This is a genomic window from Paraburkholderia sp. SARCC-3016 (assembly GCF_031119615.1).
In the GTDB taxonomy this organism is placed as follows: Bacteria; Pseudomonadota; Gammaproteobacteria; order Burkholderiales; family Burkholderiaceae; genus Paraburkholderia.
In genome coordinates, this window is record NZ_JAVHZD010000039.1 from 1 (window position 1) to 56,403 (window position 56,403).

Genomic DNA, 56,403 nt, shown 5'->3' on the forward strand with positions numbered 1-56,403 from the left:
AGCCATGTCGTTCTGTGAGCCAAGGAGTTGGTAGAATGTTTTGTCTTCCTAAGACCGCTTGGCCTCCGACTTGGTGCCCCACGAGCCCGTCAGGCCGACATAGGCATTGCGCGAAAAGAGGCCGTCCGTCGTATTCCGTCCAACCTGGCCGGTGTTCGGGCGAAAGAAGCTCTCGAGGCTGAACACCACGGCGTTGTGGCCGCCGAGGTCCTCGCGGCCGCGAATGCCCCAGTAGGACGTCGTCATTCCGCCGCCGCCGACCTGCACGGTGCTGTGCCGTGTCGAGCTGAGTTTGGAGCTGTCGATGTACATGCCGATAAGCCCATACATTTCGACGCCGGGATTGACCATCTGCGCCGCGCCGGCCGCAGCCTGCGAGGACTCCGCATGGGCGTTTCCAAAACTGGCCGCGCACGCGCACGTCATGCAGAAGCCGCGGAGCGCCATCGTGCGCATCGGTTGATTTGTTCTGATTTTCAAAGCAGTCTCCATATCTGTCGTTTTTTTGGCGTAAAGCGTCCCCGCTGCGTGGCCGGATGCCACGCAGACCGAAAACGGTGAAAGGGCGATCAGCCTGTGGTTACTCGGTGCGCTGCCGCGACATGACCGCGTTCATCTTCGAGCGGTCGAGTTCTTTTTCCCATGCGGCGACGACGAGCGTTGCAACGCCGTTGCCGATGGTGTTGACGATCGCGAGACCGGTGCCCATGAAACGGTGAATGCCGAGGATCAGGACCATGCCCGACACGGGAATGATCGGAAATACGAGCAGCGTCGAGGTCAGCATGACGAATGCGGCGCCCGCCACGCCACTCGCTCCTTTCGACGTCAGCATGGCCACGCCGACCAGCGTCAACTGCTGGGTCAGCGTGAGCTCGACGTTGAACGCCTGAGCGATGAACAGCACGGCCATCGAAAGATAGATGTTGGTGCCATCCAGGTTGAACGAATAGCCGGCCGGAATCACCAGACCGACGACCGACTTCGAACAGCCGATGCGCTCGAGCTTTTCGAGCATCTGCGGCAGCGCGGCTTCCGACGAGCTCGTGCCGAGCACGATCAGAATTTCCTCGCGGATATAACCCATGAAGCGCACGATATTGATGCCGAGCGCGCGAGCGATCGCACCGAGCACGACCAGCACGAAAATCACGAGCGTTACGTAGAACGTGCCGATCAGTTTGAGCAGAGGAATGACCGCTTCGATACCGAACGTGCCGATCGTGAACGCGATCGAACCGAACGCGCCGATCGCCGCCGCTTTCATGATGATGTGCACGATGCCGAAGAACGTATGCGCGATCTGATCGATCATTTTCGTCAGCGGCGCGCCGCGTTCCCCGAGTGCCGCGAGCGCGGCACCGAACAGCACCGAGATCAGCAGAATCTGCAGAACATTGCCGGTCGCGAACGCACTCGTCACCGTTTCAGGAATCAGATGCACGAGGAAGTCGACCGCGCTCATGTTGTGCGCTGCCGTGGTGAACGCGCTGAGCTCTTTCGTATCGATGGTCGCCGGATTCAGGTTGAAGCCCGAGCCCGGTTTGAAAATATGCCCTGCGATCAGACCGATCACGAGCGATAGCGTCGAGACCACCTCGAAGTACAGCAGCGCCTTACCGCCGACGCGGCCGACCTTCTTCATGTCGCCCATGCCTGCGATGCCCGTGACAACCGTGCAGAAGATGATCGGTCCGATCACCATCTTGATGAGCTTGATGAACGCGTCGCCTAGCGGCTTCATCTTGACCGCGAGCGACGGCGCGAAATGGCCGAGCAGCACGCCGAGCAGAATGGCGACGAGCACGTGAAAGTAGAGTGCGCGATAGAAAGGCTTTTTCGCGCGGCGGGCGGGGGCGCTCATGACTGCCGTCTCGTTCATGATGCTTCTCGCGACAGCCATGCGTGGTCGTACGTATACATCTTCGTTGTCTCCTGTTTCACAAGCGGTGGCCGCCTCGGGGCGGTTCTTGTCGACCTTTTCTTTCTACGCCGGGTTCAAAAGCTGCCCGGTTCAAAAGCCGTACAGTTGCGCCGGATTCGTCACGAGCAGCTTTTCGCGCAGACCGGCGTCGGGGCAGAATTCGAACATCAGATCGACGAGTTCGCCGTCGTTCGGCATGTCCTTGCTGATGTTCGGGTGCGGCCAGTCGGTGCCCCACAGCACGCGGTCCGGCGCGGCTTCGATCAGCGTGCGCGCGAACGGAATCGCGTCGTCGAACGGGCGCTTGCCGCGCGACACGCGCTCCGAACCGCAAACCTTCACCCATGCGAGCGGATTGCGCATCAGTTCGAGCAACTGCTGGAACGGTTGCTGATCGATGCCGGCTTCCGCGCGCACGCGGCCCATGTGGTCGATCACGAACGGCACCTTGATGCGCGCGATGCGGCCGGCGTACTGCACGATGTCCTGAGCGTCGAGATGCAGCACGACATGCCAGCCGAGATCCTGGATGCGCTCGAGCACGCGATCGAAGACGTCGAGATCGGGTGCGCCGCCCAGGTGCGCGACGAAATTGAAGCGCACGCCGCGCACGCCCTGGGCGTCGAGATCGGCGAGCTGTTCGTCGGTCACGTCGCCGTCGACGATCGCCACGCCGCGATACCGTCCCTGGCCGCGCGCGATGGTGTCGAGCATCGCCGTATTGTCGGTGCCGTGGCAGCTCGCCTGGACGATGACGCCGCGGCTCAGCCCGAGGAAATCGTGCAGGGCGACGAGGCGTTCGAACGGCGCGTCGGGCGGAGTGTAGCTGCGATCCGCTGCGTACGGGAAGACGTCTGCGGGCCCGAAAACATGACAGTGAGCGTCGCAGGCGCCAGCAGGCAGTTGATGCGACGGCTTGACGGGATTGGGATCGGGAGGCAGGCAGGATTTCATTCGTATGACGTGTCTCGTGTTCAACCGACATCCGCGCGGAATGCGGGATGCATCTTCTGGCGTGCGGATGAATTGTGAGAGTTCGCTTGTTCGCCTACAATCGTCATACCCAACTAGCTGATATGTGAATTTCACATAGATCGACTGAATGGACCTGAAACAGCTCGAGGCTTTCGTGCACGTCGCGGAGCTAGGCAGCTTCACCCGGGCGGCCATTACGCTCGACACGAACCAGCCTGCGTTGAGCCGCCTCGTGAGGCAGCTCGAAGTCGAGCTGCGGCATAACCTGCTCGAGCGGAACGGACGCGGCGTATCGCTGACGTCTGCCGGCCAGCGGATGCTTTCGCACGCCAAAGGCATCCTGCAACAGGTGCAGCGCGCGTCCCAGGACCTCGACGAACTACGCGGCACGTCCGGCGGGCATTTCGGCGTGGGCGTGACGCCGAGTTTCGCGAAGGTCGCCACGAACAGGCTTGTTCACAGCTTTCGCGAGTCGTTTCCCGGCGCGACGATCTCGGTGGCGCAAGGCCTGTCCACGCACCTTATCGAATGGCTGATGATGGGCCGCATCGACGTCGCGGTTCTTTACGACACGTTCGATACGCCGCTGATCGACAAGCGCACGGTGCACACCGAGGAACTGTTCCTGATCGGCCCGCGCACGGGCGACAGCGATGCCCGGTCGCCGGTCGGCGAGCCGTCGATGGTGCCGCTGCGCGACATCGTGAAGTATCCGTTGATCATTCCGGGCCGGATGCATGCGATCCGCCGCATGGTCGAATCCGCAGCGGCCGAGCAGGGGGTGCGCCTGCGCATCGCACTCGAAGTCGACGCCGTTGCGTCGATCCTCGATCTCGTCAAGGAAGGCATCGGCTATGCGGTGCTGCCTTTGAAGGCAACATCGGGCAGTGGGCAAGAGCAGCGCTTCAGCATTCTGCGCATCTCGGAACCCACGCTCTTCAGCCGGCTGGCCATCGCGACGAGCACCAAGCACACGCTTTCGCAACTCGCGGTCCAGTCGATTGCGATGCTCGAATCGAGCGTATTGCCGCTATACGGCAGTGCGAGCTAGCAGGTCAGGTCGTCGATCTTGCCTGGCGTGATTCATGTCGCCGAACGCCTGATCGCAGACGCGGGCAGATCGACGCGTCGTCCCCGTGCGCGATAGAGCGCGATACTCGCGGCTAGTGTGGTCAGCTCGGTCACGGCGACGGTCATCCAGATGCCGCGCGGCCCGAGCCATGCGGGCAGGAACCAGAGCATCGTCAGCAGCAGCAGCCAGCTGCGCAGCAGCGCGACGATCATCGATGCGAGCGGCGCCTCGATGGCCGTCAGATATCCGCTGATCGCGACATTGATGGCGGCGGGCAGGAACGCCAGCGCACACCACGGCAATGCGTCGCGCAGGAGCGCTTGCGCGGCCGCACTGTCGGGCACGAAGAGCGCGCCGAGCGGGTGCGCGACGGCGAGCGTCGCCACGGCGGCGCAAAGCGCGAATCCCGCCGTCACCGCGATGCCGAGCGTGAATGCGCGTGACACGGCTTGCCCGTTGCCCGCGCCGCGCTCGAAGCTCACGATCGGCTGCATGCTTTGCACGAGTGCGATCATCGTGACCGACGCGATCATCGATACGTATTCGACCACGGCGAACGCGATGAGACCCGTCTCGCCGAGCCAGCGCAACACCGCATGATTGAAGGCGAAGATCGTCACGCTCGGCGCGATCTCGCCGAGAAATTCCGAAGCGCCGTTATAGGCCATGCGCCACGCGTGATCGATGCGCGCAAAGGCCGCGGCGATGGGCCGAACGCGTCGCGCCCTGACGAAGTGATAAGCGAGCATCGGCATGCAGGCCAGCGCCTGACTGATGCCGGATGCGAGCGCCGCGCCGCGCATGCCCCAGTGCAGATGGCTCACCATCCACCATGTCAGAGCGACATCCGCGATGCCGCCCGCGATCAGGCAGGCAAGTCCGAATCGGGCCGCGCCTTCGATACGCAGGAACAGTTCGAGCGCATAGCACGCCGTCGGGAACAGCACGAACGGCGCGTAGGCATGCAGGAAGTCTTTTGCGAGCCGCGCGAGATCGCCGCGTGCGCCGGTCCATTGCACGAAAGTGTCGGCTTCGAAATGAATCGCCAGTCCGAACGCGACGCCGCACAAGGCGAGCAGATACAACGCTTGTGTGAATGCCGCGGCGGCATCGCGCTCGCGCCGCTCGCCGAGTAATCGCGAAACGAGGGTCGATCCGCCTACGCCGATCATCACGCTGAACGCGTAAGGGAGATATAGCAGCGGGACGAGCAGGTTCAATGCGGCGAGCGCATCGGCGCCGACGTAGCGTCCGATGAATACGCCGCTAATGACGGAATGAATGCAGTACGCCCAGGCGGCGAGCACGGTGGGCACCGCGTAGTTCGCAAATCGTCGGGCGAGGGGAGCGTGGTTGAGCGAATCCATGACTGACCTCCCGACCTGCTTGCGCGGCACGCGAGGCTTGGCCTCCAGGCGGAACGGTGGCTGTTATCCAGGCTTGGGACGATCAGACTAGCGCCGTACAATTAGCCCGGAGTTACTACGATGCCACGTTTGGGGTCTTGCAGGTCCGTGAGAGTGGGCCGATCGCCTAGAATGAATCAATGCGTCGAGCGTCGGTGCTCGACGATTTGCGGGCATATACGGGCGGAACAGTTCGCGGGTGGTGCGATACGAACGTCTGAGGATACATGAATCCAGGCGACTGGCGAGGCCGTGCCAGATTGTTTATCCAGCGCTTCTGGCAACCAACCTTTGCCTGCATGACCTGCATGCCGGGAAGCTGGGGCAATTTTCCGAGCCTTCCGCACTGGACGGTTGCATTCCATACAGGGCTGGCCACGGGAATTCTTGCCGTGCTGTTGACTTTCACGCCGGCGGCGAAGCTCTACGTGAACCGCTACGGTAATGCGTTAATCGTCGGCTTGCTGACAGTGTTAGGCGATGCCTATTCGCATGCGAATCACTATGGCTTCTTCTTTGCGGAGGCAATCGTGACGGGTGTGACTTCGGGTCTGCTGGCGCTGGCCGCTTCATATCTTTTCGAAGACCATGCACGTCGCCTGCGGGCCGCATGGGCGTGGATTATCAAATCGCCTGTCCACTAGCGGTCGAAGCGCGCGGCAAGCAAGGCACCCATCGACTGGTTTGGAAGTCCGCAAGTTTTCTGCTTGCGGACTTTCGGCCGTCAATACCCGTAGCCGCTTTGGCACGGTACGTAGGCGCGCTGGTATCCGTCGTAGCAGGCGGCCGGCGGCGCTTGCTGATAAACCGGCTGTGCGTACGCGGGTTGCTGGTAGACCGGCTGCGCGTAGGTGGGTTGCGCACTTGCAACCGAGGTCACAAGCGCGCCAAGCACCGCGCCGCCGATCAGCGCCCCGACGATCGCGCCGCCATCGCCCCCGCCATGCCCATGGCCATGGCCCCAGCCGCCGCGCCCGTGCGCCGATGCCTGCTGGGCCACCGACAAACTACCGATCAACAACAAAACAAGCGCTGTGCGTTTCATGATGACTCTCCGTTTCCCGTTCGACGGGTTTATGGAGAACATCGTAAGCAACTGTCTAAGAAATAACTGATGCAGTTGGTAACTGCACATTTCAGGAATTACAAAGTCGGCACGAGCGCAGTCAACGTTCGCCCCCGACACGGGTCCTTATGGAATCGACAATCTCCCCCATCTGCAACTTCTTCAGCACGGGTACATAGACATCGGCGAACCGCGTTGCCTTCTCGACCAGATCGTGGTCAGGCGGCGTCGGCGGGTTGGGCATGTCTGCCGCACCGTTGCCTTCGGCCATACCGCTCAGCACGGAATGCGCGAATTCCGCCCATTGCCGCGGTTCCTTGAAGCCACGCATCGCCGCTAACAGAAACAGCTGCGCTACATGCGGAATCGTCACGCCCGATCCCGATACCGGACTAACGAGAAACTGAAGTGCATGGCTGCCGTATGCACGCTCGCAGACGACCGCGTTTAAGCGCCCCGCAGAACCCTGCGCCAGTCGTATCTGCGTTTCGTCTTGCGCATTGAGCACAGGGCCGGCGCCGATTAGCAGCGTGACTGCTTCGATGACCTGTTCGAGTGTGATTCCCGCTTTGCTCACCTCGCGCTCGATCGCTCCAAGCGTCGTTACGCGGCAGTCCGCCATCGCCTGCAAAACGGGCCGGTACACCGCGTCCGGCAGCGCGGTTTCCCCGAGCGCGCCACGCACCTTTAGCGAAACCGCCCACTGCGGCGCCGGGAGCATCACGCGATGCGCACGTAGCGCCGCGAGCCGTTCGCTCGCCTCGAGCGCACGAGGCTGCTTAACCCAATAGTCGCGTCGAAACGACCGGTTCATGCATAGATCGCGAGCCGCCTCGCGCAACGCCAGGTCGTCGATACCCGCAAGCAGGTCGCGCTGGGCCGCAAGCAAATTGATCGAGTCGACGTGATCGCGATAGTCAGCCGATGCGAGATAAGACAGCCCGGACGACTCGAGCGCCTCCGCGACCTGTAGAAACGATGTCGGATGCCAGTTGCGCGCAAAGTATTCGTGAGCAAGGTAGCGCGGATTCTCTTCCGACAAGCCGTTCACACGCTCGACAATCGCAGGATTGACCTGCGCGTAACCGGGGCGCGCGGCCACGACCTTCTGTGCAAACGCAATCGCAGCCCGGATCCGCTCGGTGGTGTGGTGCTCGTCGGGTTCGTCGGGTTCCTGCGGTTCATTGCCGCCGGTCCGGTGCCGGCGGCTCGCCATGAAATGGCCATGCATGAGTTCGCGAACCGGCATCATCGCGGACCAGCCGGGCTGTGTGTTGTAACTAATATACAGCACGCCGCCCGGTTTCAGCTTCCGCGCAATAAACGTGGCGACGGTTGCGCGGTCTTCGTCGGTGATCCAGCTCCATACGCCATGCAGGCCGATGAACTCGAAATCGGGCAGATCGTCGCGGCGGCAAAACTCGGCGAAGCGGCCGGACAGCAGATGTGCCTGCGTTTGCGCATCGTGCGCGAGTTGTTGCGCAAAAGCGGCGTGCCGCGGATCGGCGTCGACGCCATACCACTGAACGGTCGAACCGGCCGCATGAAGGTTCGTGCTGACGCCGAAGCCGAAGCCGAGTTCGCACGCATTGTGTATGACCGGAGAGTCGAAACCAGCACGAAGCAGCGGCAGCCTGGCGCGCAGCGGATTCAGTTCATCGCAATAGCCATGCGTATAGGCCATTTCGTTATCGTAGTGATGAGCAAGGCCAGTCATCGTGCCGCCGCATGTATTGAAGAGCGGCAATCTTAAGCTACGATTCATCACCTGTCATTCCATGCCGAACGAAAACCTTTATTACGTTTTGCGTTCAAAAATAAGTGCAACCCGAACTGTGACTCATGCGAATTAGCATTGGGATAGATACTGTGTCCGGACCATCGTAGCCGGCCGAATTCAGGCGTTTTACCGGTTACGAATTTGAAAGCATCCACGAAACATCGACGAGACCCGATGACGATTCACTTCAGCTGTACCCAATGCGGCAAGTGCTGTCACAACCTCAAACTTCCGCTAAGCCTCGCGGAAGCCGCGACATGGCTGCGGCGCGGCGGCGATATCGAGCTGTTTTGCGAAGCGATTCCGTGGCCCGTCGAACCGCCGGACACCGACGCGCAGGCTATGCACAAACGCAGGCTCTCATTTCCTGTCCTGTGCGGTGCCTTGCCGATCCGTGTGGTTGTTACCGTCGTGGCCAGCTTCGACGGCGCGTGCCCGCATTTGCAATCCGATGGACGATGCGGCGCCTACGAACTGCGGCCGCGCGTATGCCGCATCTACCCGGCCGAGGTCAATCCGTTCATTCCGTTGACGCCCGCGTCAAAAGCCTGTCCACCAGAAGCATGGAGCGTCGACAAGCCCGTGTTCTTTGCACAGGAACGCCTGGCCGATGCGGATACGCTCGAGGTGATCAACGCATCGAGATCGGCCGCTGCGCATGACGCGCCGCTCAAGCAGCACCTGTGTGCCTATCTCGGCGTGTCGAGCGCGGCGCTCGCTAACGAAGGTTTCGTCATTTACGCGTTTGCGCGCGATGCGATGCTCGAGGCGCTCGAACGCCTTGAACGCCTTGAACGCGACGACGCGCATGCATTGCCCGCCTCGGAATGGCAATTCGTTTCCAACCGTCGCGCGACCGTGGACGCGCTCGCGTCGATCGAAGCCAATCACGCTGTTCCGTCGTCTTTAACGGAAGAATATGTGCGCTACATGGAATTCTTCGCGTCCGACCTATGACGCGCTCGTTGCCGATGGCGCGCGCGAGGCGTCCATTCGTCTTGTCAGGCTTTTCATGCCGCGGTGGAGGCTGGCCTTGATAGCGGCTTGCGACCAGCCCGTCAGTTGTGCAGCCTCGATGACCGAGAGGCCTTGCAGTTTGATCCACACGATCAACATCTGCTGCTTGCGCGGCAGTCGCTTCAGCATGGTTTCGATATCGCGCTTTGCGTCGGCACGTTCGGTGTCCGACGTGCCCTGGAACTCGTAACCGGTATCCAGCGTTTGATGCAGCGCGATCCAACGCGATTTCGCGCGCCAGTAGTCCGCAAGCTTGTAGCGCGCAATCGCGTACACCCATGCCGTGAGCGGCTCGTTCCATCGATACGTTGCGCGCGCATCGTGAACGGCGAGCATGATCTCCTGGACGATGTCGTCGATATCGTCGAGAAGCGGGTAGAGGCGCCGGCGCAGGTAAGCGTGCAAATGAAGCGCCAGCGCATCGAGAAATGCGCGATACGCGGCGCCATCGCCATCGAACGATCGCTTCAGCAGTGACCGGAGCGCATGCTCGACCGCGTTTTGTTGCGAAGCATCAGTGGATGTGACCATGGCGTTGTTTTCCCGGTATGTCGGGTGGAAGACAACGCGTTGGTCGGATCAGCGCGTGAGATATGACAAGGGGCGTTAGTCGTAGTCTTTGTCATGCCCCGGGCGTGGGTCGTTTATGTGGTTGTTGTGGGACGAAGCAGCGTCCCTGGCGGTTGGTGTCCGGTTTTCAAGCCTTGCCGTCGGCTTCACCGGTGGCGAGACCTCGCCGTAGCAACTCGTCGAGCAGGCCCGTCATCCCGCCCGGGTGCGTCGCGGCACGCGCCTTCAGTGTGTCCACGAGTTCGCTGTTGAGCTTGCACGCAAACGCCACGAGTCCTTGAGCCTGATCCAGCTTGCGCTGCTCGCGCCGGTCCAGCGGGGTTTCCGTCACGCCTTTGCCGAAGCGCTCGGAGCGCGTCTGCTTCATCGAGTGGGTCAGTTTCAGCGCCTTGTTCTTCTCGAGGTCGGTCTTTTTCATTGCCATATGACAGGGTCTCGCGGTTGGAATCGGTGAGGCCGTATTGTACGAGTTGTCACAGGCGTTCGAGTACCGGGGGTGCGAGCGGCAACGGCCGTTGCCGTCCTTGATATGATCGTCGCCTGACGAACTGGAAATGCCCTCATGCAAGTGCTTATCGATGCGGACGCTTGCCCCGCTGTCATCAAAGACATGCTGTTTCGGGCTGCGCGACGTACTGAAGTCATGGTGACGCTGGTGGCGAATCAATATTTGCGTACGCCGCCGTCTCCGTATATCCGGGCCATTCAGGTGCCGGCAGGTATCGACGCGGCCGACGCGCGTATCGTCGAACTCGTGATGTCGGGCGATCTGGTGATTACCGCTGACATACCGCTCGCCGCCGCGGTACTCGACAAGGGCGCCCATGCGCTCGATCCGCGCGGAGTCTGGTTCACCACCGAAAACATCCGGGAACGCCTGACGATGCGCGACGTGATGGATCAACTGCGCAGCGCAGGCATCGATACGGGCGGCCCCGCGCCCTTCAGCGCGCGCGACAGCAAATCCTTTGCAGCGCAGCTCGATCGATTCCTTGCGATTCATGGCGCGTCGCCGCGCGGGGCATGATCGTGGCTACGAGCGAGCGCCGCACATCGACGCTGCAATCAGGGCTGCACAGGCGGCGTCGCGACGCTCGCTCGCACGCGATACAGCAATGAAGGATCCTCGTTGACGATTTGCCAGTCCACCCATTGACCCGCCGGCACGATCAGTCCCGGATGGTTCGCATGCACCTGGCTCGGTTGCGGCGGCAGCTTGCAGCCGCTGGGGCTTTGACGCGCGGTATTGCTTTCGACGGTGTCCTGCGCATCGATTGCGAGAACCGACTCGCTCGGGCTCGCCCGCAGCGGCGAGACCGTGATGGTGCGCTGCAGATCGATACTTCCCGCAGCCTGATCTTTGCAGCCTACCTTATGCGTGACCACCTTATGATGTCTTTCGGTCCGCGCCTGACCGAGCGCGGTCGTGCCGTCGAATGAATCGATCTGCTGACCGTCGCGAACGACCTGCAGTGTCCAGTTGACGACAGGCTGCACGCCCGGCTGCGCGGACGGCTGAGCCGCAGGGAGTGCCGGCAGCGGTGCAGGGGGCTGCGACACTGGCGGTGCGGGTTGCGCGTAGGGCGGCTGCTGCGGCGCCGGTTGCGCATATGGGTCGGGTCTCGGCGCGGTCTGTTCCGCGGGTTGCGGCGCCGGCGTCGGGAGCAAGGGGGGCTGTGGCTGCGCGGCGGGCGGTGGCGCGTTCTTGTGAGTTGCTTCGTGGGCACGCTTACGCGTGGACTTGCGAACCGGCTTCTCGGCGGGCTTCGCAGCAGGTTTTTCAGCGCGTGTTTCAGGTGGCTTCCCAGCAGGCTCTTGCGCAGCGGGCTGCGCAGCAGACGCGGGCGGATGCAGAGGAACGGCGTGCACCACCGGTGGCGGCGCCGGAACCTCCGGCTGCACCACACCCTGCACCTGTGTCTGCGCGTGCGCGTGCGTGGATATGAACGCGGCGGTAGAGACGGAAAGAGCAACGGCGAGGCAGTTCTTCCACGGCATCATGTAGGGAGGCTCCGGGCACGCGTTCCGTTGCAACGTCGTTGCACAACGCGTGCCTGGTCGCCATGAAAAACCGCAAGATGGAGACGGCGATTACCGTGCTGACCGGCGTTGTCTTCCGAGGCACAACCGACGTTCAGCCCGTCGCCGTGCTGACCCAAACGCGGCATGCGCTCGACGCACTCTGTCAGGACGGCGCGCATCAGGTTCAAGCGATTGCCATGCCTTCGACGATAACCATCGGTGTCCCCGTCGGGATGACAGAGGAGATGCGCAACCCTAAGTCGGATCGTAGCCATGTCGTTCTGTGAGCCAAGGAGTTGGTAGAATGTTTTGTCTTCCTAAGACCGCTTGGCCTCCGACTTGGTCCATTGGCGAAGTGGTCCGCGAGCGAATACGTTGCTGCAGCGTGGACCACTTGCGTTACCCAAATACCTGTAATTATCTGCATCATGCGCGCGCCGATGTCACTGCCCAACGTCGTCGCCAACGGAGGGGACACTCGATGACCTTCGCGACAGATCATTGCTATCAGGCAGTGTCGTAGCGTCGCTCGCGCAAACGTTCTGGGAGCAGCGATCGCGCTTCTATCAGAACAAGCTTGTCGATACGTTGACGCCTTCCCACGGCAATTTAGGCGCCACAGTTAACACGCTCAATCAAGGCAACTTCACGCGCGGGCCTGATCCGGAGCGGACATGGCAATGGCCGCCGACCCCATTGCTCGGGCCGCTTCTGTCCGTTGCACGACCTGCATTCATTCGAGCGCGTCGCCGCTCGCCGCCTTGCGGCTCGCCGCATACTGGCGCGGCGTCATTTCGTAGCGCTCCTTGAACGCGCGGCTGAAGTGCGCCGCATTCGCAAAGCCGCACTGAAACGCGACCTCCCCGATCGCGCCGCGCGGCTCGTTGGCAAGCAGCCGCGCCGCATGCTCGAGGCGCAATGACCACGCATAGCGCATCGGCGATAGCCCTTGGTCTCGCAGCGCGCGCGTAAGGCTACTGGCTGACATGTTCAGTTGTGCCGCAATACTCGGGACGCTTAGGCCCGGATCGCCAATGTTGCGCACAATCAGTTTTTTCGCGCGTAGCGCGGTAACCACACTGGCACCGCTCGGAGCAGGCCCGTCGCGCTCGTTGACCAACACATCCATCAGATCGAGACACTGATCGCCTAGCCGCGTGAGCAGCGCGTTGTTTGCCTTTCCAGCATAAGAGGCTACATTGAGCAGAAACTCGCGTATCACACCGACATCCGGCGACGCCGGGTCACGCATGTAGGCGCTCGAAGCGCGCATGCGCAGCCCGCGCTCGCGCAATGCCGACTTCGGAATATTCAGTAAAACCAGACGTGTAGATTCGCGAAACGACTTCTTGAACCTGACCAGCGGGTCGACCACAACGAGGTCGCCGGGCCGGACCGTCATCATCTCGCCATCCTGTTCGATCGACATCATGCCGCTTGTCACGATTTGCACGTACAGACGTTCGTCGTTCAGGACGCTCGTATGCGAGAGCGTTGAGATCGACTGCCACGCAAGATTCATGTTCGCTACGATGATTTGTCCCGCGGACAGATTGCTCATCGTGGACGCGTCGAACCCGGATGATTGAAACCGGCATTCCAGGCCGCAATGCGTCTTCACCGCTTCGATCCATGCGTCACGGCACATCGGCACGCCGTTCCAGGTGTTGTCAGCAAGCAGGTCATTCACAGCGGTACATCTCCTTTGCGAAACGGATATGCGGTAAGTCTTTGATCGAGTGTGTTGGGCGTTCCGCGATCGCGTGCTCGTCCTGTTCGCGCGTCGCCTGAGCGTCCGCGGGTTGGCCGCCGCCATTACGCGCGTGCCCCGCGCGAACAGCGCCTGGTCTCCCAACGCCCGGCCTTGCGCGTGCGCGGTGCGCGTCGTGTCGAGAATGCGCTTGTCGACGTCCCGCCGCTGGCTCGGTCGTCCAATGTGGACGTCGTTGGCGCAGCGGGGGTAGTAGGGTGCGATGCTTGTCGCAGTTCAAACACGCGGGCCCGCAAGCTGCGCGTCGGTGGCTCCGGGTTTGACCTTGGTTGCTTGTGTCGGCCAATCCGCCGCACAGGCCAAGCTCCGACTGGCCGATACGCTCGCGATGGAGTTTGCCCGACACGCCCGGACCGCTGGTGCCGGCTACCGAGCGCGAGCCCAGTGACAGCCCCGACGATGTGCCGCTGCGCGCGATGGACAGGTCCCCCGCGACGAGCAGGCGCATGCACCCATGAACAATGCGGCTTTCCAGCAAGGTACGCGCTGCAACGCGCGCCCCACTAATAACGGTGACGGCTTCACAGGGACTGAGCAGCCCTCGATGGCCGCGGAAACCGGAAATGGTTACCCGCGCGCTTGCGAAGCACCTCGCATATAACGGGTCCATCACCGCATAAGTACAACCTATTTTGTGGAAATCGAGTCCGGCGTCGACAGCACCGTCCTGGCTGGACAGATTCGCCACTCCGTGATTACGCGGCAGGCATCACGTTATGGTTGAGCCGGAACATGTTGGTCGGGTCGTAGTTCTTCTTGATGAACGCCAGCCGCTTGTAGCATTCCGGACCGTAAATAGCGGCTGCGTCGGTAGCCTCATCCGGCGCGAGGTTGTTCACGTACCGCCGCTCGCCTTGCCAGGGGCTCATGCCGTCGAGCAGTTCCGCGACCATCCTCTTGAGTTGTGACTCCTGTGACAGCGGACCGGCCGCGACGCCCAGCAGGCTGTACGGTAAGCCCCTGGTCGATACTGCATTCGGAACCGCGGGCTCCCGGGCCCACGCCCCGCCCAGCGCACGTAGCTCGGCCATCACTAGAGTTGTTTTGGCATCCGGACCAACGAGTTCGATCAGTTTGTCCTGCGCGCGCGCGGGCAATTCCCGCAGCATGATGCCCCGTTCGTAGTAGGGCAAGGGCTCGGTCGGCTCATCGTGTATCGACGCGACCTCGATGTACGGCATGTCCCGCACCGTGTCCAGGACTGCCGGTGCTAAGGCCCGCAGCGGCGCTACCATCCGCTCGCCGTCCTCAATCGTACCGTTGTAGGCAATCCGCACCGACACGAGAAACTTTCCGCGCAGAGACTCGGTTACTTCGGGTATTGGCGGCATCCGCATCACGGCAATCGACGTGACCATGGCCTCCGGGGTGCGCGGGTGCCAGTCGGCCCAAGCTCGCAGCACATCGGCCGTCCGCTCACCGGCGAAGTAGATGGCGCCGCCGTAGAGGCGTGGCACCGGAAACAGGTCGAATTCCAGCGCCGTGACCACGCCGAAGTTACCCTTGCCGCCGCGTAGCGCCCAGAACAGGTCAGGTTCCGATTGCGCATCGACATGCCGGAGTTCGCCGTCCGCGGTCACCACATCCAGCGAGCGCACGTGGTCAGCCGCATAGCCGTGGGAGCGGCCGAGTGTTGGACTGAGGCCGCCTCCCAAGGTGTAGCCGGAGACTCCCACAGTTGGGTTCGACCCGTTCAGCGGAGCGAGCCCGGCCTTCGCCGCCTTCTCGACGACCTCGGACCAGATCGCTCCCGCGCCGACACGGGCTTTGCGGCCGATCGCATCGATGGCGACATCATTCATCCGCCGGGTTGCGATGACGACGGCGCCGCGCGCTTGGCCGACTACCTGGTGACCGGTTGTCTTCACCATAACCGGGCGATGGTGCCCGGCTGCGAAACGGACGACGGCCTGAATATCGGCCGCGCTCTCCGGCACCACGATCATTGCAGGTACCAGCTCGTGATTCAGGTTCCAGACCGCCCGCGCATCATCGTATCCCGCGTCGCCTGGCAGTAGAACCGAACCGGCGATCATTGCAGTGAGGAGCGCAATAGCCTCCGGCAATATCGGCGGCAGCGACGAATCGTTGAATGACATACACGTCCCATATAGCTAATGGATTGCGCTTCAGGTGACCAATCGTAACCTTCGCCACGCGCCGGGTATAGGTCGTTTAAACCGGTGATTTGGGACGGGTCACGCTTACGACATTGCAAGCACCGAGACTTACGTGTAGTCGTGGTGACTCGAACGCAGGAATTGGCCGAGGCGATCCGATAAGCGGGTGCTTGGATTCAAGCGTCAAACCGGCAAGCAGCGCCACAGTTGAACCGTCACTCACTCTCGCAAAAGCCTTTCCTGTGGCTTCAGCTTATCGAAATGAGAACGATACGGGCTCAACGACATAAGTGCTGTCAGACCTCTGACCAAGGCGATCGTAAAGACGACGCCAAGCAAGGCGCCTCAACCGATAGTGAATCGCACTTTAATGCTCATGTGCGCGTACGGACGGACGAGGAGGGCTCCGACGAGCGCCATTAGGAAGACAATAACTAAATTGCAAACTTGGACATGAACAGAAACCGAGGTATGTATGGCATATTGCCCGAAGCCATATACGTATCCGGTACCGTCTTGCGGCCCCAACGGCGCAGTAGGTCCAGTCAGTTCCATGACGACTAGCTTGTCCGTCTCCGGAACCGTACTCCGCAGGAGCCCTATCGACAGTCGCTCGTCGCGCCCAAAACCGCGGCGCGACCGACCATCGCACGCGCACTAATCATTGCATCAGATAAGGCCTACAAAGATGATCGCTGATGATCAGAGTGCCCACAGCCCGCGTGCTTGAGTTAAAACAAACCTTCTTACAGACCTGCATAGACCATCTTTGTGAATTTCGGGCCATTGAACACGAGCTTTCCCCATTTATCATCGAAGGCGGCCGTGGGCTTTGCAGCGATGATTTCGTCGAGCGATTTGCCTTGGCGCTTTAGCGCGACGATGTTATCGCGGATCGCGACCAGCATGTCGCGGAATTCGACTAATTCAGCTCTCGTGCCAACCGGGCCATGACCGGGAATAAGAATCGTGTGGTCTGTCGTGCGCATGACAGCTTCGTTAGCCCAATGGATTGCGCCATCAATGCTGCCGCCGCCCTCATTGTCGATGTAGGGATAAATACCATTCCAGAATGTGTCCCCCAGCGCCAGCACATCGGCATCTTTGAAATAAACCCACAAGTCGCCATCCGTGTGGCCCTCCCCGAGATATTCGATCTCGAGTTGGCCTCCCGCGAAGGAAAATGCACTTTTGCTTTCAACCAGGAGCGTTGGGCGAGCGCCGTCCGGCACAGGGTCAAACGTCCAGTTCCAAGCATTCACATGGGTAGTCTCAGTCAAATGCTTGAAGGTTTTGATGTGCGCAATGATAGTGGCACCGGCCTCATGCATCCATGCATTGCCATCAGTGTGATCCCAGTGCCAATGCGTGTTGACCAGATATTTCAATGGCCCAGGACCGATCTTATCGAGCGCAGCGCGCATTTTTTCCTGTGACTTGCTAATGCCCGCGTCGACCAGGAACTTTCCTTCTGCGCCTGATAAAACTACGACATTGCCCCCAGAGCCCATTAAAACAGTGATATTGCCACGTACGGGTACCACAACGAGGTCCTCGTCGGCACGGCGCAGATATCGTGCACCGGCACCAGTGTGAAAGTAATCGTCCCGATTGTCATCCGCGTTCGTCGTGGCTAACGGTTCGGCAGTCTCGCTCGTGGCGGCTTCGGTTCGGGTGGAGGAAAGGCCTTGCATGGTGAACTCCTTAGTATGGCTGTTGCCATCAGCGATGGCATGACTAGAATCTAGTAGCTGCAACGCCAGAGTTAATGCTCAAAGGTGCCAACTACATGCTCAGACGTCTCACATGGCGCGGTGTCGGGCCCTTCAGAAAATAGGGCATTACGCAGCGCGTTGTGTCCATGGCGCTTCAGCGAGGGGCATCTTGCGCCGGCCGACAGGTCGGGCCTGGCGCGTTTCTTAAGAAGGGGAGGTGCTTGCAGTCTCCGTTGAGCGGAAACCATGGTTAGGATGGCGCCTATTCGAAATTTTCCTGTTTTGTTCGACTTGCCCCGCGATGTTGTGGGGGAATCAGCCGCCACACAAGCCAGGTGACGGGGGCAGCGCCTTGCAAAGGAAACATTGGTTTATAGGTTCCACCCGTTTGTGTCATTGCCGCTACATGGAACAGATCCTATTGTTCTGCTCCGGGTGATGCTTCGCCGCGATGTCGGCATGTACGTTAAATGGACATCGATGGTGCGTCCCATGCATGTGAGCGGGTCGATCGAAACTGATTGACCGGTATGGGTCCGCTTGCGCCACTCGTCAGGTTTCTTGCACCTGCCAGCGTTCTACACTGGCTTATTAAGAGGAGCATCGCAATGGGAAACGAAATTGCCGGCATCAGGATTCCGGACAGTCAACTCGCGCGGGAGGCGACCGAGCTTGTGCGCGATACTGAATCGGATTTGCTGTTCCATCATTCCAGGCGCGTGTTTCTATTCGGCGCGCTGGCGGGCGAGCGAAAGCAGCTCGAGTACGACCTGGAGTTGCTCTATATCGGCGGCATGTTCCACGATATGGGGCTCACCCAGAAATATCGCCATTCACACAATCGCTTCGAAGTGGACAGTGCGAACGAGGCGGCAGACTTTCTGCGCCGTCATGGCATCAGCGAGCAGGATGTAGAAATTGTATGGGATGCGATTTCGTTGCATACGACGCCTGGAATTCCGCCATTCAAGAAGCCGGTCGTTCAGCTGGTGACAGCTGGCGTCGAAATGGATGTGCTGGGCTTCGCGTACGACGAGTTCACGGAAAAGCAGCGCCAACAGGTGCTGTCAGCGCATCCAAGGGTATCGAATTTCAAGGAGCAGATTATCGATGCCTTCAACGAAGGCATGAAGCACCGTCCTGAGTCGACATTTGGCACTGTCAACGATGACGTGCTGGCGCTAAAGGATCCGAAGTTCCGGCGACTGAACTTCTGCGGTCTCATTCTCGGCAATGCGTGGGTCGACGATCGGCACGACAGCCTACACTGTAACGACCCGTCACATAACCATTGCTAGCGACTCGCGATGTGTGGCGTTTTTTGAGGCAGCGGGACATCGCCAGTTAAGACTTATTTCTTCGGAAGTTCGACTGGCGGGCGCGACGGCTTGAGCGAAGCGCAACGGTGGCGAACCGACCATGACGGTTGGTGGTGAAGCGGCCGGCACTGAACTACACCGGGCTGCGACTGAGCAATGTCGTCCTGGGACGGGCGCTCTATCTGAACAACGGGGCCGGGCTGGCTCGATATCGCCAAAACGGTGCTGCTGCAAAACGCGGTAACGAGTGCGTGCGATGCGCTCGATGGTGTCGCGGACGGGATCATTTTGAACGTGACGGCATGCAAGGCGCAATCGGCTGACGTACTCGCATCGTTACGCTGTGCGAATGGCGCCGATAAGGGCGAAACATGCCTGCCTGACCCGCAGCACTAGTGGGTGACGGGCGATCAGTGGGGTCAAATATTTCATCACGCGTGTGCCGACCTTCGACTCACTGACGCTCGACCCGCTCAACCCGTGCACCTATCAGCCGCGCGTGCAGGCGGTATCGGCGCTGACGGATGCCACCAGCACCGACTTGAGCGCGTTTCTCGCGAGGGGCGGCAAGTTGATCACGACGCACGGTCTTGCCGACGAGATCGTCAGTACAGACTCCAGCGCTGACTACTACAACGCGCTGGTGCAACGCCTCGGTCAGGCACGGTCGATGGATTCGTCCGGTTTTATCTGATGCCGGGCGTAGGCCATGGGACCGGACCTTTCCGAGAGGCGAGCCATAAAAGCTCGTCCTCCTCGCGACATTGCTCCCAAACCTCATCTTTGCGGCTTGTCGCGTCGGTGCGCGCCAGGGCAAATACCAGCCAGCTTGCGAAACTTTTCGTGCGTAAGTGACAGGGTTACTGTTTCATTGGCGGTACGTTTTGCAAGCGATTGGACCGGATTCGGTCCTGCGGTTTTCGTCTGTGCGATCGACTGGCGCTGCGCGCGGCTCGTCATGGCATCGAGCGAGGTTGAGGGAATGGTCCTGCAATATCTTCGCCGTGAGTTCGCTGCTTACGGAAGCGACGAGTGGCCGCGCGTGCTCCATGCCGTGAAGGCCGCGCTTGCCGCCGTACTCTGTATCGTGATCTGCATGCGCATTGAACTGCGCAGTCCCGGCACCGCGATGGTCTCGACGGTGATCGTGATGCTGCATCAGCAAAGCGGCATGGTGATCGCGCGCGCATTTTACCGCGCGCTTGGCATCTGTCTTGGCAGCCTCGCAGGGCTCACGCTGATGTGCATGTTTGCGCAGCAGCCGCCGCTTTTTCTGGCGGGTCTCGCGCTGTGGATCGGGCTTTTCGTTGCCGGCGCATCGTACTTCCGCAACTTCCAGTCGTACGGTTTCGTGCTGTCCGGTTACGCGGCCAGCATCACGACCGTCGCCGAATGGTCGAATCCGTACGATGTCGCGACAAATGTGATCTACACCGTCAGCGAGGTCGTGATCGGTGTCGCGAGCGGGAGCCTGGTAAGCGCGATTGTCTTGCCGCAGCGCGTGACGCCGTCGGTCGACAACTGGCGGCACAGCGCGCTCGCGAAGCTGTTGCAGGAATTGCGCGGTTCGACACTCGGCACGGCGGTGGCGGAGCCGATCGGCCGCTATCTCGACCTCGTGCGCGAAAGCGTCAAGCTCGAGCAGTTGCGTACGGCCGCCGTCTTCGAAGACCCGGCGATGCGGCTGCGCATCGACGCGCTGGAGCGGCTCGAGACCGCGTTTCTCGATACGATGACGCGCATCCATGCGATGTGCCGCGCGCGCCAGGGCGCGGCGCGCGCGGGGCCGCACTGCCGTGCATGGCTCGACGGGCAGTTTGCGACGCTGGCCCGCATCGTTTCGAATGCGCAGCAGACTGACCTGCGGCGCGCGCCCGCGATCGATTCGTTGCGCGCTCAACTTCATGCGTTCGAATACGAGTTGTCGACATCGATCGCGAACGAACGGGCGTCGTTGCCCGCCGAACCCGCCGAGGATGCGGCCGCAATTGCGATGGCCGGCGCCGAGGTCTACACGACGGCGGCGTCATTGAGAAGGTTTTGCACGGCCTCGAAGGCGGCCACGCAGACGCCGGGCAAGCGCTTGACCCAGTCGATCGTCAAGGCCGTTTCCTTTCTGCGCGTCGTCCAGCTGCGCGCGAGCCGCACGGCGGCGATGATCGCCGGCATTCGCGCGTGTTGCGCGCTTGGTTTCGTTGGTATTGCATGGGTGATTTCGGAATGGACCAACGGCGTGACCGCGCTCATTTCGGCGGGTATCGCGAGTGGCCTCGCGTCGCTGAGCCCGACGCCGCTCAACGCGAGCTGGCAAATGCTCGCCGGCTGTTTCTTCGCGACGATCGCCGGCTTCATCGTGAACTTCGTGCTGATGCCCGGCTTTTCGGAAGTCGAACTGCTGGTGATCTGCGTCGGCGCGTTCGTGTTTATCGGCGCCTACATCATCACGTTCACGCGCGTGACGCCGCTTGGCCTCGCATTCAACCTGTATTTCGCGCTGACGCTCAATCTGACGAACCCTGCTGTTTACAATCCACCGGCCTATCTCGACCGCAGTTTCTCGCTGCTGTTCGGCATTGCCGTCGTGGTCGCGTCGTTTCTGCTGATTTTCCCGCACGAAGGAAGGTGGGTGGCGAGGCAACATGCGCGGCATATTCGGGAACTGCTGTTGCGCGCGGCCACCGGAACGATCGGTTCGGATGTATCCGCGCAGATCGCCGCATCGATTCGCGATCTGATCGTGCGGCTCAATACGCTACCGAATCTCTCCGGCGCCTATCGCGAAGCGGTCCGAAACTGGGCGTTCGGCTCGTTCTGGATCGCAAACACGCTGCTGCAGGTCCGCCATTACAGCGTAAGTTACGCGGACGTGATGCCGTTGCATTGGCCGCAAACGGAACAGCAGTGGCTCGATGCGATGACCGCGCTCGCGCGGCATGACACGCGTGCGGCGACGAAAGCGGCCGTGCTCGCGACGCAGCAGGCGATTGCCGTTCTCGAAGCGCCGCGGCAGGAAGAAACGAAGACGGTGAAGGACGATCTCGCGATGTTCAGAATTACCGCAGGCCTGTACTCAGCCAAGCTCGCGTTGATCGAGCACCTCGCGGACTGGCCCAAACGCGAGCGGGCAATGCAATGAGCGCGCCGGCTATCCGGACATTACGCGAAATGCGACTCGTCGCCGCTGCCGTTGCAGTCGCGATCGGTTTTGCGGTTGCTTTATGCGGCTGTATCAACGGGCGCGGCATCAAGCCTGAAGCGTCGTATATCGACACTGCCTCGGTCGATGCCGGCGCCGCCGTACGCGACGCCGCCCGCGGCGCCGGCTGGCCCACCGACAAATGGTGGGAACAATGGGACGACCCGCAGCTCGATCAGCTCGTCGCACGCGCCGTGGCCGGCAGCCCGACGCTCGCGATCGTGCAGTCGCGGCTGACCGCGGCGATCTGGCAAGCAAGCGCGCTGCGCGCGTACGAATTTCCCGAGGTCGACGGTCGCGCCGATCTTGCGCGCGCTCGCTTTCCTCGCTATGGAGGCCCGTCGCCTCCCGGTGGCACGACGGTATGGAGAAACTCCGCTGCCATCGATTTCTACTACGACCTCGACCTGTGGGGAAAGAATCGCGCGCGCGCATCGGGCGCCCAAGACATCGTCCAGGCGTCCGCGGCCGACGCGCAATTCGCGGTGCTCGAGCTGCAGGTGGCCGTGGTACGCATCTATAACCAGCTTGCGGTGCAATACGCGCTGCTCGATGTTTACCAGACGATCAACAACGACGAGAAACACAACGTCGATATCGCTACCGCGCGGCGGCAAGCTGGCATCGGCAGCAATGTCGAACTGAGTCAGGCGGCCACGCAATACAAGGCAGGCATCGCGGATATCGTCAGCACGCGCAATGCGATCGCACTTGCGCGCCTGCAGATTGCATATCTGGTCGGCGAGGGCCCAGGTTTCGGCGATTCGCTGACGCGGCCCAAGCCGCCCGCCGAGAAGAATGCGGCGTTGCCAACGTCATTACTGGCCGAGCTGATCGGGCATCGTCCGGACGTGGTCGCGAGCCGCTGGCGTGCGGAGTCCGCGGCAAGGGCGGTTGACGTCGCGCACGCGGAGTTCTATCCAAACATCGACATCGTTGCGACGGCGTCGCTGCTCTCGACTGCGCAGTTCGGCGGATTCTTCAACTTCTTGAATAGCGATGCGATCGGTCATAGCGTGGGCGTCGCAATTTCGCTGCCGATCTTCGACGCAGGGCGCCGCCGCGACAATTACGGCGTGGCGACTGCGGAATACGACGAGGCGGTTCTCAAGTACAACGACACGGTACTTTCGGCGATGCAGAACGTTGCGCAGCAGGTGACCTCGCTGCAGTCGCTTGCGGTCCAGCAATCGACGGTCGAGGATGCGCTAGTCGCTGCGCAACAGTCGTATAGCCTTGCGAGACGCGGTTTCGCGAGCGGCATCACCGAGTACCTCGATGTGCTCGTCGCGCAAAAATCGATGTTGCAACAGGAACGGGACCTCGTGCTCGTTCAGGGGCGCCGCGTCGACGAATGGGCATTGCTCATGAAAGATCTGGGCGGCGGGATCGCGCCGATTTCGACGCCTGAGAGTGTGTCATCGGGAGCAGACCATGCCCGTTGAAGTGAGCATCCTTGGCTTTTTTGCACCGACCCTGCTGCCACTGCTTGTTGTCTGCACGGCGTGCTTTATCGTGATCGATCTGGTTCTTGCACGATTCGGCGTCTATCGCTTTGCGTGGCATCCGGGTCTTTTACGGGTGTCGCTTTTCGCCGTACTGTTTTGCGGCGCCGCGCTGCTCATTCATCGTTGATGAACAAGCTGTCGATCATTCGAACCGGTGTCACGATCGTCGTGGTGATCGTGGCAGTGTCGCTCGTCCATGCAATCTGGGATTGGTATATGTACGCGCCGTGGACGCGCGATGGCAGGTTGCGTGCGAACGTGATCCGGATTTCAACCGACGTGGCGGGCCTTGTGACGGAAGTGCGCGTCAAGGATAACGATCACGTGCATAAGGGCGATATTCTGTTTGTTCTCGATCCGTATCGATTTCGCTATGCGGTGGATCAGGCCGATGCCGATGTCGCGCGCGCCGACGCCCAGGTCAAGCAGGCCGACGCGCAACTGGCGGCAAGCAAGGCCGATTACAAGATGCAGCGGGATAAAGCGACGCGGCGCGAAAAGCTGGCCGGCGACGTCGTGTCGGAAGAGAGCCGCTCGGACTACGCGTTGCAGGCGCAACAGTCGTTTTCCGTGCTTGAAGCGGCGAACGCCGCTTACACGGCGGCGCGGGCGATTCTGAAGGCGGCACTCGTACGCCAGGAGACTGCGCGTCTCGATATGGAGCGCAGCCAGGTGCGCGCGCCGACCGAAGGCTACATCACCAACCTCGATCTATATCCCGGCGACTTCGCGCATGCGGGCGAAGCCAGACTGGCGCTCGTCGATTCGAATTCGTTCTGGGTCTACGGCTATTTCGAGGAAACCAAGGTTCAAGGCATTCGCGTCGGCGACCATGCGACGATCCGCCTGCTCGGCGGTGACGTCGATCTTGAAGGTCACGTTGACAGTATCGCAAGCGGCATCGTCGATCGCGACAATCCGACGGCGACAGGCAATCTGCTCGCGAATGTCGATCCGATCTTCACGTGGGTGCGGCTGGCGCAGCGCGTACCCGTGCGCATCCATCTGGACCACGTGCCGGCTGGTGTCCATCTCGCGATGGGTACGACCTGCACGGTGACGCTGAAGGTCGCGGCGGCGGATGTCGAAAAGCGGCGCAAGCCTTCGTGACCGGCGCTTCGACGTGCGACGCCAACATGTTGCCCGGTGCAAAGCAAAGCGGATTGATGGTTTCATGAATGAACGGGTCACGTGCCGGGGCGATCCTCACCATTCGTTCATTGCACAGCTGTTCCCCGCGCATCACACCGACATGAAATATGGATACCGAGGCTGTGCCACTCGCGACTTTCGCGCTGCTGCCTGTTCGTCCAGATCCACAGGCTGCTTGTCCCACAGTAGAGCACGCCCTTTGCGCTGCTCTTCCTCGAGTCTCGGGTTCTTCGTCTTCAACGAATTGAGGAACTGCGTCACATCGGATTGATACATCTCGTTCTCCACATGATCTTTCAGCAAGGAACCACTCGCGTGCCACATGACACGGACGTGTTCTGCTATATGAGTACGAGTATCGCCAGGCGAATCCGCATGGGCAACGGAGAGACACGGTCGATTCCTGCCACACGCCATCTATTTCCTGCATGGCCCAGCAGGTATTCGCAGTTCCCGAGGATGTTTGACTAACGGACCTGCATTTGTCGGCACAAAGTGATATGCCAGCGGAGCGCATTCATCGCGGGCCTCGGTCTTCACGAGCGCGCAATTGTCGGATTTAAGCAATCCATGAGAAAGCGTAACAGTCGCTCGAAGGCGCTATCTACAATTACAATAGCCTTTCAATCACTCGACTGACGAGCACATGGTCCTCTATCACTGCGGCGCTGCAATCTGGCCCTCCAGCACTCGACGCGGCAACACCTTCGTTGCGCACGCGTGCGTTCTGAAGGACGACGGCGAGCCCGTGTCATTGGCTGAACTCGGGCAGTTCGCAAGCCGAAGCTGCGCCTATGCGTTCGCCTTGCGCTGTGCAACGGCGTTCGTCGACGGCAAACCGCTACCTCGCAAGCCGTTTTGCGCCAGTCCCGAAGCGCAATAGGCGGATGCACGGCAAGCAGCTTCGCTTGCTCAGATGGCAATCCACTGTCAAACAAGCTCGACCCTTAACCGTTCAACAGAGGAACGTTATGCACACGCCTCAGATAAGCCGCTTCAAGTACACGCGCGGGAACGGCGAACGTCGTACTTACGACGTCACGCTCAACGTCATGCGCAAGAATTCCGGCGTCTATGCTTACGCGGCATGGGTGCAGTTTCAGGCGGAATATAAGGGCTCGGGACTGATGCTTCCGCTGGTCGCAAGGACTCGCGAGCACGCATTGAATGAGGCGCGTACACGCATCCAGACGGAGATCGACAGCCTTATCGGCGTAGTCGAGTAGCCGTACGCGTAAAAGCGCGAACCCGAACGGCAGGGAATACGACACAAAGAACGCCGGCGCGCGGGGAAAACCCTGGCGCACCATTCCCATAGGATGAGAATCGCTTTTTTGTCCAGCGGGAATCTCGTGGCATGCTCTGCGCATCGCCTCAGTTTTAAGCCCTTACCGTGAATCAAGACCCGAGCGTCACGGGCGCCGAACGCCTGCTTCTCGTGCTCACCGCGCTGGCGAGCCACGGAAAAGCCATGTCCGTCAAAGACATGCTCGCCGTCACGGGCCTTGCGCAAAGCACGCTCTATAGGCAAGTTGCGTTGCTCAAGCGCTGGGGCTTCGTCGCGGAAGATGCCGGCTATTACGCACCGGGACCCGTCAGCCTGCAGCTTGCCGTCGGTTTCGACATCAACTCGTTGCTTGTCGAATCGAGCCGCGACGGCATGACGCAACTCTCGCGTACCACCCAGGAAAGTATCGGTCTCGTCGTCGCGGTCAACGATCAGGTGATCTGCCTCGAGATGATCGAAAGCACGCACTCGCTGCGCTGCTCGTTTGAAAAAGGCCGCGCGGTACCGCTAAGAGCGGGCGCTTCCGCGAAGTCGCTGCTTGCCTTCATGCCCGACAAGACACGCGCCGAAACGCTCGACCGCCAGTTCGCCAACGACCCGAAAGGTCGTCAGGCAATCGAAGCGGAACTGAACGAAATCCGCACGCGCGGCTATGCAGTCAGCGACAGCGAAGTCGATCCGGGCGTATGGGGCGTCAGCGTGCCGGTTTTCCGCCGCGCGGCGCGCGGTGGTGCGGGCGCAACGGCAAGCGCCTCGATCACACTGATGGCGCCATCTTCGCGCGCCGCGGGCCGCGAGCAGCAACTCGCCGACTGGACCGTGCGCACCGCACAAAACATTTCGGCCCGTCTGCAAGCCGAATCATTCCAACGCAACGCCTGACCGCCAACCAACAAACCACTTTGGGGAAGAGGAACCACCGATGATCAAACTGCACAAAGCCCTTTTTGCCGCCTGCCTGACTGTCGCGATGGCTTGCGCCGTTGCGCCGGGCACCGCCGCCGCGCAAGATTCGAACGTGTTGAACGTCGCCACCGACGCGACGTTCCCGCCGATGGAGTTCGTCGACAAAGGCCAGCGCACCGGCTTCGACATCGATCTCATGAATGCGCTCGCCAAAGCGATGGGCAAGCAGATTCAATGGACCGACATCGATTTCAAAGGTCTGATTCCAGGCCTCATTGCCCATCGCTTCGATGCGGCGATCTCGGGCATCTACATCACGCCCGAACGCAGCCAGGTGGTGGACTTCACGCAGACGTATTTCGCCGGCGGCTTGTCGGTGCTCGTGAAGGCCGATTCGCCGATCAAATCCCCCGCCGATCTGAACGGCAAGAAGGTGACGGTGCAGGTCGGCACGAAGTCGGTCAACTTCCTGCGCGACAACTATCCGCAAGTGCAGCGCGTCGAAGTCGAAAAGAATCAGGAGATGTTCGATCTGGTCGGTATCGGCCGCGCCGATGCAGCCGTTACCGGCAAGCCGGCCGCCTACCAGTTCGCGCGCACGCGCCCGGGCTTTCGCGTGCTCGACAAGGAACTGACGAAGGAAGAGTACGGGATCGCGGTGCGCAAGGATGAGCCGCAACTGCGCGACCAGATGAACGCCGCGCTCGCGAAGATCAAGGCGGATGGCACTTATGCCGCGATCGTGCAGAAGTGGTTCGGCACCACCGCGAAGTAACCGCCCGGATCCGACCTATGCAACTCGACTTCACGCCGGCCATCGCCGGCTGGGCCGACATCGCACGCGGCGCGCTCGTCACCGTCGAAGTGACGGCCGCCGCGCTGTTGCTGAGCTGCGCGCTCGGCCTGTTGATCGGTATCGGCCGGCTCAATCCGCGGCATAAACTGATCTATGGTTTCTGCACCGCGTATCTCGTGTTTTTTCGCGGCACACCGTTGCTCGTGCAACTATTCTTGCTGTTCTTCGGCTTGCCGCAATTCAACATTCTGCTGCCGGCTTTCGTGTGCGGCATGTTGGGGCTCGGACTGTATTCGGCTGCGTACGTCTCCGAAATCGTGCGCGGCGCGATCCAGTCGGTCGACCGCGGGCAAATGGAGGCGGCGCGTTCGATCGGTATGTCCGCGGCCCAGGCAATGCGCGCCATCATTCTGCCGCAAGCGGTCGTGCGTATGATTCCGCCGCTCGGCAACGAATTCATCGCGCTCATCAAGAACTCCGCGCTCGTCTCGCTGCTGACCATCGACGATCTGATGCACGAAGGCCAGAAGATCATCAGCGTGTCGTATCGTTCGCTCGAGGTGTATCTGGTCATCGCGCTCGTCTATCTCGTGCTGACGCAAGCGACCAACTACATGCTTCATCGCGTCGAGCGCCGTCTGCGCGCAGGAGGAATGGTCCAGTGAGCGGCTTGAGCGAACCTATCGTCCGCATTCGCGGACTCGTGAAATCGTTCGGTACGCATCGCGTGCTGAACGGCATCGACTTCGATATTCAGCCGCAGCAGGTGGTGGTGGTGATTGGCCCGAGCGGTTCGGGTAAAAGCACGTTTCTGCGTTGCTGCAACGGGCTCGAACAGCCGGAGAGCGGCACCGTCGACATATGCGGGCATCGTCTCGTCGACCATGGCGCCATGCTGAAGGATCGTGCGCTCAATGCGTTGCGCACTGAAGTCGGCATGGTGTTTCAATCGTTCAATCTGTTTCCGCATCTATCGGTGCTGCATAACATCACCGTCGGGCCGCGCATGTTGCGCGGCGCGTCGAAAGCGGATGCCGAGGCGGCCGCGCTTGCGTTGCTCGAAAAGGTTGGACTTGCACATAAGGCGCATGCGATGCCGGCCAGTCTTTCGGGCGGACAGAAGCAGCGCGTTGCGATTGCACGCGCGCTCGCGATGCAGCCGCGCGTGATGCTGTTCGACGAACCCACGTCCGCGCTCGATCCCGAACTCGTCGGCGAAGTGCTGCAGGTGATGAAGCTGCTCGCGTCGGAAGGCATGACGATGCTGGTCGTCACGCATGAAATGGGCTTCGCAAAGGAAGTGGCGGATGTGGTCGTTGTGATGGATGGAGGTGAAATCGTCGAGTCCGGTCCGCCGGCGACGATCTTCTCCGCACCGTCGCAGCCGCGTACGCGGACGTTCCTGCAGGCCGTGCTGTCGCGCGCGTGATGCGCGTGCACGCAAAGCGCCAGTAGGCAACGCTAAATGTTCGGCTCACGCAGGCACCGGGAACAGGAAACCATGAATCATTCAACTCGCGCGATCTTTGCAGAGCACGCGTTGCTGCCCGAAGGATGGCGCAGCAACGTGCTGCTCGAATGGAACGAGCAGGGCGCGCTGCTCAACGTCTCGCCGGATAGACGCGATGCGCCGGCGAATGTCGCGAAGGCATCGGGCCCGATCGTACCCGGTATGCCGAATCTTCACTCGCACGCATTCCAGCGCGCGATGGCGGGCCTCACCGAGTATCGCGCGAACCCGACCGATAGTTTCTGGAGCTGGCGCGATCTGATGTACCGGTTCGCCGCGCGCATCACACCCGACACGCTTGGCGCGATTGCACGCTGGCTCTACGTCGAAATGCTGAAGGCTGGCTACACGTCGGTTTGCGAGTTTCATTACGTCCATCATGCGGCGGACGGGCAACGCTATGCGAATCCGGCGGAACTTGCGCAGCGTGTCGTCGACGCGGCAAGCGAGACCGGTATCGGCATGACGATGCTGCCCGTTTTGTACCAGTACAGCGGCTTCGGCGCGCAGCCACCGCGTGATGATCAGCGGCGCTTCATCAATTCGCCCGAGCATCTGCTTTCGCTTCTCGAAGCGCTAAGGCAAGCGAGGCCCGAACACGGCGCGCTGCGTTACGGCGTCGCGCCGCATTCGTTGCGCGCCGTCTCCGAAGCCTCGCTGCGCACGCTGATCGAGGGGCTCGACGCGCTGTCGCCCGATGCGCCCGTGCATATCCATATCGCGGAACAGACGGCCGAAGTGGAAGCATGTCTTGCCGCCGAAGGCTCACGGCCCGTCCAATGGCTGCTCGATCGTTTCGATGTGACGGGGCGTTGGTGTCTCGTACATGCAACGCATGTCGATGCCAACGAGACGATCTCGCTTGCAAAGCGCGGCGCGGTGGCCGGCCTGTGCCTGACCACGGAGGCGAATCTCGGCGACGGCATTTTCCCCGCGCAGGAGTATCTCGACGCAGGCGGCCGATTCGGCATCGGCTCGGATAGTCATATCGGCATCGACTGGCGCTCCGAATTGCGGTTGCTCGAATACGGGCAACGGCTCGTCAGGCGTCAACGCAATGTTTTGGCATCGCCGCAGACCCCGCACGTTGCCGACCGGCTTTTTCAAGGCGCGCTCGCAGGCGGCGCGCTGGCGACGGGCCGCACGGTCGGCGCACTGAAGCGCGGCAGCCGCGCCGACTGGATCGTGCTCGATGCGCAGCATCCGCAACTTGCGCAACAGAAGGCGGATACGTGGCTTTCGTCGATCGTCTTCGGCGAGCACGGCGAAACGCCGGTTCTCGACGTTTATGCCGGCGGCGAGCGCCTCGTGCATCAGCGCCGTCATCGCGATGAAGGGCGCCTCTATGCCGATTATCGTAAGGCGCTTTCGCATCTGCTTGCCGATGCGTGAATACGCGCAATCACCTGAACGGAGATCCACCCCATGAGCGAACTGTTTTTTATCGAGCGCGGCACGGCGCCGTTGCTGATTTCGATCCCGCATCTGGGCACGCTTATTCCCGATACGATGCGCGACCAGTACACCGATATTGCATTGACCGTTGCCGATACCGACTGGCACCTCGATCGCCTCTATGCATTTGGCAAAGCGCTCGGCGCGACGATGCTCGGTGCGCGCGTCTCGCGCTATGTGATCGATCTGAACCGGCCGTCGAACGACGAAAGTCTTTATCCGGGGCAAACGACCACGTCGCTGTGTCCGACCGAAACATTTCGCGGCGAACCGCTCTATCGCGACGGACGCACACCGGACAACGCCGAACGCGAGCGACGCGTCGCGACTTATTGGCAGCCTTATCACGATGCGTTGCGAGCGGAACTGCAACGCTTGCGTGCGCAGCATGCGAATGTGCTGCTATGGGAGGCGCACTCGATTGCGAGCGTGCTGCCGCGTCTTTTCGACGGCAAGCTGCCCGATCTGAACATCGGTACGCAGGATGGCCGCACGGCCGCTGCGCCCGTGCTCGACGCGGTAAAACAGGCGGCCGCCGCGAGCGCGTTCACATGGATCGCGAATGGGCGATTCAAGGGCGGCTTTATTACGCGTCGCTTCGGCGCGCCGCAGGACGGCATTCATGCGGTGCAGCTCGAGATGTGTCAGTCGACCTATATGAGCGAGGACGCCCCGTTTGACTATCTCCCGGAAGTCGCGCAGCAGGTCGAGCCGGTGGTGCGGCAGATGGTGAGCGGAGCGCTCGATGTCGTGGTCGCGATGAATGCTTCGGTTCGCTGAATGATGTGCACGTAAAAGTGACCCGACGGAACCGCATCGACATGCACGCGCAAACGTTTCCGCCGGAAAAGCTTTCGATTCAGCGTAAAATGCACTCCCGCCGCGATGTTCCGGCGGAGTGCCGTTACGCCAACGATGCATGTCGACCTAATTACTCTCTATCTTCTTGCGATCGGGACGCTACTCGCCAGCTCGGCGATGACGCTGTGGGAGCATCGCGCCCATTCGAAGCGCAGCAGGGAGTTGAAGATACTGGCAGCGGCGTATGCAACGCTTGCGATTGGCTGCGCGGCTGCACTGTATCGTCATGGCGTGCCAGGCGTCATAGGCTCGGCGCTTAGCAATCTCGTCATTTTTACCGGCTATCTGCTGATTCTCCATGGTGTCGCTTCGCTAAACGGCAGGCGATACGGCGCGGCTTCGCTGGGCCTCTTTGCCGTCAATGCGCTCGCATGGGTGATCGCGGGCACCCGATGGCAAGAGACGATGTGGGCCTACGTGAGCGCGTTGCCGATCGCGGTCGCTTCAGGCATCACGGCTTATGAACTGTTGCGCAACGATGGCCGGAAACGCTTCCAGCCGCAGTACATCGCCGCGATGGTGGCGGGCGTTCATGCCGTCTTCTATGCCTTCAGGGCGTTTATTCTGCCGTGGCTTGCGCTCCGGTACGGCAAGGATGCGTTAATGGCATCCAGCGTCGTCACGATGTACGAAGGCGTGCTGTATTCGGTCGTTCTCCCGATGACGCTGCTCAAGCTCGTGCGCGAGGAAGCGCATGGGCAACTGTTGCGGGAATCGCAAACGGACTATCTGACCGGCCTTGGCAATCGCCGATGGTTCTTCGAAGAGGGCGCGCGCGTGATCGATGACGCGGGCGCATCGCGGCCGGTTTCGCTGCTTGCGTTCGACCTCGACCACTTCAAGACGATCAACGACCAATACGGTCATGAGACGGGGGACGCGGTACTCAGATCGTTCGCGGACGTGGTGCGCAGCGGCGTCGGATCCGACGCAATCGTGGCGCGCATCGGCGGCGAGGAGTTCGTTGCATTGTTACCGGACCACGATAGCGGCGACGCGCAAGTGGTGGGCGAGGCGGTGGTCAGGCGCTTCGCCGAGACGATTACGCAAGGTGCGAATCGGGTTGGCGTGCGCGCCACGGTCAGTATCGGGCTTGCGCAATTCGGGCGCGACGCTTCGACACTCGGCGATCTTTTGTCCGCTGCGGACCAGGCGCTGTATGGCGCCAAAGCGCGCGGCGGAAATCGGGTGGAGCTGGCGCAGACCGATGTGGGGTCGTCGGCCGCGTGAGCTTCACGCGACAGCGTCAGACGTGATGCGGACCGTCTTCCTCGGGGTGGTGCGATGCGCCGCCGACGGTGCCGATGCCGCCGGTCCCTGTCCGGGAATCTGCAAACCCTGTGGCACAGCGTCGAGATCGAGCAATGCCGATGACCCTTTTTCTTACGTTGAAAGGCCGCGCGGATTCTGCGCGATGGACGAAAAGACGCAGCTCGGTCCGATTGTCAGCGAGCGCGCGCTCGAAGGGCTGCTCAGGCAGATTGTCGATGCCAGGGCAGCGGGCGCGACAATCGTCCATGGCGGCAAGCGTGTCGATCGCCCCCGGTTCTTCCTTGAGCCCACGATCGCTACAGACAACGCGGTGAGCAATCCGCTTCGTCGCCGGGGCCGCCTTTTGGCGGCGTCAAGAATTCAGGCTTCGGGCGGGAGTCGGCCGAGCACGGCATCGGTGGGTTCCTGAACCGTAAGTGGGTTGCGTGTTGCCAGCGCGACCGATCTCGATCGGCAAGGCGACGGCGCCGGTTGCGCTCAGGCGTCAGGCGTCGTCGCGTTCGCTCCGACGAATTCGTATGCTGGACAATGCGTGCGTTGCAGCTGCGCGATAATGGCCGCGTGACGGTTGACGTGGTAAAGACCGTACCTGTCATCTCTTTTGGGCACTGCTATGTCTACGCGCAACACGAACACGATCCAGAGCTGGCACGCGCATGTCTATTTCGATGCCGCGAGCCGCGACGCGGCGTGGGCATTGCGCCAAGTTATCGAGCACGAACTGGGCGCGACCATCGAACTCGGGCGATTTCATGAGCGTCCGGTCGGACCTCATCCGCAGTGGTCGTATCAGATTGCATTCACGCCTGCTCATTTCGCCGAGATCGTCTCGTGGCTCACGCTGAACCATGGGGCGCTCGACGTATTCATCCATCCGAACACCGGCGATTCGTTGAGCGACCACCGCGACGGTGCGCTGTGGATCGGGCAGTCGTACGAGCTGAAGCTCGGCGTATTCAGCGGTTGATGTCCTGCCGGTCACCCACGATGGCGAGCATCGATCTGTCTGCCTTCGCATAGATGCCCGGCAGCGTCCCGTTCGTTGATTCCATATCAGCCCCTGTGCGATTGATGTCGCGGCGATCATACAAACCCGATTCTTTCCCGGCAACGCTAGTTGCCGACACTGCAAACGTTTGCAATGGCGATTTAAACGTTGTGCACTGAAGTTTAATGAAATCGCATACCCGCCTTTCCTGGTTTCTTCATGCCACGCCGGCTCACAGTCGTGCGAAAATGCCGCGCCATCGACGAATCAGCAAGCGAATGCGATGTTGAACCTGCGTGTCATCCGGCTGTTGCTGTCCGTTGCCGTGTTGCTCGTATCGGGCACGGCAAGCGCGCATCCGCATGTATGGATCCGGTATACCGCGCAAGTGAAAATGCAAGGCACCAGCGTGATTGCGATCGCTGAAGTCTGGCGGTTTTCGGAAGGTTTCCCTGTTCAACTGGTCGGCATCGATGCATTGCCCGATAACGGACCGCTCGACTCGAAGCAGACCGCCATCTTCCGCGAACAGGCATTTGCGTCGCTCGCGGGCACGCAATACTTCAGTCATCTTTTTGCCGACGGTGAAGCGCTAACTGTGGGCGATCCCATTGGCTTTCGCGTCTCGGTCGATCACGGCAAGCTCGTCTATACGTTCACGTTGCCGCTCAAGAAGCCGATCGACGTTACGGCACGCAAAGTCTCGCTAGGCATCTGGGACGACTCGTTCTTCGTCGACTACGAACCCGATGGCGCGAATGCCGTGACGATCGGGGGACACGCGGCAGCGACGTGTACCGCGAAGCCGTTTACCGATCACGCGCATCCGATTTTCAACGGCATCGTCTTGCCACAGGCGATGGCGCTCGCATGCTGACATTCGATCGCTCGATGCTGCGTGTTCTGCTGGCGCTATGGATTGCCGCCGCTGCAGGCTACGGATGGATTGCGCCGGCAAATGCGGCCTCTTCGCGCGTCGATCTATTTGGCCGCCCTGTCGAGGCGGCGTCGGCGCCGGCGAATGCGGACCAGGCAAGCGCATCGGGCGCAACGAGCACATCGCGCGCAGCGGAGCCGGCACGCGCGTTCGTATTGCCCGACTTCGTGCGCAAAGTGCTGGTCTCTTCGATCGTCTGGCAGGGCAGACTCAACGCGCGAATGGCCGATGCCACTGAAGCGTTGCGCCGCTCGTCCGCGCCCTTCACATGGCTCACTTTGATCGGTCTTGCATTCGCCTATGGTGTCTTGCATGCGGTCGGACCGGGGCACGGCAAGCTCGTCGTCGGCACGTATCTCGGTTCGCGCAAAACGCGCACCGTCGAAGCCGTTTTACTTGCCGTCTGGACGGCCGCCGTGCAGGCGATGAGCGCGATCGTGCTGGTATTCGGCGCCGCGTGGTTTGCCAAAGAAGGAATGTCGAACGTGCTGTCAAACGCGGCTTCACTCGATATCGCGAGTTGCGTGCTGCTTTGTCTGGCGGGCGGCTGGACGATCTACACCACGCTTGCGCGGCGCGACTGCTGCGACGATATCGGGACGGTGAAGCTTGTGCCAGATGAGCGATCTATGGTGAAGGCAGTGTCGCGCGACGAACCGGCATATCTCGGTCGAAAGCTACAGCTACGTGCGCGAAGCTCCGCGCGTGTCAGCAGGTCCGCACGCTCGAAGCTTTCCACCCCATCGCAAATCCTCGCGACAGGATTCGCATCGGGCGTGCGGCCATGCGTCGGTTCGATCTTCGTTCTGATCGCGGCGATTGCCGCCCGCACGCCGTTTGTCGGTATCGCGGCAACCTTCGCGATCGGCGCCGGGGTCGCCCTGACGGTTACGTTATTCGGTCTCGGCGCCGTCGGCGCGAACCGGCTGATCAGCGCGCGCGGCGTCCGCATTCGTTCGAAAATGAACACGGCGCGGCGTGTAGTCGCCGTAACAGGCGCTCTCGTTATCGTGCTTTTCGGCGCCGTGCAGGTGGCGCTGATCCTCACGGGCTACCTCGAACCCGCCATCACGTAACTCTGGTGTGTTTCTTACCCGCCAGGTACAAATGATGTTCTGCTGAATGTATTTACGCTCCTCGGCGTGCGCACGGACAATCACACCATCTTCCGTGAACGAGTCCGGTTCGCGGATCACGCTAAAGGAGCTGGATATGTCTAACGATACTTTTCTCTCGGTCACGTCCCGCCGTCGCTTTCTCGGTGCGGCGGCAGCAGCGGTAGCAGCAGGTACCTTGAGCACGCTCGCGTTGGCCGATACGAATCGGGCGGTCACCGAAGTTGCACAAGCGGAAGGCGGCGACAAAACCGCACTGCGTCGTCTGCGCGTGCACGCGCCGGAAGCTCAACTGACCGATTTACGCAGACGGGTCAAGGCGACGAAATGGCCTGAACGCGAGACGGTCACCGATGCATCGCAAGGCGTTCAGCTCGCGACCATGCAAAGCCTCGCGCGTTACTGGAGCACGGGTTACGACTGGCGCAAGGTCGAGGCAAGATTGAACGCGTTACCGCAATTCGTCACGGAGATCGACGGGCTCGACATCCATTTCATCCATGTGCGCTCGAAGCACGAAAACGCGCTGCCGATGATCGTTACGCACGGCTGGCCCGGTTCGATCATCGAGCAGATGAAGATCATCGATCCGCTGACGAACCCGACCGCGCACGGCGGCAATGCATCGGACGCGTTCGATCTGGTGATTCCGTCGCTGCCCGGCTACGGTTTTTCAGGCAAGCCCGCGCAGACGGGCTGGGATCCGGCTCGCATTGCACGCGCGTGGGTTGCGCTGATGAAACGTCTTGGCTATACGCGCTATGTGGCGCAGGGCGGCGATTGGGGCAATGCGGTGACCGAGCAGATGGCGCTTATCGCGCCGCCGGGTTTGCTCGCCATTCACACGAACATGCCCGCCACGGTGCCGGACGGCATTGCGCAGGCGCTCAAATACGGCAACCCGCCGCCGGCCGGTCTTGCGCCCGACGAGCAGCATGCGTTCGACCAGCTCGCGTACTTCTACAAGCACGGCCTCGGTTACGCGCAGGAAATGGCGAATCGCCCACAAACCTTGTATGGAATCGAAGATTCGCCGATCGGCCTTGCGGCGTGGATGATCGATCACGACGCAGCCAGTCAGGCACTGATTGCGCGTGTATTCGCAGGCAAGACAGAGGGTCTGTCGCGCGACGACATTCTCGACAACATTACGCTGTACTGGTTGACGAACACGGGCGTTTCATCGGCGCGGCTGTATTCGGAAAACAAACTCAACTTCTTTGCGCCAAAGCATGTTGCCATTCCGGTTGCCGTCAGCGTGTTTCCTGATGAAATCTATGCGGCGCCGCGCAACTGGACCGAAAATGCGTATCCGAGGCTGATTCACTATAACCGTCTCCCAAAAGGCGGACACTTCGCCGCCTGGGAACAGCCGGTGGAATTCACAGCTGAAGTTCGCGATAGCTTTCGTTCGTTCCGCGAGGCGTGAGCCGCGCTGTGTTTGCGCCTCCATGGCATGAGTGCGCGACTGCTTGCATTGGGCCGCGCACGCGCTTCGATTCGGGATTGGTGCATATGGTGCAACACCGCGAGCCTGTGTGCGCGTCTACCGCGCTCGAGGCCGCGTGCCTACGATGACGATGTGAAGCGTATTCATCGCGCGTTGCACGTGATTCGACTTCGCACATCCCAATCCGAAGGCAATCGTCGTCGCACTGCGCCCGCGGGTGTTTTCCCTCGCCTTGTATTTAGCGGTATTCGGCCTATGCTGAAGGCCATCCGATGCACTGCGACCAGGGCCTGCAATCAGAGGCTCAGTCTTCGATAAGAGAGGCTAATCATGAAAATCGTCGTTATAGGGGGCACCGGGCTGATCGGCTCGAAGGTCGTCGCGATTCTGCGCGAAGGCGGTCATGATGTTGTCGCGGCGTCGCCGAGAAACGGTATCGATACGATCACGGGCGAAGGCCTGAAACAAGCGCTGGCCGGCGCACAAGTCGTGGTCGATCTTGCCAATTCGCCATCGTTCGAAGACAAGGCCGTGCTCGATTTCTTCGAGACGTCGAGCCGTAATCTGCTCGCGGCGGGGAGCGAGGCCGGCGTAAAGCACCACGTCGCGCTCTCGATCGTCGGCATCGAACGGACGCCCGAGAACGGCTATTTCCGGGCAAAGGTGGCGCAGGAGAAATTGATCGAGCGCTCGGGCATCCACTACACGATTGTCCGGTCGACCCAGTTCCTGGAGTTTCTCGGCGGTATCGCCGATAGCGCCATGGAAGGAGGCAAGGTCAGGGTTTCGCCGGGCCTGTTCCAGCCGATCGCATCGGACGACGTTGCCGCGATCGTTGCGGACGTGGCGGTGGCGCAGCCTGAAGACGGCATCGTCGATATCGGCGGCCCTGAACGTGCGCCGTTCGACGAAATCGTCGCGCGGTATCTGAAAGCCGTGGGCGATCCGCGCGAAGTCGTGCGCGACCCCGACGCACGTTATTTCGGTGGGCTCGTCGACGACCAATCGCTTGTGCCTTTAGGCGAAGCACGTCTTGGAAAGATCGGCTTCGACGAGTGGATCAGGCGTTCTCGCGCGAAAAACTGACAATCCTGTTCACGGGTGTCGGTTCCGTTCGTCGTCAACAACTCTCAATCGCGAATTGCGTTGTTCGCAAGGCAACGCGCTGATTCGACAAGCCGCCTTCCGCGGTGCTTCGTTGAAACGTATTGTGCCGATCGAGGTACACGTTTCTTTCTACGACGGAGCGAACCATGCAATTGGCGCACACGCTACAAAGCGCAGTCCTGATTTCTTCAGTTCTCGCGATGACGATGACCCCGGGCGTCGCTCACGCCGAGCCATTTACGGCGAAGGTGGACGATCTCGATCACGGACGCTTCTCAAACGAGCACGCGTACAACGGATTCGGATGCCACGGCGATAACGTGTCGCCGCCTATTTCGTGGAGTCGTCCGCCGGCGAACGCAAAAAGTATTGTCGTGACGATCTACGATCCCGACGCGCCGACGGGCGGCTTAGGCTGGACGCATTGGGAGGTCGTCAATATACCGGCGTCGCAATCGTCGCTTGAAAAGGGCGCGTCGGGCAATGCAGCGCTGCTACCGATGGGCGCCGTGGAGACATTGACCGACTTCGGCGAATCGAAATACGGCGGACCATGTCCACCGAAAGGTACGTCGCATCGATACACGGTGACCGTGTCCGCGCTCGACGTTCCGCATATCGAGGTCGGGAAGAAGTCGAGCCCGGCGCTCGTCGCCTATCAGATGCACGGAAAGGTGATCGCGCAGGCGCGGTACGTGGCGAAGTATCGCCGTGCAGCCAATTGACGCGACGGGGCAGGGCCGCCATCGACAGCCCGGCGCGAATTGCGGACAATCGAACGACTTGACCGCGCGACGCGCAAGAGGAATCCATGCAGAACTCAAACACGGCACATCCCGCGTTCGACACCCTCATCATCGGCGCAGGATCGATGGGCATCGCTGCGGGCTACTACCTCGGCAAAGCCGGAAACAGGGTGCTGATGATCGACGCCGGCAATCCGCCTCACGATACGGGCGCGCATCATGGAAGCACACGCCTTATCCGTCATGCGTACGGGGAAGGCGTGGCTTACGTGCCGCTCGCATTGCACGCGCAGCAGCTTTGGCACGAGCTGGAACAGCAGGCGCGCACGGCCATCTTCGCGCGCACCGGTGTCACGAACATCGGCTTGGCCAGTGACCCGTTTCTGCAAAAGGTTCAGCAAAGTGCGTCGCAATACGGCTTGCATCTGGAAACGCACAGCGGCACCGAGGCGAGCAAACGCTGGCCGGCATGGCAGCTTTCGGCTGCGCAAGTGGTGTGCTTCGAGCCCGATGCCGGCGTGCTGTTTTGCGAGCGTGCAATCAGCAGCTATCGCGAACTCGCAACTGCGCTCGGCGCAACGCTGCTACCAGACACGCGCGTCACGCGCATTGAAGTGCACGGTCAAGGCAGCGTCAGCGTCGTGACCGACAAAGGCGAGCGGTTCACCGGCCATGATGTCGTCGTATGTGCCGGTAAGCGGACCCGTCAGTTGCTTGCGCCTTTGGGCGTCGACCTTCCCGTCACGCGCGTTCGCAAGTGCTTCGCATGGTTTGAATCCGGGCAGAAGGTGTTTACGCCCGACGTGTTTGCAGGCTTTATCGCCGAGTCGGCTGTGGGCCAGTTCTATGGTTTCCCCGATCTGGACGGCAGCGGCCTGAAGATCGGCCGTCACGACGCAGGCCAACCGGTCTCCGAGGACGCGCCGCTCGCGCCGTTCGGTGACGAAGCATCGGATCTGGCCGACCTGCGGAGCTTTCTGCAATTGCATTTGCCGGCCGCGGGCAAGCTGCGCACCGGCAAGGTCTGCGAATACGACGTGACACCCGATGCCGATTTCATCATCGACCGGATACCTGCTTGCCCCAATGTGCATGTTGCAACGGGCTTTTCAGGACATGGATTCAAATTCGCCAGTGCGATCGGCGAAGCATTGGCCGAACGCATCCTGCAAGGCGAGAGCCGCATCGATGTTTCGATGTTCTCATGCGAGCGCTTTAACGTGGGCTAACGCTCGAGCGGCATCCGACGCAATGCATTGCCTCGATGCATCGTTCGCGCATTTAAGGCCTGCAGAAGCGGGTGAGCGTTTTCGCCAATAACGTGTCGAGTTCGGTGCCGCCGCGCGGCGGCACTCAGTGTAGACTGGCTCAACTGGAGCGCGCGGTCCCGGGTGCTCTCGTCCGATCCATTTGTCACATACGGAATTCGAAAGGGAACGTCATGGCAAAAGATGAGATTGTCTGGGGAGTCCTCGGCGCAGCGAATATCAACGACAAGGTCGTCGTGCCGATGCACAAGGCGCCTAAATGCCGCGTAAAAGGCATTGCGTCGCGCGATCCGCAGAAAGCGAAAAGCGCTGCGGCGAAATATGGTCTCGCGGTCGCGTATGACAGTTATGAGGCGCTCCTCGCCGACCCGGAAATCGACGCAGTCTACATTCCGTTGCCCAATCACGTGCACGTCGAATGGACGATCAAGGCCGTCGAGGCGGGCAAGCATGTGCTGTGCGAAAAGCCGATCGGACTCGACGCGGCTCAAGCCGGCCGGCTGATCGCCGCTCGCGATAAAAGCGGGAAGTACATCCAGGAAGCGTTTATGGTTCGCACGCATCCACAATGGCTGAAAGTACGCGCATTGATCGAAGAGGGCGTGATCGGCGAACTGCGAGCCATATCGGGTGGCTTCACTTACAGCAACACGAACCCGAACGACATTCGCAACCAGGCCGCAATCGGCGGCGGTGGCCTGCTCGATATCGGCTGTTACCCGATCACCACGTCTCGCTTCGTCACACGGCGTGAGCCGCAACGCGTGGTGGCGATGCTCGAGCGCGACCCGAACTTCAAGACCGATCGCCTTGGCTCGGTGATGATGGATTTCGACGGCGTGCAGGCGAGCTTTTTCTATTCGACGCAAATCCACGGCTATCAGCGCATGCAGTTTCACGGCACGCAAGGGCGCATCGAAGTCGAAATTCCGTTCAACGCGCCGAACGACAGGCCGACGCGCCTGCTAGTCAGCGAGTGCGCGAGCGATGGAACCACAAACGAGCGTTGGCTCGAGATTCCGGTGTGCGATCAATATGGCGTGGCCGCCACGGTATTTGCAGAAGCGATCTTGAGCGGCGGCCAGCAGGCTATCCCGCTCGAAGACACACGCGCGAATATGCGTGTGATCGATGCGGTGTTCCGCTCGGCTCAAACGGGTGGTTGGGAAAGCATCGCGTAAAGCGGTTTATCGCGGCTTCGCGTACCCGCTTTCTATCCAGTCCGAGGCGCTGCGCGTCGACAGCCTGAACGTCGGTGCGACGCGTATTCTGGCGAGCGATTCGCCCGACGCGTTTTCGGCCGCAAGCACCGCGTGCGGGTCGTCTTCGTCGGGTACGATGTCGAGCGTCACGCTGATGCGCTCGCTCGCCGTGTCGACCCACACCTGCTTGTGAAGTTGTGCGTGCAACTGTTGCTCGTGACGGCGCAGCACTTCCGATGCCGTCTTCACGAGCGTGTTGAAGGCGGAGACATCGAGCGGCTTCGGGTTCTTCTTGTCGCGGCCCATCGTCCACGGGCCGACGAGCGCGGGCTCTGCTTCGCCTTCTTTCGTCATTTCGACGGCCCAGCCGTCGTCCTCTTCATTCTTGATGACACGGCACGTCCATCCGTTATCGCGCCAGAGGCGGTCTTCGTGGACGACGTGATCCGTGTCGGCTGCGTCGTGCATATCGTGCATATCGTGCTTGTCTTGCGCGGAATCGGTGGCTGAGTTCATACGGACCAGGCGGTGGGCAATGATTGAATACGGCGGCGGATCTTGCCAGCGCGAGCGGCTATTCTACGCGAGTAGCGATATCGCACGTCGCCGCGCGCATAGCGAGCGGGGCCGGAGCGCCAGTTATTCGCTGGCGGCATCGGAGCAACGCAGTAAAATGAGGTTCGTCCCAAAACACGACGAGCCCGTTGCATGCGATAACCGGCTCAAAAGTTGAACCCTTATGTCCTATTTCGGAATCGGTCTTCACGTCATTATCGCGATCGGCTTTGCGATCCACGCTGTCCACACGCGGCAGAATATTTACTGGCTTTTTATTCTTTTCGCGTTTCCGCTGCTTGGCAGCGTCGTCTATTTCTTCGCCGTATGCCTGCCGGGTATGCGGCAGTCGCGTAGCGGCTACGCGGCATCGCGAGCGATCTCGCAGTTGGTCGACCCCGATCGCGCATTGCGCGAGGCGCGCGCCGATTTCGATCGTGCGCCCACGGTGCAGCACAGAATGCGCCTCGGTGCGGCATTGCTCGAAGCCGGCCGCGCCGGCGAAGCGCTCGAACAGTATCAGACGGCCGCGAACGGCCCGTTTGCCGACGATCCGGGGCTATTGCTCGGCCTCGCGCAGGCGCAGTTCGCGGTGGGTCAGCCTTCGGCCGCGGACGAAACGCTGACGCGCCTGTTCAAGGCCAACCCGCAGACGCGCAATCAAAGCGAGCCGGCTTTGCTTTACGCGCGCACGCTCGATGCGCTTGGCGCACCCGGTACACGCGCGGCTTACGAGGCCGCGCTCAAGTGCGCGAGCGACGCGGCGCCGCGGTGTCTGTTCGCTGACTGGCTCGCCAGGCAGGGCGATCAGGCGGACCGGGAAAGCGCGCGCAGCCTGTACGCCGATATCGTGCAGGACGCGAAATACTGGCCGCGTCACGCGAAAGATCACAATCGCGAATGGCTGCAGCGGGCGCAGTCCGCGTTGGCGTCGATGCCGGCGCGGGGCTGAAGGTGCATTGCGGCTAAGTGGTGGGCGCGAGCCCAACGTCAACGCGCCTCGCGTCCGTCGTTTATCGCATTACGTTTCGCGCGCTGCGCGTCTTGCGCCTGCGCCACCAGAGCCACCATCCCGTCACGGCCATCCCCGCGAGCGTGGCGCCATTCGCCATGACGACCGCCTCGAGCAGCGGTCCGCCGAGCACACCGGTATGCAGTGGATAAACGACTGCCACTGCGCGCGCGCCGACATCGAGCCTGTTCCATCGATGCGCCGCGAGAACCTTGCCCGTAACGGGATCGACCCAGATCGACGTGCGCCCGTTCGGATGCGGATCGTCGGGAAGATGCAGCCGCACGTGCACGGGTCGATCTGCTCGAGCGGGCACCTGGACGAGATAAACGCGGCCTTGCGGAAACACCGCGCGTGCCGCATCGACGCTCGCATCGAGCGGAAGCCGCGCGCCAGGAGCGACGCGTGACGCTAAAGGCAGCGCGGGCGCGCGCATCGGCGTTTCACCGTTTAGCGTCGTGACAAAACCCCGCAGCGGCTGCCAGGCCATATACACACCGGTCGCGACCGAGATCGCGATCAGCACGCCAAGCGTCGCGCCGCTCACGCGATGCAAATCGAAGAGGCTGCGCACCAGACCCCTGCGCAACTCGATGTGCCATCCGGACTGCCCGCCGCGCGGCCACCACAAGATCAGACCTGTTACAAGCAGCAGCAGATAACACAGTGCGACGATCGCAAGCACCGAGCGGCCGGTGTCGTCCATGAACAGCGAACTGTGCAGCCTGAACAGAAAGTTGACGACGCCTTCGTTTTCGCCGCGCCGACCGAGTTCTGCGCCGCTATACGGATTCAGATAAACGGTGCCGTTCCACGCACCGCGCACGATCACCGACAGGCTATCGTTCTCTTTGCGCGGCGGCAAAAACGACAAACCCGCTTTAGTGCCGAACTCGGCGGCGAGCGTGGACCGTATCGCTTCGAGCGGTAAAGCAGCGCGACGTCCGACACCGTAACTATCGTGCAGCCCGACCTTGAACAGTTGCGGATGCAACTGTTCGTCGAGTGGCGGTGCGATGACAAGCAATGCTCCGGTCAGCCCCATCATGCCGATCATCCAGCCGAGGCTCAGGGCGAACCATCGGTGCACGCTGAGCCAAAGGTCACGCAGTCGCCGCATCACGCATCCACGTCGCAAACATATAAAGAGTTACCGTTCGATCGCGTTCCGCGTGCCGCATCAGTAAACGAAGTGGCCCTGCACATAAACCATCCGCGGCGCGCCGACCATACGCCCGGCGTTGCCGTCGACATTGCGCGTGTAATACCGCTTGTCGGCTACGTTATTGATGCCCACGGCGATGTCGCTGCCTTTCCAGTTCGGAATCTTCCAGTCGGCCTGCAGATCCCAGACGCGGAAACCCGGTACGCGTCCAATGCGTGCATCTGGCGTTTCGGCTACCGTATTGGCCGCGTCGGAATACTGCGAACTCTGGTGCGTCGTCGATACGTTGAAGGTCCACGCATTCAGGGTGTATCGCAAACCCATCGTATCGGTGATGCGCGAATAGAACGGCACGTCCTTGCCCGCATTGACGCCCTGCAACTGAATGGCCTTCGTGTAGGTGAAATTCGCGTAAGCATCGAGTCCGCGCAGCACGCTGTTTTCGTCGAACTGATAGTCGATCGCGGTTTCGACTCCCTGGTGGCGTGTCTCGCCGACGTTCTGGAACAGCGGCGGCTGCGTGCCCGCAATCTGTTCGATCTGGTTGTCGAAGTGCAGGTTGAACGCGGTCACTTCCGCATGCAGATTCCGGCTCGACCAGCGCGCGCCCACTTCATAAGTCTTTGCGACTTCCGGCTGCAGCGGGTTCGTCGCCGATAGCGAATTGAGCTGCAGATTCTGCACTGGCCCGAACGATGTGTCGTAATCCGTGAACAGCGTCAGCGCCGGCGTCAGCAGATATGCGACGCTGATCGCAGGCAGCCCCCGGTTGTTATTGTTGTCGAAGGAGCGGTTGGTCGCGTCCTCGATACGCGACGATTCGATATGTTCGAAGCGGATGCCCGGTGTGATGCGCCAACGCTCGTAAGCGATGCGGTCGTCGATATAGACAGCGCTCGCATCGGTCGAATTGTCGAACTTCGTGGTCGGTCCGTTGAGACCGGTTGCGATCGACTGGTTGAAGCTCGAATCGTCGCCGCGTTCGCGCACGTAGCGATAGCCGACCGTCACGTCATTGGTGGTCGGTCCGAGCCGGAAACGCTGGGTGTAGCGCGGCTCGATACCGAACACCGAGTAATTGCGCGGCTGGTGTTGCAGTTGCGTGCGCGTCGAATTGATCAGCACGCTGTTGCGGTAGCTCTCGTTGTAGAAGGTTCGGACTTCGAATTCCTGAGTCGACGAGATCGTGTTCAGATAGCCGATATCGAACGCTTTGCGGTCGCCTTGCCAGTAGTCGGTCGGCCGTGTGTTCTGGAACGGGTTCTGGTCGAATTGCGCGACGGTCAGTCCGCCCGGCGTGCGCGACTTCACGTCGTAGTACGAGAATTTGCCGTAGATCTCGGACGTCGGCGTCAGTTCGTAGCGGTACTTGAGCTGCAAATCGTTGAACCAGTCGTTGCTGCCTTCGCGCCAGTCGCGGCCTTGCTGGCCCGAGTAGAGCAGCGCCACGCCGAGGCCGTTATCGAGTTGCGTGCCGAGGAACGTACTGTATTGCGTGTTGGCGCCGCCGCCTTCGGTGTAGATGTTCTCGCGCACCGAGGCATCGGCGGTCAAACCGGCTTTGCTCGGAATCGCGCGCGTCTCGAAGTTGATCACGCCACCGACGTTTTGCGGACCATAGCGCACCGAGCCGCCGCTGCGCACGACATCGATCGATTCGATATTGCCGAGGCTCACCGGCGCGAACGACAGCTGCGGCTGGCCGTAAGGTGCAAATGCAAGCGGAATGCCGTCGAGCAGCACCGTCGAGCGCGGTGTGTAGCGTCCGGTCAGGCCGCGCACGCCGATGTTTAGCGAAATGGAGCTGCCCGCCGTGCCGGAATTGTCGGTCACCTGCACGCCGGGAATGCGCCGCATCACGTCGCCGATGCTCGTTGCGCCGCTCTGCTCGATCTCTTTCTTGTCAACGATGTCACGCGCGCCCGCGAAGGTTTTTAAGCTGTTCTGCAAGCCGGAACCGAGCCAGTCGCCCGATACCGAGATCGGATCGAGGACGGTCGATTTGTCGTCTTTGGCGCCGGCGGCTTCTTCCTGCGCGGCGGCGTCGACCGCGAAGGCGCTGTCCGGCATCGAGAAAATCATGATGGCGGCGGCTGCCGCGTAAGGAGTCAGTTTGCCGATCGGTGCACAGCGTAGTGCTGCTAAAGCCATGATTTCCTGGGTTCCCTTCGCTCAGCGAATGCGGACCGCGAGGCTCGCGGACTGTTACGGAATGTTTCAGTAAAAAACTGAAACCGCATTCTAGTTGCGAATAGTTGTTATTTGCAACTGTAAATATATGCAGGCGAAACGATGGCTTGCGAGGCGAAGCGAGCCTCCGGAATGCTCCGGCAGCCAACGCTAGCGGGGGTTTGCAGCGTGTTGAGGGAAGGCTGGATCGCAGCGCCGCGAAGTGGAGGTGCTACGAGGGATTTGAAAGATGAGAGGTCGGAGAAGAACGACCGTTCGTCACGTTCGCCGCCGCACAAATCAATTCGGGGCTGGCGGTGTCGAATCTGACACGGCGTGCGCAAGCGTGCGTTATGCCGCGCGCGCCGGCTCCGGGCCCGGTTGCGGTTTGCCGATCTGCCCCACCACCCGAAAGCGCTCGTTATCGAGCGCAAACTGCGCGTCGATTCGGCCAAACAGATCGATCATGGGCGCGACGAGGCCCGTCCAACCAGTCTGATGACTGGCGCCGAGTCCCGCGCCATTGTCACCATGAAAATATTCGTAGAACAGAACGAGATCGCGCCAGTGCGGGTCGGTCTGGAATTTCTCGGTGCCGCCGTAAACGGCGCGGCGCCCATCGGCGTTTCGCAGGAACGTGGACGTCAGGCGGCGAACGATTTCCTGAGCGACTTCGAACAGCGTCATTTGCCGTCCGGAGCCCGTCGGGCAATCGATCTTGAAGTCGTTGCCGTAGAAGCTATACAGATTCATCAGCGCGCGCACGATCAGCAGGTTGATCGGCATCCACACGGGTCCGCGCCAGTTCGAATTGCCGCCGAACATGCCCGTATTCGATTCGGCGGGCAGATAGTCGACCGTGTAGATGTGTCCGCCGACATCGATCGAATAGGGGTGCTTCAAATGATGCCGGGACAGCGAGCGAATGCCGTGCGGCCCGAGGAATTCGTCCTCGTCTAGCATATAGCCGAGCACGCGCTCGAGTTTGCGCCTGTTGAGCACCGATAGAAGCCGACGCCCGTTGTAACCGATGAAACTGGCGTCGGTCGGTGCGACCTGTTCGATCAGCTCGGGGTAACGTGTGCGAAACTGCGCGATCAATTCCATCAGCTTCGGATGGCGCGCCGCGGACGGCGCTTCGAACACCGTCGATGCGCACAGCGGCAGCAAGCCGACCAGCGACCGGATTTTGAGGCGCGTCGTGCGTCCATCGGGCAAGCGCAGCAGATCGTAAAAAAAGCCATCATGCTCGTCCCACATCTCGTCCTGATGTGCGCCGCGTCGATCCATCGCATAGCTGATCCACATGAAATGCTGGATAAACTTGAACGCAATTTCTTCGTACATCGGATCGTAGTCGGTCAGATTGATGGCCATCTCGAGCATGCACTGGCAGTAGAACGCCATCCATGCGGTGCCGTCGGCCTGCTCGAGCGATCCGCCATTCGGCAGCGGTGCGCTGCGATCGAACACGCCGATGTTGTCGAGACCCAGAAAGCCGCCGGCAAACACATTGCGGCCCATCGGATCCTTGCGATTGACCCACCAGTTGAAATTGAGCATCAGGCCTTGAAACGAGCGCTCGAGGAAGTGCGGGTCGGCGCGTCCCAGTTCCTTTTCGTACTTGTATAGCCATAGCGTCGCGGCGGCGTGGACGGGCGGATTCACGTCGCCAAAGTTCCATTCGTATGCGGGAAGCTGGCCGTTCGGATGCACATACAGGCTGCGCAACATCATCAGCAACTGGTCCTTCGCAAAGTCGAAATCGACGAGCGCGAGCGCCACCGTATGGAATGCGAGGTCCCACGCCGCATACCACGGGTATTCCCACTTGTCCGGCATCGAGATGACGTCGGCGTTCAGCATATGAAACCACTCCGCATTGCGCACATTGCCGCGCATGCTGTCGAGCAGTGGGTGGCTGCCATGTTCGCGCAGCCATAGCTCGAGATCGAAGTAGTAGTACTGCTTGCCCCACAACATGCCCGCAAGCGCCTGGCGATGGACGCGCCGCTCGTCGTCGGTCAGTGCGACGGGCGTGATGTGTTCGTAGAATTCGTTTGCCTCGGCAAGGCGCATTTCGAACGTAGCGTCGAAGCTGCCGAACGCATCGACTAGCCTCGATGCCGTCAGGCGCAAGCGGATGGTGGCGCTGCCGCCGGCGGAAACGTCGCACACGTAAAGGGCCGCGGCCTTGGTGCCGGCTCTGTCGGGGTTCACGGTGTCGTGCTGTGCCGAGACGACGTACGCATGGAATGCATCCTTCACGTAAGGCGATCGGTTCGGCTGGTTCCAGAGCCGTTGCGCATTGCTCTCGTTTTCGGTGAAAAGCAGTTCCGATGCGCCTTCGCAATGGAGCCAGTATTCACCGAGCGTATCGTGCGCGGCGTGAATCACGCCTGGTCCCGCTTCACGCAGCGACGGTTTGCCGTGGCCCTCGCCCCACGACCACGTATTGCGGAACCACAGTGTCGGCAGAATGTGCAATGGCGCGGCTTGCGGGCCGCGGTTATGGGCGGTGATCCGGACGAGCACGTCTTCCGGCGTTTCCTTCGCGTACTCGACGAACACGTCGAAATAGCGGTCGTCGTCGAAGATGCCGGTGTCGAGCAGTTCGTACTCCATCTCGTCGCGCGAGCGGCGCTGGTTGGTCTCGACGAGGTCCCGATACGGGTATTCGCGTTGCGGGTACTTGTACAGGTATTTCATGTACGAGTGCGTGGGGGTGCTGTCGACGTAGAAGTAATACTCCTTCACATCCTCGCCGTGATTGCCCTCGCTGTTCGTCAGGCCGAAGAGGCGTTCTTTCAGAATGGGGTCCCGCCCGTTCCATAACGCGAGTGCGAAGCACAGGCGCTGCTGGTCGTCGCATAGTCCGCCGAGTCCGTCTTCGCCCCAACGGTAGGCGCGCGACCGCGAGTGGTCATGTGTGAAGTAATTCCACGCGTCGCCGTTGTCGCTATAGTCTTCCCGGACCGTGCCCCACTGACGCTCGCTCAGATAAGGCCCCCACTTTTTCCACGGCACTTGCGCTTCGCGCGTTTCGTTCAGACGGGATTGCTCCACTACGTCGGCGATGACAGGGCACATGCGTTCCTCCGTAACGTCTGAATGAACTCGACCGTGACGATGCGACCGCGCGATGTCGGCGGGCGCCTTTCGTCTGCGATTCAAACAACGGCGATACATCGTATGGGGGCTGGTGGACGTTCCAGTTGTCACGCATACGGCAAAGAGAGGACTCGGGCGGCGACCTCTAAACAATGTAGGTGCCGTCAGTACGCAAGGCAACCAGATGTTCGATGGACACCGCCTCGCGCACGCCAGCGTTTCGTTGGCCTTCAATGGTGCTTTGCGGCGCATCAGAATCCGGGAGGCGGTGCCGCTTGCGAACGGCCGTCGGCCTTGGGCGCTATGGCCTTCTCATTCGAGCAATCAACGCTTGCGGTGCAGACCCCAGGCGTACCCCTCGAATCGATGGGTTTTACCGAGGCACTCTGATCGCTCGTCGAGCTTCTCCGCATTTGCGTGAGCCTCGACTGTCGGTCAATATGACGGAATTGTCTGCTATGCGTTACCCGGATGAGTTCGTCGATGACCGTCGCAAAGGCCAGCCCCATTTCGCCGTTGGATCCAGCGGCGGCCTCCCCGTTTTACCGGCAGATCTACGATCGTTTCCGCAACGCGATCGCAAGCGGCGTGCTGAAGCCCGGCGACCGCATTCCATCTGCACGGGCGCTGACGAGGGAGCTTGGTCTCGCACGCGGCACGATCGAGGCCGCTTATTCGTTGCTGGCCGCTGAGGGCTATATCGTCGCGCGCGGGCAGGCCGGCACGATCGTCACGCCGGACCTGAAGCCGCGCATGCCGGCTTCGGGCGCGCTACCCGAGCCTCGCGGCAACGCGGCTGCTCCTGGCACCCGCTTCGATGCGGTTTTGCCGTTCCAGATGGGCTTGCCGGCGCTCGATGTGTTTCCGCGCAAAATCTGGGCGCGCGTGGCGGCGCGCACCGTCCGCGCGATGCAGCCATCCGATATGAACCATCCATCGGCCTCCGGCCTGCATGAACTGCGCACCGAGATTGCCGCGTACCTGCAGGTTTCTCGCGGCATCAACTGCGCGCCGTCGCAGGTTTTCATCACGTCGGGATACCGGCATACGCTCGAACTCGTCACCTATGCGCTATTGAAGCCGGGTGACAAGGTGTGGCTCGAGAACCCCGGCTATCCGCCCACGCGCGAGCTACTCGGCAAAATGAATATCGCCACGGTCCCCGTGCGCGTGGACGACGCAGGCATCGTCGTTGCCGATGCGCTCAGATCGGCGCCGCGGGCGCGCGCGGCAGTCGTCACGCCCGCGCATCAAAGCCCGCTGTGCGTGTCCTTATCGTTGCCGAGGCGTCTTGCACTGCTCGACTGGGCAACGCGCAACGACGCATGGATCGTCGAAGACGATTACGACGGCGAGTACCGCTATGTGAGCCGTCCGTTGCCGGCGCTAAAAAGCCTCGACCGCGACGGGCGGGTGTTGTACGCGGGTACCTTCAGCAAGGTGCTTTTTCCTGCCCTGCGTCTCGCGTATCTGGTCGTACCGCCCGCGCTCGTCGAACGCTTCGGTCAGATCGTTGATGCGTTCTCGGGCGGGGGGCCGAACCTGACCCAGGCGATCGTCACCGCGTTCATCAAGGAAGGGCATTTTGCGCGTCATATTCAACGCATGCGCAAACTCTATGCGCAGCGACGCGAAGCGGCTGCGGCAGGCCTTGCAGGCGTGCTAGGCAAACATATGCAGATCGAAGCCCAGCCGGGCGGAATGCATCTGGTCCTGCGCCTGAACGGCCGGCGATCGGACCGCCGTCTGGCGGCGCGCATGGAGGAACAGGGCATGTCTGCGCATGCCTTGACGGACTGGACGGTCAAGGGCGACGCGGTGTCCGCGTTGCTCGTGGGCTTCACGAATATCGATTCGGAATGTGCCGCGGAACAACTGGCGACGCGCATCCTGAAGCTGCTGTAGCCGCGAGTTGCCCGTACTTCAATTGCGCTTGTCCGAGGTCATCATGGCCTGGTGCCAAAGATCGAACATGGCTCTTAACGGCCAGGCCATGTCCTCGCACCATGAGGTCCTTTCCTATTGTGTTCGAAGACTATCATGAGCAACCGGATCGATTACGCAACTGCTTCGCCCGCGGGGTACGGGGCGCTTGCAAACGTGCATGCCACGCTGCAGAAAAGCGGACTGCCCGAAACACTGATCAATCTTGTCTACCTGCGCGTTTCGCAAATCAATGGCTGCGCGTTTTGCATCGATATGCATTCGCGCGACCTGCTGAAGGCCGGAGTCGAAGTCGACAAGCTCGTGCTGGTGCCGGTCTGGCACGAAGCGGATAAGGTGTTCACGGCCCGCGAACGCGCCGCGCTCGCGTGGGCGGAAACGGTCACCCGGGTGGACGAAACCGGCGTTCCCGATGCCGACTACAACGCCGCCGCAGCTGAGTTCAACGACAAGGAACTCGCCGACCTGACCTACGCGATCGCCTTGATGAACGCGTTCAACCGGCTTGGCGTTGCATTCCGGCCGACGCCCGCTGCAGTCGCCAAAGCAAACAGGGCCGCCGCAAACGCGAATTGAACAGATGCGGCGAAGCAGTTTCTGCCCGCGGAAACAAATCTGAAATGGGTCCATGATTGCGTCTTGAGGAGGAGGGCCCACCATGACCGATATCGATCTCGCCGATGTTTACCGCCGCTACATCGCCTGTCTGAATGCGCAGGACTGGCCGTCGCTGACGCAATTCGTCGACGACGACGTGAAATACAATGGCCGGCAGATTGGTCTGTCGGGCTACCGGCAAATGCTGGAGCGTGACTTCCGCGACATTCCCGATCTCAAGTTCAGCATTGAACTGCTAGCCGTCGCGCCGCGGCTCGTGGCGAGCCGCCTGCTGTTCGACTGCGCTCCCAAGGGCATGTTTCTCGGGCTGCCCGTTCACGGGAAAAGGGTGAGCTTTAGCGAGAACGTGTTTTATGAGGTCCAGGCTGGAAAGATTGTGCGGGTATGGTCGATCATCGATAAAGCGGCAATCGAAGCGCAGCTATAACGGCGAGGCGGGCATGGAAGACAATCCAGCGAACGGGCCGCCATAGATGGGCGTATTGGCAGAGCTGTCATCATGCGCGACAATCGCGGCGATTTGTCGGCATTAGACACGTGGAGCCTGCGATGACAGTTTTGATCCTGGGGTTGCTGATATTCCTTGGCGCGCATTCGGTGCGGATTTTCGCGGAAGGCTGGCGCGAGGCGCGCATCGCGCAGCTCGGCGAAAAGCGCTGGAAGTCCGCGTATTCGATCGCATCCGTTATTGGACTCGTGCTCATTATCTGGGGCTATGCCATCGCGCGCCGTGAGCCGACCTTGCTCTGGTCGCCGCCGATATGGGCGCCGCACCTTGCCGCCTTGCTCACGCTTATCGCGTTCATACTGTTTCCGGCTGCGCATATGCCGGGCAATCACTTCAAATCCATGCTCAAGCACCCGATGGTGATCGGCGTCGCGCTATGGGCGTTCGCGCATCTGATCGCAAACGGCACGCTGAACGCCGTCGTTCTGTTCGGCGCGTTTCTTGTCTGGGCGGTCGTCGATTTCGCGGCCGCGCGACGGCGCGATCGTTCCGCAGCAATCGACTACCCGAAGGGGACGTTGTCGAGCGACCTGAAGGCCGTGGTGGCCGGCATCGTCGGATGGGTGATCTTTGCGTTTTTCCTGCATGGGTGGTTGATCGGCGTCAAGCCGCTAGGCTAGTGCGGAGCTGGGGATATGGCTGCGGGCTACCCAAGGCGCATCGGCGATCCACGCGCGACGCATTGCGCATCGCGCCGGCGCTTGACGCATGCGCTGATCGGCCTGGCCGCGTTTGGCGCGACTGCGGCGATAGGCCACGCTGCGCCGGGTGCCCGGAGCGCGCCGGAACGCGCCACCAGGCACACCGCGGCGCATCGCTTTAGCACGGTGCTTTTTATTCCGTTCGGCGACCATGATCTCGGCTTTAGCGAAGCCGCTTATCGTGGATACGTGGCGTTGCGGCGCGACGGCTATCGGATCGATGTCGTTCGCAATGCGGACAGTCTCGGCGAAAAGCGGATACTCGAGATCATCGGTACGCGCTATGCGGCGGGCGCGCGCGGCTTCATCCTGGCGGGCTCGGAACTGAGCGCCGCAACCACCGCTGCCGCCGCGCGCTATCCAGACGCGTTTTTCGCCACGGTGGCCGGCTCGGCGCGTGCGCCGAACGTCGTCAATTATTGCGTCGACTGCCGGCCGCTCGGCGGCGCGCTCGCGGGCCAGGTCGCCGCGCGCGCGTCCGTGACGAAGATCGTCGGCTTCGTGGGCGGCGTCGAGTCGGTCGACGGCGGCGAGGCAAATCGTTTCAGGCAAACCGTGCTCGATTCGGCACCCGACGCGAAAGTGCTGATCGACTGGACCGGCGATTGGAGCGACCGCAAGCGTACTCGCGAACTGACCGAGCAGCAGATTCGCGCGGGCGCCGACATCGTGGTCGCCGATGCCAACGACGCGGTCATCGCCGCGGCTTCGCGTTGCGGGCATGTGAGGGCGATCGGCTGGATGACGGACGCGTCGCAGCGGTATCGTAACGTCGCAGCGAGCGTGATCGTCGACACGAGTGTCATTTTTCGGCGCTTCGTCGACGCGGCTGCGACCGGGCGCTTCACAGGCGGCGACTATGTGGTCGAGGAATCGGACAACGTATGGAAAATCGTCTGGCCGCGTCGCTAGCGGTCGATAAAGTCAGCGGAGCCGTGTGGCATGAGATCGCTTAAGAACCGAATCATCGGAACATTGATCGTGCTGTTCGCGGCGGTCGGCGTGGTCGATGCGTGCCTGACTTACTGGCTGTCCATGCGGCATATCGACGAGCTGCTCGACGTGCATCTGCAAGGCGCGGCTGTATGGCTCGCGGCCGGCAGGGTGGGCACGATCGGCACGAGCGGCCCGCCGCAGCATTCGATCGACGGTTTTGTCGGGCAGATCTGGGAAGCGGGGCGTGTCACACCGACCGACAATACAGATCCCGAAGTCATCTTCAATCGCAATGAACCGGGCGGCTATTCGGTCGAACTCATCAACGGTCGTCACTATCGCATCTACACGCTCAGAAAAGACGCCGACGGTCTGACCTACCAGGTCGGCCAACCCGTTTCGTATCGCGAGCAGACTGCGGAACGCGCGGCGATCGAGAGCCTCGCGCCGACTCTATGCCTGATCGTACTCGTATGGATTGCGATTCCGATTGTCGTCAATGCGGCATTCGCTTCGCTCGGCCGCGCGAGTTCGGAGGCGGAAGCCGTTGGTATCAGCCATCTGACGCCGCTCGATGTCTCGCATGTGCCTGATGAAGTGCGCCCGTTCGCCGATTCGATCAACCGGATGATCGGGCGCCTGCAGGTCGGCATCGACAGCGAAAAGCGCTTTATTGCCGATGCCGCGCACGAACTGCGCACGCCGATCGCCGCTTTGCAGCTGCGTATCGACAACCTCGAAAATGCGCCCGACAGGAACGCTCGCGGCGAGCGTCTGCGCGAATTGCGCGAAGCGATCGTGCGCACGGCGACGATGATCCGGCAGCTACTGGAGCTCGCGCGCGCGGATGCGCAACCCGATCCCGGCACAGCATCGGATCGGGTCGACGTGCGCCAGATGGTTCAGGCGCTCGTCGCGGACCTGCTGCCGGTTGCCGACTCGCGCTCGATCGATCTCGGCGTCAAGCGCTTCGAGCCTGCATATGTGAAGGCGCACGCGGGGGAGTTGCGCATGGCGGTGCGCAATCTCGTCGAAAACGCGCTGCGCTACACGCCCGCCGGCGGAAGCGTGGACATCGACGTATACGAAGATCGGTCGGGCGCCATCGTGCGCGTGACCGATACGGGTCCCGGCATTCCGGAGGACGCGCTTGGCCGCGTGTTCGACCGCTTTTTCCGCTTGAATTCGGAAACGGTCGAAGGCAGCGGCCTCGGGCTATCGATCGTGAAGTCGGTCGTGGCGAAGCACGGCGGCTCCGTTTCGCTCGAGAACCGGCACGACGGCCACAGCGGTCTGATCGCCACGCTCGTCTTGCCGGCGCACGCGTCGGCTGCGGTCGAGGCCTGAAGGCGCGAGCGCGGCTTCCGCTTTAGACAGGACGCGTTCGCCGTATCGGCATTGTTACGGCTCGGTGAAATCTTGATGAAAGCCGATTCGGCAAACCGTCAGCGTGGCGTGTCCAGGCCATTGCCGGATAAACGTTTGTTGCGAAGCAACACGCGACGCCGACGCGTCGGACGACGTTTCGCCGGTCACACCAGGTAACACGTGTAAGTGCAGGCGAAACCTGGCAAAGAGGAGGCAGCACTAGACTCGAACTGTCTATTTCAATTGGCGGGACAAGCCGATGACACGCCTCCTCATTGCTCTCACTCTAATCAGCGGCCTGTGCGGCTGCGTCGTTGCGCCGCCGGGCTACGGTTATGGCTACGGCTATGCTGCGCCGGCTTACTACGGTTATGCCCCAGGCTATTACTACGGGCCGCCGGTCAGCGTCGGTATCAGCGGCAGGTTCCATATTCACTGATGCCACGGTGCGTCAGGCCGTGGCACGCATCGGTCTGGCGCATCGACTGACGTGCTTGCAGCAACAGTGTTTTCGGCGAACGCAACTCGACGCCGCTGCGGCGGATAGCGATACTTTGCCTACCGCACAAGCGCCTGACGATCACGGCGCAACGAGGCGATCAAAGAAAACTGGAGGTAGCGAAAATGGACGAGCGTAAGCGTGAAAGCATGATTGCCTATCTGCGTCGCCGGATGGCCAAGGTGGGAATGAAGGCCGCGGACCTTGCGGCCGCGCTCAAGGAAGAACAATTGCGCCAGAAGTCGGTGCGCTATCGCAATGCGTTCGGCGACACATGGGACGGTAAAGGCGGCATGCCGCAAT

Annotated in this window: 54 protein-coding genes and 1 pseudogene (1 of these 55 only partly in view); 38 read left to right on the forward strand and 17 right to left on the reverse strand. The window is 61.3% G+C overall.

The window, feature by feature from the left end:
* Positions 1-48 precede the first annotated feature (48 nt).
* The 3 genes from QYH69_RS30350 to QYH69_RS30360 all read right to left on the reverse strand — a co-directional run bounded on the left by QYH69_RS30350 (position 49) and on the right by QYH69_RS30360 (position 2,878).
* Positions 49-492: a porin gene (locus tag QYH69_RS30350; RefSeq protein WP_374992523.1), complete on the reverse strand. Its 444-nt coding sequence runs from the start codon at positions 490-492 to the stop codon at positions 49-51.
* 88 nt (positions 493-580) lie between these two features.
* Positions 581-1,882, reverse strand: coding sequence for a dicarboxylate/amino acid:cation symporter (locus QYH69_RS30355; RefSeq protein ID WP_308835368.1), 1,302 nt, complete (start codon positions 1,880-1,882; stop codon positions 581-583).
* A 132-nt stretch (positions 1,883-2,014) separates the two neighbouring features.
* The gene (locus QYH69_RS30360) at positions 2,015-2,878 is read right to left on the reverse strand and encodes an amidohydrolase family protein (protein ID WP_308835369.1); all 864 of its coding nucleotides are present in this window, start codon (positions 2,876-2,878) and stop codon (positions 2,015-2,017) included.
* Positions 2,879-3,026: 148 nt separating this feature from the next.
* Between QYH69_RS30360 and QYH69_RS30365 the strand changes: the two genes are divergently transcribed.
* The gene (locus QYH69_RS30365) at positions 3,027-3,950 is read left to right on the forward strand and encodes a LysR family transcriptional regulator (RefSeq protein WP_308835370.1); all 924 of its coding nucleotides are present in this window, start codon (positions 3,027-3,029) and stop codon (positions 3,948-3,950) included.
* A 32-nt stretch (positions 3,951-3,982) separates the two neighbouring features.
* Here the strand turns inward: QYH69_RS30365 and QYH69_RS30370 are convergent, their stop codons facing one another.
* Positions 3,983-5,338, reverse strand: a complete 1,356-nt coding sequence (locus QYH69_RS30370) for an MATE family efflux transporter (RefSeq protein WP_308835371.1) — start codon at positions 5,336-5,338, stop codon at positions 3,983-3,985.
* A gap of 266 nt (positions 5,339-5,604) precedes the next feature.
* On the opposite strand from QYH69_RS30370, the gene QYH69_RS30375 reads away from it, so the two are divergent.
* A complete protein-coding gene (locus QYH69_RS30375; RefSeq protein WP_308835372.1) occupies positions 5,605-6,021 on the forward strand; it encodes a hypothetical protein in 417 nt (138 codons plus the stop codon).
* An 80-nt stretch (positions 6,022-6,101) separates the two neighbouring features.
* Here the strand turns inward: QYH69_RS30375 and QYH69_RS30380 are convergent, their stop codons facing one another.
* Both QYH69_RS30380 and QYH69_RS30385 read right to left on the reverse strand, forming a co-directional pair.
* Entirely contained in the window at positions 6,102-6,422 is a 321-nt protein-coding gene (locus tag QYH69_RS30380; RefSeq protein ID WP_308835373.1) for a hypothetical protein, read from the reverse strand.
* Positions 6,423-6,543: 121 nt separating this feature from the next.
* On the reverse strand, positions 6,544-8,208 hold the full coding sequence (locus QYH69_RS30385) for a class I SAM-dependent methyltransferase (RefSeq protein ID WP_308835374.1): 1,665 nt from the start codon (positions 8,206-8,208) through the stop codon (positions 6,544-6,546).
* Positions 8,209-8,397: 189 nt separating this feature from the next.
* On the opposite strand from QYH69_RS30385, the gene QYH69_RS30390 reads away from it, so the two are divergent.
* Positions 8,398-9,180: a YkgJ family cysteine cluster protein gene (locus QYH69_RS30390; RefSeq protein WP_308835375.1), complete on the forward strand. Its 783-nt coding sequence runs from the start codon at positions 8,398-8,400 to the stop codon at positions 9,178-9,180.
* On the opposite strand, the gene QYH69_RS30395 is transcribed toward QYH69_RS30390, so the two are convergent.
* Complete coding sequence (locus QYH69_RS30395) at positions 9,175-9,771, reverse strand: sigma-70 family RNA polymerase sigma factor (protein WP_308835376.1); 597 nt, start codon at positions 9,769-9,771, stop codon at positions 9,175-9,177. The genes QYH69_RS30390 and QYH69_RS30395 overlap by 6 nt on opposite strands.
* A 166-nt stretch (positions 9,772-9,937) precedes the next feature.
* Positions 9,938-10,234 (reverse strand): hypothetical protein, encoded by a 297-nt coding sequence (locus tag QYH69_RS30400; RefSeq protein WP_308835377.1) that lies wholly within the window; start codon positions 10,232-10,234, stop codon positions 9,938-9,940.
* Positions 10,235-10,372: 138 nt separating this feature from the next.
* Between QYH69_RS30400 and QYH69_RS30405 the strand changes: the two genes are divergently transcribed.
* Positions 10,373-10,837, forward strand: coding sequence for a YaiI/YqxD family protein (locus QYH69_RS30405; protein ID WP_308835378.1), 465 nt, complete (start codon positions 10,373-10,375; stop codon positions 10,835-10,837).
* Between the two features lie 38 nt (positions 10,838-10,875).
* On the opposite strand, the gene QYH69_RS30410 is transcribed toward QYH69_RS30405, so the two are convergent.
* On the reverse strand, positions 10,876-11,370 hold the full coding sequence (locus QYH69_RS30410) for a hypothetical protein (protein ID WP_374992524.1): 495 nt from the start codon (positions 11,368-11,370) through the stop codon (positions 10,876-10,878).
* 503 nt (positions 11,371-11,873) lie between these two features.
* Between QYH69_RS30410 and QYH69_RS30415 the strand changes: the two genes are divergently transcribed.
* Complete coding sequence (locus QYH69_RS30415) at positions 11,874-12,119, forward strand: hypothetical protein (protein WP_308835379.1); 246 nt, start codon at positions 11,874-11,876, stop codon at positions 12,117-12,119.
* A 446-nt stretch (positions 12,120-12,565) separates the two neighbouring features.
* Here QYH69_RS30415 and QYH69_RS30420 read toward each other — a convergent pair whose 3' ends face one another.
* From QYH69_RS30420 to QYH69_RS30430, 3 genes are all read right to left on the reverse strand, one after another.
* Positions 12,566-13,522: a helix-turn-helix domain-containing protein gene (locus QYH69_RS30420; RefSeq protein WP_308835380.1), complete on the reverse strand. Its 957-nt coding sequence runs from the start codon at positions 13,520-13,522 to the stop codon at positions 12,566-12,568.
* Positions 13,523-14,298: 776 nt separating this feature from the next.
* Positions 14,299-15,702, reverse strand: coding sequence for an FAD-binding oxidoreductase (locus QYH69_RS30425; protein WP_308835381.1), 1,404 nt, complete (start codon positions 15,700-15,702; stop codon positions 14,299-14,301).
* A gap of 767 nt (positions 15,703-16,469) precedes the next feature.
* A complete protein-coding gene (locus QYH69_RS30430) occupies positions 16,470-17,417 on the reverse strand; it encodes an MBL fold metallo-hydrolase (RefSeq protein ID WP_308835382.1) in 948 nt (315 codons plus the stop codon).
* A gap of 629 nt (positions 17,418-18,046) precedes the next feature.
* Here QYH69_RS30430 and QYH69_RS30435 point away from each other — a divergent pair.
* The 7 genes and pseudogenes from QYH69_RS30435 (at position 18,047) to QYH69_RS30460 (ending at position 24,571) form a co-directional block, all read left to right on the forward strand.
* Positions 18,047-18,736, forward strand: a complete 690-nt coding sequence (locus tag QYH69_RS30435; protein ID WP_308835383.1) for an HD domain-containing protein — start codon at positions 18,047-18,049, stop codon at positions 18,734-18,736.
* A gap of 45 nt (positions 18,737-18,781) precedes the next feature.
* Positions 18,782-19,153: pseudogene (locus QYH69_RS36170) on the forward strand (tannase/feruloyl esterase family alpha/beta hydrolase); the annotation flags it as partial.
* A 43-nt stretch (positions 19,154-19,196) separates the two neighbouring features.
* Positions 19,197-19,451 carry a tannase/feruloyl esterase family alpha/beta hydrolase gene (locus tag QYH69_RS30440; RefSeq protein WP_308835385.1) on the forward strand — a complete coding sequence of 85 codons (255 nt, stop codon included), beginning with the start codon at positions 19,197-19,199 and terminating at the stop codon, positions 19,449-19,451.
* Positions 19,452-19,739: 288 nt separating this feature from the next.
* Positions 19,740-21,893, forward strand: coding sequence for an FUSC family protein (locus QYH69_RS30445; protein WP_308835386.1), 2,154 nt, complete (start codon positions 19,740-19,742; stop codon positions 21,891-21,893).
* A gap of 29 nt (positions 21,894-21,922) precedes the next feature.
* Complete coding sequence (locus QYH69_RS30450; protein ID WP_308835387.1) at positions 21,923-23,398, forward strand: efflux transporter outer membrane subunit; 1,476 nt, start codon at positions 21,923-21,925, stop codon at positions 23,396-23,398.
* Entirely contained in the window at positions 23,388-23,588 is a 201-nt protein-coding gene (locus QYH69_RS30455) for a DUF1656 domain-containing protein (protein ID WP_308835388.1), read from the forward strand. Before QYH69_RS30450 ends, QYH69_RS30455 begins: the two co-directional genes overlap by 11 nt.
* The gene (locus QYH69_RS30460; RefSeq protein WP_308835389.1) at positions 23,588-24,571 is read left to right on the forward strand and encodes an HlyD family secretion protein; all 984 of its coding nucleotides are present in this window, start codon (positions 23,588-23,590) and stop codon (positions 24,569-24,571) included. The genes QYH69_RS30455 and QYH69_RS30460 overlap by 1 nt, the downstream gene beginning before the upstream one ends.
* A gap of 132 nt (positions 24,572-24,703) precedes the next feature.
* Here QYH69_RS30460 and QYH69_RS30465 read toward each other — a convergent pair whose 3' ends face one another.
* Positions 24,704-24,889 (reverse strand): DUF3460 family protein, encoded by a 186-nt coding sequence (locus QYH69_RS30465; protein WP_308835390.1) that lies wholly within the window; start codon positions 24,887-24,889, stop codon positions 24,704-24,706.
* A gap of 695 nt (positions 24,890-25,584) precedes the next feature.
* On the opposite strand from QYH69_RS30465, the gene QYH69_RS30470 reads away from it, so the two are divergent.
* The 17 genes from QYH69_RS30470 to QYH69_RS30550 all read left to right on the forward strand — a co-directional run bounded on the left by QYH69_RS30470 (position 25,585) and on the right by QYH69_RS30550 (position 41,493).
* The gene (locus QYH69_RS30470) at positions 25,585-25,839 is read left to right on the forward strand and encodes a hypothetical protein (RefSeq protein ID WP_308835391.1); all 255 of its coding nucleotides are present in this window, start codon (positions 25,585-25,587) and stop codon (positions 25,837-25,839) included.
* 245 nt (positions 25,840-26,084) lie between these two features.
* Positions 26,085-26,783, forward strand: coding sequence for an IclR family transcriptional regulator (locus tag QYH69_RS30475; protein ID WP_374992525.1), 699 nt, complete (start codon positions 26,085-26,087; stop codon positions 26,781-26,783).
* Positions 26,784-26,823: 40 nt separating this feature from the next.
* The gene (locus QYH69_RS30480; RefSeq protein ID WP_308835393.1) at positions 26,824-27,582 is read left to right on the forward strand and encodes a transporter substrate-binding domain-containing protein; all 759 of its coding nucleotides are present in this window, start codon (positions 26,824-26,826) and stop codon (positions 27,580-27,582) included.
* Positions 27,583-27,599: 17 nt separating this feature from the next.
* On the forward strand, positions 27,600-28,268 hold the full coding sequence (locus tag QYH69_RS30485) for an amino acid ABC transporter permease (protein ID WP_308835394.1): 669 nt from the start codon (positions 27,600-27,602) through the stop codon (positions 28,266-28,268).
* Entirely contained in the window at positions 28,265-29,032 is a 768-nt protein-coding gene (locus tag QYH69_RS30490) for an amino acid ABC transporter ATP-binding protein (protein ID WP_374992526.1), read from the forward strand. Before QYH69_RS30485 ends, QYH69_RS30490 begins: the two co-directional genes overlap by 4 nt.
* Before the next feature lie 72 nt (positions 29,033-29,104).
* A complete protein-coding gene (locus QYH69_RS30495; protein ID WP_308835396.1) occupies positions 29,105-30,505 on the forward strand; it encodes a formimidoylglutamate deiminase in 1,401 nt (466 codons plus the stop codon).
* A 33-nt stretch (positions 30,506-30,538) separates the two neighbouring features.
* Positions 30,539-31,348 carry an N-formylglutamate deformylase gene (hutG, locus tag QYH69_RS30500; protein WP_308835397.1) on the forward strand — a complete coding sequence of 270 codons (810 nt, stop codon included), beginning with the start codon at positions 30,539-30,541 and terminating at the stop codon, positions 31,346-31,348.
* Positions 31,349-31,483: 135 nt separating this feature from the next.
* Positions 31,484-32,659 (forward strand): GGDEF domain-containing protein, encoded by a 1,176-nt coding sequence (locus tag QYH69_RS30505; protein ID WP_308835398.1) that lies wholly within the window; start codon positions 31,484-31,486, stop codon positions 32,657-32,659.
* A 184-nt stretch (positions 32,660-32,843) separates the two neighbouring features.
* Complete coding sequence (locus QYH69_RS30510; RefSeq protein WP_308835399.1) at positions 32,844-33,110, forward strand: aldehyde dehydrogenase family protein; 267 nt, start codon at positions 32,844-32,846, stop codon at positions 33,108-33,110.
* Positions 33,111-33,314: 204 nt separating this feature from the next.
* Entirely contained in the window at positions 33,315-33,668 is a 354-nt protein-coding gene (locus tag QYH69_RS30515; RefSeq protein ID WP_308835400.1) for a DOPA 4,5-dioxygenase family protein, read from the forward strand.
* 304 nt (positions 33,669-33,972) lie between these two features.
* The gene (locus QYH69_RS30520; RefSeq protein WP_308835401.1) at positions 33,973-34,566 is read left to right on the forward strand and encodes a DUF1007 family protein; all 594 of its coding nucleotides are present in this window, start codon (positions 33,973-33,975) and stop codon (positions 34,564-34,566) included.
* Positions 34,560-35,702 carry a sulfite exporter TauE/SafE family protein gene (locus QYH69_RS30525; RefSeq protein ID WP_308835402.1) on the forward strand — a complete coding sequence of 381 codons (1,143 nt, stop codon included), beginning with the start codon at positions 34,560-34,562 and terminating at the stop codon, positions 35,700-35,702. Before QYH69_RS30520 ends, QYH69_RS30525 begins: the two co-directional genes overlap by 7 nt.
* Positions 35,703-35,838: 136 nt before the next feature.
* Entirely contained in the window at positions 35,839-37,170 is a 1,332-nt protein-coding gene (locus tag QYH69_RS30530) for an epoxide hydrolase (protein ID WP_308835403.1), read from the forward strand.
* Between the two features lie 351 nt (positions 37,171-37,521).
* The gene (locus QYH69_RS30535) at positions 37,522-38,277 is read left to right on the forward strand and encodes an SDR family oxidoreductase (protein WP_308835404.1); all 756 of its coding nucleotides are present in this window, start codon (positions 37,522-37,524) and stop codon (positions 38,275-38,277) included.
* 167 nt (positions 38,278-38,444) lie between these two features.
* Positions 38,445-39,023, forward strand: coding sequence for a YbhB/YbcL family Raf kinase inhibitor-like protein (locus tag QYH69_RS30540; protein WP_308835405.1), 579 nt, complete (start codon positions 38,445-38,447; stop codon positions 39,021-39,023).
* Between the two features lie 86 nt (positions 39,024-39,109).
* Positions 39,110-40,273: an N-methyl-L-tryptophan oxidase gene (solA, locus tag QYH69_RS30545; RefSeq protein WP_308835406.1), complete on the forward strand. Its 1,164-nt coding sequence runs from the start codon at positions 39,110-39,112 to the stop codon at positions 40,271-40,273.
* A 212-nt stretch (positions 40,274-40,485) separates the two neighbouring features.
* Complete coding sequence (locus QYH69_RS30550) at positions 40,486-41,493, forward strand: Gfo/Idh/MocA family oxidoreductase (RefSeq protein WP_308835407.1); 1,008 nt, start codon at positions 40,486-40,488, stop codon at positions 41,491-41,493.
* A gap of 6 nt (positions 41,494-41,499) precedes the next feature.
* Here the strand turns inward: QYH69_RS30550 and QYH69_RS30555 are convergent, their stop codons facing one another.
* Positions 41,500-42,030, reverse strand: coding sequence for a hypothetical protein (locus tag QYH69_RS30555; RefSeq protein ID WP_374992527.1), 531 nt, complete (start codon positions 42,028-42,030; stop codon positions 41,500-41,502).
* 223 nt (positions 42,031-42,253) lie between these two features.
* Here QYH69_RS30555 and QYH69_RS30560 point away from each other — a divergent pair, with 223 nt between their 5' ends.
* Entirely contained in the window at positions 42,254-43,021 is a 768-nt protein-coding gene (locus tag QYH69_RS30560; RefSeq protein WP_308835408.1) for a tetratricopeptide repeat protein, read from the forward strand.
* Between the two features lie 61 nt (positions 43,022-43,082).
* Here the strand turns inward: QYH69_RS30560 and QYH69_RS30565 are convergent, their stop codons facing one another.
* The 3 genes from QYH69_RS30565 to QYH69_RS30575 all read right to left on the reverse strand — a co-directional run bounded on the left by QYH69_RS30565 (position 43,083) and on the right by QYH69_RS30575 (position 49,505).
* On the reverse strand, positions 43,083-44,201 hold the full coding sequence (locus tag QYH69_RS30565) for a PepSY-associated TM helix domain-containing protein (RefSeq protein ID WP_308835409.1): 1,119 nt from the start codon (positions 44,199-44,201) through the stop codon (positions 43,083-43,085).
* Positions 44,202-44,261: 60 nt separating this feature from the next.
* The gene (locus QYH69_RS30570) at positions 44,262-46,397 is read right to left on the reverse strand and encodes a TonB-dependent siderophore receptor (protein ID WP_308835410.1); all 2,136 of its coding nucleotides are present in this window, start codon (positions 46,395-46,397) and stop codon (positions 44,262-44,264) included.
* Positions 46,398-46,766: 369 nt separating this feature from the next.
* Positions 46,767-49,505: a glucosidase gene (locus QYH69_RS30575; RefSeq protein ID WP_308835411.1), complete on the reverse strand. Its 2,739-nt coding sequence runs from the start codon at positions 49,503-49,505 to the stop codon at positions 46,767-46,769.
* Positions 49,506-50,009: 504 nt separating this feature from the next.
* On the opposite strand from QYH69_RS30575, the gene QYH69_RS30580 reads away from it, so the two are divergent.
* The 8 genes from QYH69_RS30580 to QYH69_RS30615 form a co-directional block, all read left to right on the forward strand.
* Positions 50,010-51,431, forward strand: a complete 1,422-nt coding sequence (locus tag QYH69_RS30580; protein WP_308835412.1) for a PLP-dependent aminotransferase family protein — start codon at positions 50,010-50,012, stop codon at positions 51,429-51,431.
* A gap of 135 nt (positions 51,432-51,566) precedes the next feature.
* Positions 51,567-52,046, forward strand: coding sequence for a carboxymuconolactone decarboxylase family protein (locus tag QYH69_RS30585; RefSeq protein ID WP_308835413.1), 480 nt, complete (start codon positions 51,567-51,569; stop codon positions 52,044-52,046).
* An 82-nt stretch (positions 52,047-52,128) separates the two neighbouring features.
* Entirely contained in the window at positions 52,129-52,515 is a 387-nt protein-coding gene (locus QYH69_RS30590) for an ester cyclase (RefSeq protein ID WP_308835414.1), read from the forward strand.
* A gap of 122 nt (positions 52,516-52,637) precedes the next feature.
* A complete protein-coding gene (locus QYH69_RS30595; protein ID WP_308835415.1) occupies positions 52,638-53,216 on the forward strand; it encodes an NnrU family protein in 579 nt (192 codons plus the stop codon).
* Positions 53,217-53,231: 15 nt separating this feature from the next.
* Positions 53,232-54,209: a BMP family ABC transporter substrate-binding protein gene (locus QYH69_RS30600; protein ID WP_308835416.1), complete on the forward strand. Its 978-nt coding sequence runs from the start codon at positions 53,232-53,234 to the stop codon at positions 54,207-54,209.
* Between the two features lie 30 nt (positions 54,210-54,239).
* Entirely contained in the window at positions 54,240-55,580 is a 1,341-nt protein-coding gene (locus tag QYH69_RS30605; RefSeq protein WP_308835417.1) for a HAMP domain-containing sensor histidine kinase, read from the forward strand.
* A 280-nt stretch (positions 55,581-55,860) separates the two neighbouring features.
* The gene (locus tag QYH69_RS30610) at positions 55,861-56,040 is read left to right on the forward strand and encodes a hypothetical protein (RefSeq protein ID WP_308835418.1); all 180 of its coding nucleotides are present in this window, start codon (positions 55,861-55,863) and stop codon (positions 56,038-56,040) included.
* Between the two features lie 185 nt (positions 56,041-56,225).
* Positions 56,226-56,403: the 5' portion of an H-NS family nucleoid-associated regulatory protein gene (locus tag QYH69_RS30615; protein WP_374992528.1), read on the forward strand. It continues 155 nt past the right edge of the window; 178 of the gene's 333 nt are visible here — the first part of the coding sequence; its start codon is at positions 56,226-56,228; its stop codon lies off the right edge, out of view.

What these genes read in the sequence shown, in the direction of transcription:
- QYH69_RS30515 (WP_308835400.1), top strand. Translation starts at nt 33,315, where the DNA reads ATGTCTACGCGCAACACGAACACGATCCAGAGCTGGCACGCGCATGTC.
- QYH69_RS30365 (WP_308835370.1), top strand. Translation starts at nt 3,027, where the DNA reads ATGGACCTGAAACAGCTCGAGGCTTTCGTGCACGTCGCGGAGCTAGGC.
- QYH69_RS30575 (WP_308835411.1), bottom strand. Translation starts at nt 49,505, where the DNA reads ATGTGCCCTGTCATCGCCGACGTAGTGGAGCAATCCCGTCTGAACGAA.
- QYH69_RS30370 (WP_308835371.1), bottom strand. Translation starts at nt 5,338, where the DNA reads ATGGATTCGCTCAACCACGCTCCCCTCGCCCGACGATTTGCGAACTAC.
- QYH69_RS30565 (WP_308835409.1), bottom strand. Translation starts at nt 44,201, where the DNA reads ATGCGGCGACTGCGTGACCTTTGGCTCAGCGTGCACCGATGGTTCGCC.
- QYH69_RS30510 (WP_308835399.1), top strand. Translation starts at nt 32,844, where the DNA reads ATGGACGAAAAGACGCAGCTCGGTCCGATTGTCAGCGAGCGCGCGCTC.
- QYH69_RS30505 (WP_308835398.1), top strand. Translation starts at nt 31,484, where the DNA reads ATGCATGTCGACCTAATTACTCTCTATCTTCTTGCGATCGGGACGCTA.
- QYH69_RS30470 (WP_308835391.1), top strand. Translation starts at nt 25,585, where the DNA reads ATGCACACGCCTCAGATAAGCCGCTTCAAGTACACGCGCGGGAACGGC.
- solA (WP_308835406.1), top strand. Translation starts at nt 39,110, where the DNA reads ATGCAGAACTCAAACACGGCACATCCCGCGTTCGACACCCTCATCATC.
- QYH69_RS30375 (WP_308835372.1), top strand. Translation starts at nt 5,605, where the DNA reads ATGAATCCAGGCGACTGGCGAGGCCGTGCCAGATTGTTTATCCAGCGC.
- QYH69_RS30605 (WP_308835417.1), top strand. Translation starts at nt 54,240, where the DNA reads ATGAGATCGCTTAAGAACCGAATCATCGGAACATTGATCGTGCTGTTC.
- QYH69_RS30400 (WP_308835377.1), bottom strand. Translation starts at nt 10,234, where the DNA reads ATGGCAATGAAAAAGACCGACCTCGAGAAGAACAAGGCGCTGAAACTG.
- QYH69_RS30360 (WP_308835369.1), bottom strand. Translation starts at nt 2,878, where the DNA reads ATGAAATCCTGCCTGCCTCCCGATCCCAATCCCGTCAAGCCGTCGCAT.
- QYH69_RS30585 (WP_308835413.1), top strand. Translation starts at nt 51,567, where the DNA reads ATGAGCAACCGGATCGATTACGCAACTGCTTCGCCCGCGGGGTACGGG.
- QYH69_RS30425 (WP_308835381.1), bottom strand. Translation starts at nt 15,702, where the DNA reads ATGTCATTCAACGATTCGTCGCTGCCGCCGATATTGCCGGAGGCTATT.
- QYH69_RS30580 (WP_308835412.1), top strand. Translation starts at nt 50,010, where the DNA reads ATGACCGTCGCAAAGGCCAGCCCCATTTCGCCGTTGGATCCAGCGGCG.
- QYH69_RS30465 (WP_308835390.1), bottom strand. Translation starts at nt 24,889, where the DNA reads ATGTATCAATCCGATGTGACGCAGTTCCTCAATTCGTTGAAGACGAAG.
- QYH69_RS30590 (WP_308835414.1), top strand. Translation starts at nt 52,129, where the DNA reads ATGACCGATATCGATCTCGCCGATGTTTACCGCCGCTACATCGCCTGT.
- QYH69_RS30555 (WP_374992527.1), bottom strand. Translation starts at nt 42,030, where the DNA reads ATGAACTCAGCCACCGATTCCGCGCAAGACAAGCACGATATGCACGAT.
- QYH69_RS30595 (WP_308835415.1), top strand. Translation starts at nt 52,638, where the DNA reads ATGACAGTTTTGATCCTGGGGTTGCTGATATTCCTTGGCGCGCATTCG.
- QYH69_RS30540 (WP_308835405.1), top strand. Translation starts at nt 38,445, where the DNA reads ATGCAATTGGCGCACACGCTACAAAGCGCAGTCCTGATTTCTTCAGTT.
- QYH69_RS30460 (WP_308835389.1), top strand. Translation starts at nt 23,588, where the DNA reads ATGAACAAGCTGTCGATCATTCGAACCGGTGTCACGATCGTCGTGGTG.
- QYH69_RS30525 (WP_308835402.1), top strand. Translation starts at nt 34,560, where the DNA reads ATGCTGACATTCGATCGCTCGATGCTGCGTGTTCTGCTGGCGCTATGG.
- QYH69_RS30450 (WP_308835387.1), top strand. Translation starts at nt 21,923, where the DNA reads ATGCGACTCGTCGCCGCTGCCGTTGCAGTCGCGATCGGTTTTGCGGTT.
- QYH69_RS30550 (WP_308835407.1), top strand. Translation starts at nt 40,486, where the DNA reads ATGGCAAAAGATGAGATTGTCTGGGGAGTCCTCGGCGCAGCGAATATC.
- QYH69_RS30485 (WP_308835394.1), top strand. Translation starts at nt 27,600, where the DNA reads ATGCAACTCGACTTCACGCCGGCCATCGCCGGCTGGGCCGACATCGCA.
- QYH69_RS30535 (WP_308835404.1), top strand. Translation starts at nt 37,522, where the DNA reads ATGAAAATCGTCGTTATAGGGGGCACCGGGCTGATCGGCTCGAAGGTC.
- QYH69_RS30380 (WP_308835373.1), bottom strand. Translation starts at nt 6,422, where the DNA reads ATGAAACGCACAGCGCTTGTTTTGTTGTTGATCGGTAGTTTGTCGGTG.
- QYH69_RS30530 (WP_308835403.1), top strand. Translation starts at nt 35,839, where the DNA reads ATGTCTAACGATACTTTTCTCTCGGTCACGTCCCGCCGTCGCTTTCTC.
- QYH69_RS30495 (WP_308835396.1), top strand. Translation starts at nt 29,105, where the DNA reads ATGAATCATTCAACTCGCGCGATCTTTGCAGAGCACGCGTTGCTGCCC.
- QYH69_RS30355 (WP_308835368.1), bottom strand. Translation starts at nt 1,882, where the DNA reads ATGAACGAGACGGCAGTCATGAGCGCCCCCGCCCGCCGCGCGAAAAAG.
- QYH69_RS30385 (WP_308835374.1), bottom strand. Translation starts at nt 8,208, where the DNA reads ATGAATCGTAGCTTAAGATTGCCGCTCTTCAATACATGCGGCGGCACG.
- QYH69_RS30435 (WP_308835383.1), top strand. Translation starts at nt 18,047, where the DNA reads ATGGGAAACGAAATTGCCGGCATCAGGATTCCGGACAGTCAACTCGCG.
- QYH69_RS30395 (WP_308835376.1), bottom strand. Translation starts at nt 9,771, where the DNA reads ATGGTCACATCCACTGATGCTTCGCAACAAAACGCGGTCGAGCATGCG.
- QYH69_RS30560 (WP_308835408.1), top strand. Translation starts at nt 42,254, where the DNA reads ATGTCCTATTTCGGAATCGGTCTTCACGTCATTATCGCGATCGGCTTT.
- QYH69_RS30445 (WP_308835386.1), top strand. Translation starts at nt 19,740, where the DNA reads ATGGTCCTGCAATATCTTCGCCGTGAGTTCGCTGCTTACGGAAGCGAC.
- QYH69_RS30520 (WP_308835401.1), top strand. Translation starts at nt 33,973, where the DNA reads ATGTTGAACCTGCGTGTCATCCGGCTGTTGCTGTCCGTTGCCGTGTTG.
- QYH69_RS30600 (WP_308835416.1), top strand. Translation starts at nt 53,232, where the DNA reads ATGGCTGCGGGCTACCCAAGGCGCATCGGCGATCCACGCGCGACGCAT.
- QYH69_RS30455 (WP_308835388.1), top strand. Translation starts at nt 23,388, where the DNA reads ATGCCCGTTGAAGTGAGCATCCTTGGCTTTTTTGCACCGACCCTGCTG.
- QYH69_RS30350 (WP_374992523.1), bottom strand. Translation starts at nt 492, where the DNA reads ATGGAGACTGCTTTGAAAATCAGAACAAATCAACCGATGCGCACGATG.
- hutG (WP_308835397.1), top strand. Translation starts at nt 30,539, where the DNA reads ATGAGCGAACTGTTTTTTATCGAGCGCGGCACGGCGCCGTTGCTGATT.
- QYH69_RS30415 (WP_308835379.1), top strand. Translation starts at nt 11,874, where the DNA reads ATGAAAAACCGCAAGATGGAGACGGCGATTACCGTGCTGACCGGCGTT.
- QYH69_RS30390 (WP_308835375.1), top strand. Translation starts at nt 8,398, where the DNA reads ATGACGATTCACTTCAGCTGTACCCAATGCGGCAAGTGCTGTCACAAC.
- QYH69_RS30475 (WP_374992525.1), top strand. Translation starts at nt 26,085, where the DNA reads ATGTCCGTCAAAGACATGCTCGCCGTCACGGGCCTTGCGCAAAGCACG.
- QYH69_RS30430 (WP_308835382.1), bottom strand. Translation starts at nt 17,417, where the DNA reads ATGCAAGGCCTTTCCTCCACCCGAACCGAAGCCGCCACGAGCGAGACT.
- QYH69_RS30570 (WP_308835410.1), bottom strand. Translation starts at nt 46,397, where the DNA reads ATGGCTTTAGCAGCACTACGCTGTGCACCGATCGGCAAACTGACTCCT.
- QYH69_RS30480 (WP_308835393.1), top strand. Translation starts at nt 26,824, where the DNA reads ATGATCAAACTGCACAAAGCCCTTTTTGCCGCCTGCCTGACTGTCGCG.
- QYH69_RS30405 (WP_308835378.1), top strand. Translation starts at nt 10,373, where the DNA reads ATGCAAGTGCTTATCGATGCGGACGCTTGCCCCGCTGTCATCAAAGAC.
- QYH69_RS30610 (WP_308835418.1), top strand. Translation starts at nt 55,861, where the DNA reads ATGACACGCCTCCTCATTGCTCTCACTCTAATCAGCGGCCTGTGCGGC.